53 protein-coding genes and 1 pseudogene (1 of these 54 running past the window's edge) are annotated in these 57671 nt (G+C 64.0%); 35 read left to right on the plus strand and 19 right to left on the minus strand.

What is annotated here, in order from left to right:
* The 21 genes from rpsE to glmM form a co-directional block, all read left to right on the plus strand.
* Positions 1 to 38, plus strand: the 3' end of a protein-coding gene (rpsE, locus tag ACT3TS_RS01610) for a 30S ribosomal protein S5 (RefSeq protein ID WP_444529740.1). 643 nt of this gene lie to the left of the window's left edge; 38 of the gene's 681 nt are visible here — the last part of the coding sequence; its start codon lies off the left edge, out of view; its stop codon occupies positions 36 to 38.
* Positions 38 to 250: a 50S ribosomal protein L30 gene (gene rpmD / locus ACT3TS_RS01615; RefSeq protein ID WP_444529741.1), complete on the plus strand. Its 213-nt coding sequence runs from the start codon at positions 38 to 40 to the stop codon at positions 248 to 250. Before rpsE ends, rpmD begins: the two co-directional genes overlap by 1 nt.
* A 1-nt stretch (position 251) precedes the next feature.
* Positions 252 to 731, plus strand: coding sequence for a 50S ribosomal protein L15 (gene rplO / locus ACT3TS_RS01620; protein ID WP_444529742.1), 480 nt, complete (start codon positions 252 to 254; stop codon positions 729 to 731).
* A 220-nt stretch (positions 732 to 951) separates the two neighbouring features.
* Positions 952 to 2277: a preprotein translocase subunit SecY gene (gene secY, locus ACT3TS_RS01625; protein ID WP_444529743.1), complete on the plus strand. Its 1326-nt coding sequence runs from the start codon at positions 952 to 954 to the stop codon at positions 2275 to 2277.
* Between the two features lie 5 nt (positions 2278 to 2282).
* Positions 2283 to 2843: an adenylate kinase gene (locus ACT3TS_RS01630; protein ID WP_444529820.1), complete on the plus strand. Its 561-nt coding sequence runs from the start codon at positions 2283 to 2285 to the stop codon at positions 2841 to 2843.
* 121 nt (positions 2844 to 2964) lie between these two features.
* A complete protein-coding gene (gene map, locus ACT3TS_RS01635) occupies positions 2965 to 3801 on the plus strand; it encodes a type I methionyl aminopeptidase (RefSeq protein WP_444529744.1) in 837 nt (278 codons plus the stop codon).
* Between the two features lie 255 nt (positions 3802 to 4056).
* Positions 4057 to 4860 carry a glycerophosphodiester phosphodiesterase gene (locus ACT3TS_RS01640; protein WP_444529745.1) on the plus strand — a complete coding sequence of 268 codons (804 nt, stop codon included), beginning with the start codon at positions 4057 to 4059 and terminating at the stop codon, positions 4858 to 4860.
* Positions 4861 to 4864: 4 nt separating this feature from the next.
* Positions 4865 to 5848, plus strand: coding sequence for a carbohydrate ABC transporter permease (locus ACT3TS_RS01645; RefSeq protein WP_444529746.1), 984 nt, complete (start codon positions 4865 to 4867; stop codon positions 5846 to 5848).
* Positions 5848 to 6819: a carbohydrate ABC transporter permease gene (locus tag ACT3TS_RS01650; RefSeq protein WP_444529747.1), complete on the plus strand. Its 972-nt coding sequence runs from the start codon at positions 5848 to 5850 to the stop codon at positions 6817 to 6819. The genes ACT3TS_RS01645 and ACT3TS_RS01650 overlap by 1 nt, the downstream gene beginning before the upstream one ends.
* A 111-nt stretch (positions 6820 to 6930) precedes the next feature.
* Positions 6931 to 8283 carry an ABC transporter substrate-binding protein gene (locus tag ACT3TS_RS01655; RefSeq protein ID WP_444529748.1) on the plus strand — a complete coding sequence of 451 codons (1353 nt, stop codon included), beginning with the start codon at positions 6931 to 6933 and terminating at the stop codon, positions 8281 to 8283.
* A 358-nt stretch (positions 8284 to 8641) separates the two neighbouring features.
* On the plus strand, positions 8642 to 9604 hold the full coding sequence (locus ACT3TS_RS01660; protein ID WP_444529821.1) for a P1 family peptidase: 963 nt from the start codon (positions 8642 to 8644) through the stop codon (positions 9602 to 9604).
* Positions 9605 to 9803: 199 nt separating this feature from the next.
* Positions 9804 to 10025: a translation initiation factor IF-1 gene (infA, locus tag ACT3TS_RS01665; protein ID WP_009358723.1), complete on the plus strand. Its 222-nt coding sequence runs from the start codon at positions 9804 to 9806 to the stop codon at positions 10023 to 10025.
* Between the two features lie 29 nt (positions 10026 to 10054).
* The gene (rpmJ, locus tag ACT3TS_RS01670; protein ID WP_011775570.1) at positions 10055 to 10168 is read left to right on the plus strand and encodes a 50S ribosomal protein L36; all 114 of its coding nucleotides are present in this window, start codon (positions 10055 to 10057) and stop codon (positions 10166 to 10168) included.
* A 190-nt stretch (positions 10169 to 10358) separates the two neighbouring features.
* Positions 10359 to 10736, plus strand: a complete 378-nt coding sequence (rpsM, locus tag ACT3TS_RS01675) for a 30S ribosomal protein S13 (RefSeq protein WP_044576485.1) — start codon at positions 10359 to 10361, stop codon at positions 10734 to 10736.
* Between the two features lie 107 nt (positions 10737 to 10843).
* The gene (gene rpsK / locus ACT3TS_RS01680) at positions 10844 to 11245 is read left to right on the plus strand and encodes a 30S ribosomal protein S11 (RefSeq protein WP_038464649.1); all 402 of its coding nucleotides are present in this window, start codon (positions 10844 to 10846) and stop codon (positions 11243 to 11245) included.
* A gap of 132 nt (positions 11246 to 11377) precedes the next feature.
* A complete protein-coding gene (locus tag ACT3TS_RS01685) occupies positions 11378 to 12388 on the plus strand; it encodes a DNA-directed RNA polymerase subunit alpha (protein WP_283532171.1) in 1011 nt (336 codons plus the stop codon).
* Positions 12389 to 12470: 82 nt separating this feature from the next.
* Positions 12471 to 12965 carry a 50S ribosomal protein L17 gene (gene rplQ / locus ACT3TS_RS01690; protein ID WP_444529749.1) on the plus strand — a complete coding sequence of 165 codons (495 nt, stop codon included), beginning with the start codon at positions 12471 to 12473 and terminating at the stop codon, positions 12963 to 12965.
* 105 nt (positions 12966 to 13070) lie between these two features.
* The gene (gene truA / locus ACT3TS_RS01695) at positions 13071 to 13970 is read left to right on the plus strand and encodes a tRNA pseudouridine(38-40) synthase TruA (RefSeq protein WP_444529750.1); all 900 of its coding nucleotides are present in this window, start codon (positions 13071 to 13073) and stop codon (positions 13968 to 13970) included.
* Positions 13971 to 14227: 257 nt separating this feature from the next.
* Positions 14228 to 14671 carry a 50S ribosomal protein L13 gene (gene rplM / locus ACT3TS_RS01700; RefSeq protein WP_444529751.1) on the plus strand — a complete coding sequence of 148 codons (444 nt, stop codon included), beginning with the start codon at positions 14228 to 14230 and terminating at the stop codon, positions 14669 to 14671.
* Between the two features lie 37 nt (positions 14672 to 14708).
* Positions 14709 to 15224: a 30S ribosomal protein S9 gene (gene rpsI, locus ACT3TS_RS01705; RefSeq protein ID WP_444529752.1), complete on the plus strand. Its 516-nt coding sequence runs from the start codon at positions 14709 to 14711 to the stop codon at positions 15222 to 15224.
* Between the two features lie 442 nt (positions 15225 to 15666).
* Positions 15667 to 17013, plus strand: coding sequence for a phosphoglucosamine mutase (gene glmM / locus ACT3TS_RS01710; RefSeq protein WP_444529753.1), 1347 nt, complete (start codon positions 15667 to 15669; stop codon positions 17011 to 17013).
* Positions 17014 to 17112: 99 nt separating this feature from the next.
* On the opposite strand, the gene mscL is transcribed toward glmM, so the two are convergent.
* The 3 genes from mscL to coaA all read right to left on the minus strand — a co-directional run bounded on the left by mscL (position 17113) and on the right by coaA (position 19619).
* Positions 17113 to 17520, minus strand: coding sequence for a large conductance mechanosensitive channel protein MscL (gene mscL / locus ACT3TS_RS01715; protein WP_444529754.1), 408 nt, complete (start codon positions 17518 to 17520; stop codon positions 17113 to 17115).
* Between the two features lie 63 nt (positions 17521 to 17583).
* The gene (locus ACT3TS_RS01720; RefSeq protein WP_444529755.1) at positions 17584 to 18651 is read right to left on the minus strand and encodes a M15 family metallopeptidase; all 1068 of its coding nucleotides are present in this window, start codon (positions 18649 to 18651) and stop codon (positions 17584 to 17586) included.
* Positions 18651 to 19619, minus strand: a complete 969-nt coding sequence (gene coaA, locus ACT3TS_RS01725) for a type I pantothenate kinase (protein ID WP_444529756.1) — start codon at positions 19617 to 19619, stop codon at positions 18651 to 18653. Before coaA ends, ACT3TS_RS01720 begins: the two co-directional genes overlap by 1 nt.
* A gap of 142 nt (positions 19620 to 19761) precedes the next feature.
* On the opposite strand from coaA, the gene glmS reads away from it, so the two are divergent.
* From glmS to ACT3TS_RS01755, 6 genes are all read left to right on the plus strand, one after another.
* The gene (gene glmS / locus ACT3TS_RS01730) at positions 19762 to 21696 is read left to right on the plus strand and encodes a glutamine--fructose-6-phosphate transaminase (isomerizing) (RefSeq protein WP_444529757.1); all 1935 of its coding nucleotides are present in this window, start codon (positions 19762 to 19764) and stop codon (positions 21694 to 21696) included.
* A gap of 39 nt (positions 21697 to 21735) precedes the next feature.
* A complete protein-coding gene (locus tag ACT3TS_RS01735) occupies positions 21736 to 22083 on the plus strand; it encodes a holo-ACP synthase (protein ID WP_444529758.1) in 348 nt (115 codons plus the stop codon).
* Between the two features lies 1 nt (position 22084).
* Positions 22085 to 23662 (plus strand): NAD(P)H-hydrate dehydratase, encoded by a 1578-nt coding sequence (locus ACT3TS_RS01740; protein WP_444529759.1) that lies wholly within the window; start codon positions 22085 to 22087, stop codon positions 23660 to 23662.
* 48 nt (positions 23663 to 23710) lie between these two features.
* Positions 23711 to 25831 carry a glycogen debranching protein GlgX gene (glgX, locus tag ACT3TS_RS01745; RefSeq protein WP_444529760.1) on the plus strand — a complete coding sequence of 707 codons (2121 nt, stop codon included), beginning with the start codon at positions 23711 to 23713 and terminating at the stop codon, positions 25829 to 25831.
* 99 nt (positions 25832 to 25930) lie between these two features.
* Positions 25931 to 26968 carry an L-glyceraldehyde 3-phosphate reductase gene (gene mgrA, locus ACT3TS_RS01750; protein ID WP_444529761.1) on the plus strand — a complete coding sequence of 346 codons (1038 nt, stop codon included), beginning with the start codon at positions 25931 to 25933 and terminating at the stop codon, positions 26966 to 26968.
* Between the two features lie 220 nt (positions 26969 to 27188).
* The gene (locus ACT3TS_RS01755) at positions 27189 to 28268 is read left to right on the plus strand and encodes an inositol-3-phosphate synthase (protein WP_444529762.1); all 1080 of its coding nucleotides are present in this window, start codon (positions 27189 to 27191) and stop codon (positions 28266 to 28268) included.
* 87 nt (positions 28269 to 28355) lie between these two features.
* Here the strand turns inward: ACT3TS_RS01755 and ACT3TS_RS01760 are convergent, their stop codons facing one another.
* From ACT3TS_RS01760 to ACT3TS_RS01770, 3 genes and pseudogenes are all read right to left on the minus strand, one after another.
* Positions 28356 to 29021: an endonuclease domain-containing protein gene (locus ACT3TS_RS01760; RefSeq protein ID WP_444529763.1), complete on the minus strand. Its 666-nt coding sequence runs from the start codon at positions 29019 to 29021 to the stop codon at positions 28356 to 28358.
* Between the two features lie 473 nt (positions 29022 to 29494).
* Positions 29495 to 31255, minus strand: coding sequence for a glycoside hydrolase family 13 protein (locus ACT3TS_RS01765; RefSeq protein WP_444529764.1), 1761 nt, complete (start codon positions 31253 to 31255; stop codon positions 29495 to 29497).
* Positions 31255 to 31530 (minus strand): annotated as a pseudogene (locus tag ACT3TS_RS01770) (carbohydrate ABC transporter permease); the annotation flags it as partial. The gene ACT3TS_RS01765 and the pseudogene ACT3TS_RS01770, both read right to left, overlap by 1 nt.
* Positions 31531 to 31658: 128 nt before the next feature.
* Here ACT3TS_RS01770 and ACT3TS_RS01775 point away from each other — a divergent pair.
* Positions 31659 to 32216, plus strand: a complete 558-nt coding sequence (locus ACT3TS_RS01775; protein WP_444529765.1) for a hypothetical protein — start codon at positions 31659 to 31661, stop codon at positions 32214 to 32216.
* 135 nt (positions 32217 to 32351) lie between these two features.
* Here the strand turns inward: ACT3TS_RS01775 and ACT3TS_RS01780 are convergent, their stop codons facing one another.
* Positions 32352 to 35471: a S8 family serine peptidase gene (locus ACT3TS_RS01780; RefSeq protein WP_444529766.1), complete on the minus strand. Its 3120-nt coding sequence runs from the start codon at positions 35469 to 35471 to the stop codon at positions 32352 to 32354.
* A 321-nt stretch (positions 35472 to 35792) separates the two neighbouring features.
* Positions 35793 to 37043, minus strand: a complete 1251-nt coding sequence (gene mshA, locus ACT3TS_RS01785) for a D-inositol-3-phosphate glycosyltransferase (RefSeq protein ID WP_444529767.1) — start codon at positions 37041 to 37043, stop codon at positions 35793 to 35795.
* Between the two features lie 272 nt (positions 37044 to 37315).
* Here mshA and alr point away from each other — a divergent pair, with 272 nt between their 5' ends.
* From alr to tsaD, 5 genes are read left to right on the plus strand one after another with little or no spacing between them, the layout of a single operon-like run.
* Entirely contained in the window at positions 37316 to 38575 is a 1260-nt protein-coding gene (alr, locus tag ACT3TS_RS01790; protein WP_444529768.1) for an alanine racemase, read from the plus strand.
* Positions 38572 to 39192 (plus strand): tRNA (adenosine(37)-N6)-threonylcarbamoyltransferase complex ATPase subunit type 1 TsaE, encoded by a 621-nt coding sequence (gene tsaE, locus ACT3TS_RS01795; protein WP_444529769.1) that lies wholly within the window; start codon positions 38572 to 38574, stop codon positions 39190 to 39192. Before alr ends, tsaE begins: the two co-directional genes overlap by 4 nt.
* Positions 39193 to 39202: 10 nt before the next feature.
* Positions 39203 to 39937, plus strand: a complete 735-nt coding sequence (tsaB, locus tag ACT3TS_RS01800; protein WP_444529770.1) for a tRNA (adenosine(37)-N6)-threonylcarbamoyltransferase complex dimerization subunit type 1 TsaB — start codon at positions 39203 to 39205, stop codon at positions 39935 to 39937.
* On the plus strand, positions 39937 to 40551 hold the full coding sequence (locus tag ACT3TS_RS01805) for a GNAT family N-acetyltransferase (RefSeq protein WP_444529771.1): 615 nt from the start codon (positions 39937 to 39939) through the stop codon (positions 40549 to 40551). Before tsaB ends, ACT3TS_RS01805 begins: the two co-directional genes overlap by 1 nt.
* Complete coding sequence (gene tsaD, locus ACT3TS_RS01810; protein WP_444529772.1) at positions 40548 to 41639, plus strand: tRNA (adenosine(37)-N6)-threonylcarbamoyltransferase complex transferase subunit TsaD; 1092 nt, start codon at positions 40548 to 40550, stop codon at positions 41637 to 41639. The genes ACT3TS_RS01805 and tsaD overlap by 4 nt, the downstream gene beginning before the upstream one ends.
* 66 nt (positions 41640 to 41705) lie before the next feature.
* On the opposite strand, the gene ACT3TS_RS01815 is transcribed toward tsaD, so the two are convergent.
* From ACT3TS_RS01815 to ACT3TS_RS01855, 9 genes are all read right to left on the minus strand, one after another.
* Entirely contained in the window at positions 41706 to 42971 is a 1266-nt protein-coding gene (locus ACT3TS_RS01815) for an APC family permease (RefSeq protein ID WP_444529773.1), read from the minus strand.
* A gap of 177 nt (positions 42972 to 43148) precedes the next feature.
* Positions 43149 to 44153 (minus strand): sensor histidine kinase, encoded by a 1005-nt coding sequence (locus ACT3TS_RS01820; protein ID WP_444529774.1) that lies wholly within the window; start codon positions 44151 to 44153, stop codon positions 43149 to 43151.
* On the minus strand, positions 44150 to 44821 hold the full coding sequence (locus ACT3TS_RS01825) for a response regulator transcription factor (protein ID WP_444529775.1): 672 nt from the start codon (positions 44819 to 44821) through the stop codon (positions 44150 to 44152). The genes ACT3TS_RS01820 and ACT3TS_RS01825 overlap by 4 nt, the downstream gene beginning before the upstream one ends.
* A complete protein-coding gene (locus tag ACT3TS_RS01830; RefSeq protein WP_444529776.1) occupies positions 44808 to 45656 on the minus strand; it encodes a DedA family protein in 849 nt (282 codons plus the stop codon). Before ACT3TS_RS01830 ends, ACT3TS_RS01825 begins: the two co-directional genes overlap by 14 nt.
* 13 nt (positions 45657 to 45669) lie before the next feature.
* The gene (locus ACT3TS_RS01835) at positions 45670 to 46548 is read right to left on the minus strand and encodes a phosphatase PAP2 family protein (RefSeq protein WP_444529777.1); all 879 of its coding nucleotides are present in this window, start codon (positions 46546 to 46548) and stop codon (positions 45670 to 45672) included.
* Positions 46549 to 46768: 220 nt separating this feature from the next.
* Positions 46769 to 49864: a glycoside hydrolase family 2 TIM barrel-domain containing protein gene (locus ACT3TS_RS01840; protein ID WP_444529822.1), complete on the minus strand. Its 3096-nt coding sequence runs from the start codon at positions 49862 to 49864 to the stop codon at positions 46769 to 46771.
* Entirely contained in the window at positions 49861 to 50769 is a 909-nt protein-coding gene (locus tag ACT3TS_RS01845; protein ID WP_363843461.1) for a carbohydrate ABC transporter permease, read from the minus strand. The genes ACT3TS_RS01840 and ACT3TS_RS01845 overlap by 4 nt, the downstream gene beginning before the upstream one ends.
* Positions 50766 to 51758 (minus strand): carbohydrate ABC transporter permease, encoded by a 993-nt coding sequence (locus ACT3TS_RS01850; RefSeq protein WP_444529778.1) that lies wholly within the window; start codon positions 51756 to 51758, stop codon positions 50766 to 50768. The genes ACT3TS_RS01845 and ACT3TS_RS01850 overlap by 4 nt, the downstream gene beginning before the upstream one ends.
* On the minus strand, positions 51755 to 53092 hold the full coding sequence (locus tag ACT3TS_RS01855) for an ABC transporter substrate-binding protein (RefSeq protein ID WP_363843464.1): 1338 nt from the start codon (positions 53090 to 53092) through the stop codon (positions 51755 to 51757). The genes ACT3TS_RS01850 and ACT3TS_RS01855 overlap by 4 nt, the downstream gene beginning before the upstream one ends.
* A gap of 202 nt (positions 53093 to 53294) precedes the next feature.
* On the opposite strand from ACT3TS_RS01855, the gene ACT3TS_RS01860 reads away from it, so the two are divergent.
* Positions 53295 to 53903, plus strand: a complete 609-nt coding sequence (locus ACT3TS_RS01860; RefSeq protein WP_363880904.1) for a TetR/AcrR family transcriptional regulator — start codon at positions 53295 to 53297, stop codon at positions 53901 to 53903.
* A gap of 36 nt (positions 53904 to 53939) precedes the next feature.
* On the opposite strand, the gene ACT3TS_RS01865 is transcribed toward ACT3TS_RS01860, so the two are convergent.
* The gene (locus ACT3TS_RS01865) at positions 53940 to 55082 is read right to left on the minus strand and encodes a glutamate--cysteine ligase (protein WP_444529779.1); all 1143 of its coding nucleotides are present in this window, start codon (positions 55080 to 55082) and stop codon (positions 53940 to 53942) included.
* A gap of 98 nt (positions 55083 to 55180) precedes the next feature.
* On the opposite strand from ACT3TS_RS01865, the gene ACT3TS_RS01870 reads away from it, so the two are divergent.
* Positions 55181 to 56041, plus strand: a complete 861-nt coding sequence (locus tag ACT3TS_RS01870) for a shikimate 5-dehydrogenase (protein WP_444529780.1) — start codon at positions 55181 to 55183, stop codon at positions 56039 to 56041.
* A 146-nt stretch (positions 56042 to 56187) separates the two neighbouring features.
* On the opposite strand, the gene ACT3TS_RS01875 is transcribed toward ACT3TS_RS01870, so the two are convergent.
* Entirely contained in the window at positions 56188 to 57423 is a 1236-nt protein-coding gene (locus tag ACT3TS_RS01875) for a THUMP-like domain-containing protein (RefSeq protein WP_444529781.1), read from the minus strand.
* Positions 57424 to 57671: the final 248 nt, after the last annotated feature.

A 57671-nucleotide genomic window follows, 5' to 3' on the forward strand; every position in this document is an offset into this window, starting at 1 on the left:
CCGTGCTGTTGCGCAATATGCAAAAGGCAGGTCTGTAATGACTACACCGAAGAATGTTCAGGTTTCTGAGAAGAAGCTGGAAATCACTCAGGTTAGGGGCGTCGTCGGCGCCAAGCAGTTCCAGAAGGACACCCTTCGCTCACTGGGTCTCAAGCGCATCGGTCACTCTGTTGTCCGCTCAGCTGACGCAGTGACCGTTGGGATGGTCAACACGGTTCCGCACCTGATCAAGGTTGAGGAGACGAAGTAAAGTGGCTGAAAAGAACACTGCTGAAACTGCTGAAAAGCAGAACGCGCTGAAGGTTCACCACCTGCGACCGGCACCCGGCGCCAAGACGGCTAAAACCCGTGTTGGCCGTGGTGAAGCATCCAAGGGTAAGACCGCAGGCCGCGGTACCAAGGGTACCAAGGCCCGCTACCAGGTAAAGGCTGGCTTTGCCGGCGGCCAGCTGCCGCTGCACATGCGCCTGCCGAAGCTGCGTGGCTTCAAGAACCCGTTCCGCGTTGAGTTCCAGGTTGTAAACCTGGACAAGCTGAACGAGCTCTTCCCCGAAGGTGGCGTTGTCACCGTCGAGGCACTGGTTGAAAAGGGTGCGGTTCGCAAGAACCAGCTCGTGAAGGTGCTCGGCACCGGCGAAATCACCGTCAAGGTTGACATCGCCGCCGACGCTTTCTCCTCCAGCGCAGTACAGAAGATCACTGCTGCAGGTGGCACCACCACCGAACTGTAAAAGTTCACAATTGCGCACATCTAGCGACTTGACTCTTGGTGGGCGGAGCTCATGTTCCGCCCGCCAGGGGTCTTTCGTTTTGTTGGGCGTGTGTCATTTTGTTCAAGTCCTTGGACTTGCTTGACGGTCACAGTTACAAAGAGAGTCAGATCACCCATTAGACTCTTTCCTTGGGCTTCATTTCTGAAGCCAACGCCATTACTAGACATCAGGAGGACGCTTGCTTACCGCATTTGGCCGCGCCTTTCGCACGCCTGATCTGCGACGCAAGTTGTTGTTCACGCTGGGAATTCTTGCCATCTTCCGCATGGGTGCTTTTATCCCATCGCCTGGAATTGATTACCGAAATGTCCAACAGTGCGTGAATGCTGCTGACACAAGCGAGGGCATCTACCAGCTTGTCAACTTGTTCAGCGGCGGCGCCTTGCTGCAGGTTTCCATTTTTGCCTTGGGCATCATGCCCTACATTACGGCGAGCATCATTGTGCAGCTGCTGCGTGTGGTGATCCCCCGGTTCCAGGAACTGCACCTTGAAGGTGCACAGGGCCAGGGCCAGTTGACCCAGTACACGCGTTACCTCACCATCGCCTTGGGCTTGCTCAACGCGACAACCTTGGTGACGCTGGCACGGTCCGGGCAGCTCTTTGCCGGTTGTGGCGCCGCCGGCACTCCTGGTGCGTTGATCCCCAACGACAACTTGATCACGATCCTGTTGCTCATCATCACCTTGACCGCCGGTTCCGGCTTGATCATGTGGATGGGCGAGCTTGTCACCGAAAAGGGTGTCGGCAACGGCATGTCCCTGTTGATCTTCGTTGCCATTGCGGCAATGTTCCCCACCTCCTTGGGTGCCATCCTGAAGACCCAGGGCTGGGGCACGTTCTTGATGGTCATGGTCATCGGTCTGTTGGTAGTGGCACTGGTTGTCTTTGTTGAGCAGTCCCAGCGACGGGTCCCTGTTCAGTACGCCAAGCGCATGGTCGGCCGCCGCACCATGGGCGGCACCAGCACCTACATCCCGATCAAGGTGAACATGGCCGGTGTTATCCCGGTTATCTTTGCTTCCTCGATGCTGTACCTGCCGGCTCTCCTGGCCCAGTTCGCCACACCGGCCGACGGCGGGGACGCACCGGCCTGGATTGAGTGGGTCAACAACTACCTCACCCGTGGTGACCACCCCATCTACATGCTGATGTACTTCCTGCTCACCATCGGGTTCACCTACTTCTACGTCGCGATCACCTTCAACCCTGAAGAGGTCTCCGACAACATGAAGAAGTACGGCGGGTTCATCCCCGGCATCCGTGCAGGGCGTCCCACCCAGGACTACCTGCAGTACGTTATTTCGCGCATCACGCTGCCTGGTTCGCTGTACCTGGGCATTGTGGCCTTGATTCCGCTCATCGCCCTGGTCATGGTTGGGGCCAACCAGAACTTCCCGTTCGGCGGCACGTCGATCTTGATTGTGGTCGGTGTTGGTTTGGAGACAGTCAAGCAGATTGATGCGCAACTCCAACAACGCCACTATGAAGGGTTACTGCGATGACAAGAATGCTGATCATTGGACCTCCCGGGTCAGGCAAGGGCACACAGGCCGAACGAATCTGTCGGGAGCTTGGCATCGTCGCCATCTCGACCGGTGACATTTTCCGCGCCAACGTCAAGGGTGAAACCCCGCTTGGCGTTGAAGCGAAGAAATACATCGACAACGGTGACTTCGTCCCTGACAGTGTCACCAACCGGATGGTCCGTGACCGGCTCGCCCAGGCTGACGTTGCTGAGGGGTTCCTTCTCGACGGCTACCCGCGCACCTCTCCCCAGGTGGATGAACTCGACGACATCCTGGCCGCCGCTGAGGCAAGCCTCGACGTCGTCGTGCAGTTGACGGCCGACGACGAAGAACTCGTCAAGCGCCTGTTGGGCCGCGCCCTGGAAACCGGACGCAGTGATGACACCGAAGAGGTCATCCGGCACCGTCTCGATCTCTACCGTGAACAAACCGAGGTTGTAGTGTCCCGCTATGCGGAGCGCGGCATTCTGGCCAAGGTTGATGGCTTGGGCGAGATGGACGACGTGACGGCGCGCATTATGGACGCCATCAAAAACGTCTAGCCTGCCGCTCTCGGCAGGAAGCATTATCAACGGTGCCGCACAGGTGCCGGGTTGTGAAGGAGGGCTCCTTCCCGCGTTATCGGGGAGGAGCCCTCCAGCATTTTGACGAAAGGATTCATTCATGGCGTTTGGCCAGCAAAAAATTGAATACAAGACCATCGACCAGATGCGCATCATGCGCCGCAGCGGGCTCATTCTTGACGCCGCCCTGAACACCACGATTGCTGCCGTCGCCCCGGGCGTCACGACAGGTGAGTTGGACGCTGTTTTCGCCGCCGAGTTGAAGAAGGCCGGGGCCACCTCCAACTTCCTGGGCTACTACGACTTCCCGGCATCCATCTGCACCTCCGTGAACGAGGAAGTGGTCCACGGGATCCCCGGCCCGCGCGTCCTGGCCGCCGGTGACCTGATCTCCATCGACGGCGGTGCCATCGTTGAAGGCTGGCATTCCGACTCCGCCCGCAGCACCATCGTCGGCGGTCCCGCAGCCGAGGATCCGGCGGACCGCCGCCTCAGCGACATCACGGAGGAAAGCATGTGGCGCGGCATTGCCGCCATGGCCACCGCCAAGTATGTTGGCGACATTGGCGATGCCATTGACGAGTACGTCACCTCGCAGCCGGGGCCGGAACTTGGCATCCTGGAAGACTACGTCGGCCACGGCATCGGCTCGGCCATGCACATGCCGCCGGACGTGCTGAACTACTCGTCCAAGCACCGCGGCCCCAAGCTCAAGCCCGGCATGTGTCTGGCCCTTGAACCGATGTTGGTGCGCGGGGGCCTGGACACCATCACGCTGCAGGACGACTGGACGGTCGTCACCACAGACAAGGCCCGCGCGGCCCATTGGGAACACTCGGTGGCTGTCCACGCCAAAGGCATCTGGGTCCTGACCGCGGCCGACGGCGGTGCGGAGCGGCTTGCGCCGTTGGGTGTCACGCCCGTGCCGCTGGACTAGGCACCGCACCCGCCTCTCCTTTTCAGCTGACCCGCAGTTGTGGTCGCAAATCACCCGAATTCCGGGTGTTTTGCAACCACAACTGCGGGTCAGCTTCGTTTTGGGCCAACAATTTCAGGCGTGTTTGCCTGCCGTCCATCTTGCCGCCACCAAAAGGGGCATTGCACTCCGTAACTTGGTCACTGAAGCCGAAGGGGCGCACGCCGACAGGGCGTGGCAGACCCCTCTGACCACCATTGCGAGGAGTGCAACCATATGCGCATTTATGCCCACCGAGGAGTTTCAGCGCACCTCCCGGAGAACACGCTGTCCGCCTTCTCCCGTGCCGTCGAGCTGGGTGTTGACGGCATCGAACTTGACGTCCACCTCTCGGCTGACGGGATTCCCGTCGTCATCCATGACGACACGGCCGACCGCACCACCAACGGCACCGGCAGCATCAACGAATTCACGGCCCGCCAACTGGGCCTGCTGGACGCAGGCGGTGGCCAGTTTGTGCCCACGCTGGCCCAGGTGCTCAAGCTGGCCGCCGGCAGGGTTCGGGTCAACATTGAACTCAAGGACGCAACCTCAACAGGGCCGGTCGCCGAAGTTGTGGCAGGCATTGCCGGCCTTGACTGGTTTGCCTCGTCAGCGGACTGGAATGCCTTGTCCGAACTGGGCCGGAAGGTCCCCGGAGCGACCGTGTACCCGCTCTGCATCGGCAGGCTTGAAAAGATTCGTGCGCTGCTGCCCGGCGAGGCGGGGGAGGAAGAATTTGCCGGTCGTGGGCTCTCTGAAGCCATTGCCTTTGCCTTGAACAACAACGGCGAGGGCGTCTCGATCTGGGAGGGCGGGCTGGACCGGGAAGACATTGAAACCATCCACGCTGCCGGTCTCCAGGCCTGGGTCTGGACAGTCAACGACAGCGGGCGTGCGCGGGAGCTGTTTGACATGGGCGCGGACGGAATCTGCACCGATGATCCAGCGCTGATCCAGGCCGCCAGGGCAGCGGCAGCCGTGCCTGCGGCAGCTGTGCCGGCGCAGGCCTCGGAACGCCCCGTCACGGTGGGCAGCTAGCCCCATGGCACAACTGGCCACCACGGCCCTGACGCCGAACCCCGGCAGCAGTGTCCGACAGAAGCAGCGCGGCAGCCAAAAAAACACTGGCGAAACGGGCCCGCAGCGCAAGCGCCGCAGACCATGGAAATCGTGGCTGTTGTTCCTGCTCTTTGCCGGGCCCAATGTGGCCCTGTTGATCATCTTCACGTACAAGCCCCTGGTGCAGTCGCTGCAATACTCACTGCTGCAATGGAACATTGGTGCTGCAACAGCGCGCTTCGTGGGGCTCGACAATTACGTCAACTGGTTTACGGATCCAAGCACGCTCAACGTCGTCAGGGTTACGGCGGTTTTTACCCTGGTGACCGTCGGCGGGGGCATGGTGATCGGCCTTGCCGTGGCCGTGTTGCTCAATCAAAAGTTGCGCGGCACCGGGCTCGCCCGCACGGTAGTTGTGGCACCCTACGTCCTGTCCGGGATCGCCGTCGGCCTGCTTTGGCTGTTCGTGTTTGACCCGAACTTCGGGGTGATCGGGGCACTGCTGGGCGCTTTCGGGCTTGCCTCGCCTGACTGGTACAACGACCCGCAGTGGGCACTGCCCATGATCATCATCGTGTACCTGTGGAAGAACCTTGGCTACGTGGCCTTGATCTATCTGGCCGCGTTGCAGGCTGTGCCAAGGGACCTGCTCGAAGCCGCCAAACTGGACGGGGCCGGAGCCTTCGCCACTTTCCGCAATGTGGTGCTGCCGCTGCTGGGACCGACGACCTTCTTCCTCTCGATCACCACCCTGCTCAGTTCCCTGCAGTCCTTTGACATCATCCAAGCCATGACGAAGGGCGGCCCGCTGGAAGGCACCACCACCATGATGTACCAGATTTACCAAGAGGGATTCGGGGCCGGCCAAGCAGGATATTCCTCGGCCATCGCCACCATCTTGTTCCTTGTCCTGCTGGCCGTCACAGCTGTACAAATGCTGTACATCCAGAAGAAGGTGCACTACTGATGAACCTCAAAGTGAGAGCGAAACCCATGGTGAACCCCGATGACATGCGGCCGGCCACGGACGGCAGCGACTCGGACGGCAGCGGTCCGGACGGCAGCAACACCAACGGCAGGGCTGCCCGACTGCCCCGTGCCGCAGGGCCGGCACGGCGACGGGCCAGACCCCGCGTCGGTGGTTACCTGCTGATGCTGCTCGCCGTCGCAACCATGATTCTGCCGCTCGTGTGGATGATGCTGGCAAGCTTCAAGGGACAAACCGAAATTTACACGGTTCCCATCCAGTGGTTGCCCGACAGCTTCAAGCTGTCCAACTACATTGCCGCCCTGGATGCTGTTCCCTTTGGCAACTTCTTCATCAACTCCCTGATCACCACGATCGTCGGTGCCGGCTTGAAGATCATGCTGGGTCTGACCACCGCCTATGCCGTGGTGTTTCTGGACTTCCCGTTTAAGAAATTTGTGTTCGGGCTGGTGGTCTTTGCACTATTGGTGCCCCAGCAGATCGTGATCATCCCGAACTACACGCTGATCTCCGATCTTGGCTGGATCAACACCTACCAGGGCCTGATTGTGCCGGGACTGGCCAGCGCCTTCGGCACCTTTTTGTTCCGCCAACATTTCCTGACCCTGGAGGTCTCCATCCTGGAGGCTGCCGCGTTGGACGGTGCCAGCCACTGGACCCGGCTGTGGCGGTTTGTGGTCCCGATCTCGGCGCCCACGATTGCCGCCGTGGCGCTGGTTTCCATCGTTGCCGAGTGGAACGAATACCTGTGGCCCCTGCTGGTCGTGGACAAGGCCGAAATGATGACACTTCCTGTGGGCCTGACCCTGCTGCAAAACAACGACGGCGTCACCAACTGGGGCGTGCTCATGGCGGGCACCGTTCTGATCACCGTTCCCGTGCTGATCGTGTTCTTCCTGCTGCAGCGTCGCATCGTCACCGGCCTCACCGCCGGATCCGTGACGGGCTGAGGCTCCACAACTTTCAATCGCCCCGACGTGGCCTGCAAGCGCAGGCGCGTGTCAGCTACGCCTCGAGTCCGCAAAATTATGCGGACAGGCAATCCCCTCAAGGAGAAAATCATGACCGCTTCACCATTTGCCAACCTGAACCGGCGCCAACTGCTGCAGCTTGCGGCCCTCATGGGCGGCACCGCGGCACTCGCCGCCTGCGGCGGGCCCGCAGTGGGTGAGGCGGGGGGCGCCGCCACTGACAACGCGACGGACTGGGCGTCGGTGACACCTGCCACTGAAATTACCTGGTGGTCCAACCACCCGGGCACGTCCAAGGAACTTGAAACGGAGATCATCAAGCGCTTCACGGCCGAAACCGACATCAAGGTCAACCTGGTCACAGCGGGCGCCAACTACGACGAGGTGGCCCAGAAATTCCAGGCCGCGTCGGGGTCCAGCAACGTCCCCGACCTGGTGATCGCCAGTGATGTGTGGTGGTTCCGCTACATGATCAACGGCCAGATCCTGCCCCTGGACCAGTTGGCCAAGCACCTGGAGTTCGAGGCAGAGGACTTCAACACCACCCTGTACAACGACTATGAGTTCAAGGATGCGCACTGGGCGGTGCCCTATGCCCGCTCCACACCGCTGTTCTACTACAACAAGTCGGTGTGGGAAAAGGCCGGGCTGCCGGACCGGGCTCCGAAGAATTGGGCTGAATTCGACGAGTGGGCTCCCAAGATCCAGTCCGCAACCGGAGTTGTCCCGCTGGGTCTGGGCAAGGGCACCTCATGGACTGCCTGGTGGTTCTGCAACATGTTGTGGGGTGCAGGCGGGGCCTACTCCGATGACTGGACGATGACCCTGGACACGCCGGAAGCCCTTGAAGCCGCCACGTACCTGCAGGCCCTCGTCCACGACAACAAGTTCGCGGCAGTCACGGCCAAGGACCAGGTGGCAGACTTCGGGGCCGGCCTGACCGGATGCACCATCGCCTCCACCGGCTCCCTCACCGGGATCCTTGACTCTTCCACCTTTGATCTCGGCACCGGCTTCCTGCCCGAGGGCGCCTCCGGCCCGGCATGCCCGACCGGAGGCACCGGCCTGGCCATCCCCGCCGGCAAGTCGCCGGAGCAGCAGTTGGCTGCCGGCATGTTCCTGAAGTTCCTGACCAATGCAGAGAACACGGCGTACTTCTCTTCCAACACCGGCTACATGCCGGTGCGCACCTCGGCAGTGGAGGGGGAAACCATGAAGGCCGTTTACGCCAAGACGCCGCAGTTCCGCACGGCTGTGGATCAACTTGCCACAACCCGCGTCCAGGACTGGGGCCGCGTGTTTGTCCCCAACGGCGACAAGGACCTGACCACTGCGTTGGAAAAGATCCTGCTGGCCAACGCCGACCCTGCAACCGCGTTCGCCACGGCATCGGCCTCAATCACCAAGTCATACGAGGACAACGTCAAGCCCTACCTCCAGTAGAGCTCAGCCTCCAGCCACGCCAGCCTGGTCAATCCGGCGCTCGGCCGCTGACCATTTGCCGGCGATTGGCCACCTCCGATGGTTGATCCGGCCGGTGCCTGCGCCCACGCCGCAACCAAACAGCGCCTGCCCCGCGATCCAGCTGTTGCCCAACAGCTGGCTCGCGGGGCAGGCGCTGTTTCGTGGAGAGAGAGCTCGTTTGTGGGGTGGTGCCCGGGCCCGGAGACGGACATAATCGAGGAACAAGGCGTCCGGCAGCAATGAAGGAGTACGGCAAATGGCCCACGGCAGTGCAGCACAGGAAAGCCCTGCAGGGGAGCAGCGGGACCGTTCCAGCGGCGCTGCCGGAACAGGATCCATGGGCTCCGGCGTCGGATCAATCACGGATGTGCCGGGCATCCGCGTCGGACAGGCCCAGCGCAGCACCGGCGGGTGGCTCACGGGCGTCAGCGTTGTCCTGCCGCCGCCGGGCACCATCGGTTCCGTAGACGTTCGCGGTGGGGGACCCGGAACACATGAGACGGATGCCCTGGATCCGACCACCATGGTTCCCACGGTCGACGCCGTGGCGCTGACGGGCGGCAGCGCCTACGGGTTGGCGGCCGCCGGCGGGGTGCAGCGCTGGTGCGAGGAAAACGGGCGCGGCTTCGCTGTCCCGGGCGGGGTTGTGCCCATCGTTCCCGCCGCAGCAATTTTTGACCTGGGCCGCGGCGGCGACTTCTCAGCCCGCCCAACCCCGGACATGGGTTACGAGGCGGCACTTGACGCTGCAGGCTCAACTGAAGGGGCCGACGTCGTGCGCGGGAACGCGGGTGCCGGGACCGGCGCGGCCATGGGGGCCGGCAGCTTCAAGGGCGGGCTGGGAACGGCGTCCGTCCACCTGACGGGGGATAACGGGCACATCGTCGTGGGCGCCCTTGCCGTGGTGAATGCTGCCGGTGTCCCGTGGCGGCCTGGTGCCACCGCCCCGGTGGCGGGGGAGGGGCTGAACACGACGCTGGTGGTGGTGGCGAGCAATGCCGTGCTCACGGTGGCGGAGGCCAAGCGCACGGCCACTGCGGCACACGCCGGCATGGCCCGGGCGCTGAACCCCGTCCACACCCTGGCAGACGGGGACACGATCTTTGTGCTGGCCACCTGCGCCAACGAACTGGTGCCGCATCCGGAGGTGCCCGTTGCCGCGCTCATCGAACTCCAAAGCGCGGCGGCTGAGGCGGTGCGCCTGGCCATCCTCGACGGTGTCGCGCAGGCGGAACCGGTGACGACTCCGGCGGGCACACTGCTGCCGTTCCCCGGCCAGGTGCCTGAGGGGTCAATTTAACATATTTGCCAAATTGGACTAGAGTAGGTTGTTGGTTGTCTGTGCCTGCTATTCTGTGGGGTGCGCGGCGGGACTTGGCGTTAAGTCATTCGTGCCGGGCGCATGCGGATAAACAATAATCAGTAGCAAATCGAACGCCGATCTGAAACCGGTCCCCACAGGGGCTGCCTATGTCGGCGCAACAAAGTTAGCGGAGGATATGGCCAAGAAAGACGGGGTCATTGAGATCGAGGGCGTTGTGACTGAAGCGCTGCCCAACGCGATGTTTCGTGTTGAGCTGACGAACAAGCACATCGTTCTTGCCCATATCTCAGGAAAAATGCGCCAGCACTACATTCGTATCCTTCCTGAGGACCGAGTTGTGGTGGAGCTGAGCCCGTACGACCTTACCCGTGGTCGTATCGTCTACCGCTACAAATAACCACAACTGCAATCACGCAAAGGAATGCCATGAAGGTCAAGCCGAGCGTCAAGCAGATCTGCGATAAGTGCAAGGTGATTCGCCGTAACGGTCGAGTCATGGTGATCTGCGAGAACCCGCGCCACAAGCAGCGCCAGGGCTAATCCTTCCTCTTTGAGGCAGGAACCCGGGCTGTTGCTCACGCAAGTAAATTAATAAGGCAGCACAAGTTGGACGAAGGCGGAGCAATCCGCAACCGTGCCAATGGACCCCTGGTCGGAGGCCAGGGCCGCATCGATAAAATATGCGGGTGTACTGTCTAGGACCTCCGGTTTACACAAGGAGCAGCCACATATGGCACGTCTCGCTGGCGTAGACCTTCCCCGCGAAAAGCGGCTGGAAGTAGCGCTTACATACATCTACGGCGTGGGCAAGACCCGTGCAAAGAATGTCCTGGCCGAAACGGGGATCTCCCCGGACGTCCGTGTCAAGGACCTTTCTGACGCTGAACTCGTTCAGTTGCGTGACAACATCGAGGGTAACTACAAGGTTGAGGGTGACCTTCGCCGCGAAGTAGCAGCTGACATCCGCCGCAAGGTGGAAATTGGCAGCTACCAGGGTATCCGCCACCGTCGCGGCATGCCCGTGCATGGCCAGCGCACGAAGACCAACGCACGCACCCGCAAGGGTCCGAAGCGTACCGTCGCAGGCAAGAAGAAGGCCGGCAAGTAAAACCCGCCAGCCGGATCGAAAAATGCCTCAGAGCATTCTTCACCCATCTGGCAAGCGTGGGTTTCAGCTTATGCCGACCCCTCATTAAACTTTCGTAGGAGAATAAAATGCCCCCAAAGACTCGTGGAGCGGTTCGTAAGCCGCGTCGCAAGGATAAAAAGAATATTGCGCTGGGCCAGGCGCACATCAAGAGCACCTTTAACAACACCATCGTTTCCATCACGGATCCCAACGGTGCTGTCATCTCATGGGCTTCCGCCGGTGAAGTTGGCTTCAAGGGCTCGCGCAAGTCAACTCCGTACGCTGCACAGATGGCTGCTGAAGCAGCTGCCAAGCGCGCACAGGAGCACGGACTGCGCAAGGTTGACGTTTTCGTAAAGGGTCCGGGCTCGGGCCGCGAAACGGCTATCCGTTCGCTGCAGGCTGCTGGACTTGAGGTTGGCTCCATCTCGGATGTCACCCCCAGCGCCCACAACGGCTGCCGTCCGCCCAAGCGCCGTCGCGTATAACGAGAATTGATGCATCAGAGTTGGCCTTCACCCTCGGTGGGGGCCAACTCCGACGCCGTTAAGTCTCGTCAGCCGCCATTTCCACTACCTGTGTTGCGTCATATAGCGGATGCTCGCTGAAAGGAAAACCCAGTGCTCATTGCACAGCGCCCCACCCTATCTGAAGAAGTAGTTTCCGAGAATCGCTCACGGTTTGTTATCGAACCGCTGGAGCCAGGCTTCGGTTACACCCTGGGAAATTCCCTGCGTCGGACCTTGCTGTCCTCCATTCCTGGCGCTGCTGTCACCAGCATCCGCCTCGATGGTGTTCTGCATGAGTTCACCACGGTTCCCGGTGTCAAGGAAGATGTCACTGAGATCATCCTTAACATCAAGGGACTCTCCGTGTCTTCGGAGCATGACGAGCCCGTCGTCGCCTACCTGCGCAAGCAGGGCCCCGGCGTTGTCACGGCAGCCGACATTGCTCCTCCGGCCGGTGTGGAATTCCACAACCCCGACATGCACATTGCCACGCTGAACTCGAAGGGCAAGTTCGAACTCGAACTGACCATTGAGCGCGGCCGCGGCTACGTTTCGGCAGCCCAGAACAAGAACGTCGATGCAGAGATCGGCCGCATCCCGGTTGACTCCATCTACTCTCCCGTTTTGAAGGTGACCTTCCGCGTGGAAGCCACCCGTGTTGAACAGCGCACCGACTTTGACAAGCTGATTGTTGATGTAGAGACCAAGCAGGCCATCTCCCCGCGGGATGCCATTGCCTCTGCCGGCACGACGCTGGTTGAACTGTTCGGCCTGGCCCGCGAGCTGAACACCGCCGCTGAAGGCATCGAGATTGGCCCGTCCCCGACGGACGCCGCTCTTGCCGCTGACATGGCGCTGCCGATCGAGGACCTGGACCTGACGGTTCGTTCCTACAACTGCCTCAAGCGTGAGGGCATCCACTCCGTGGGTGAACTCGTTGCTCGCTCAGAGGCTGACCTGATGGACATTCGCAACTTTGGTGCGAAGTCCATCGACGAGGTAAAGGCAAAGCTGGTTGAGCTCGGTCTGTCCCTGAAGGATTCCCCTCCAGGGTTCGATCTGGCCGCCCGTGCCGCAGCACTTGATGAGAACGACGACGCATTTGGCGACGACGAGCTCTAAGCCGAACAACTAATTTTAAGCCGACCGGGCGGACACAGCTGATGTGTCCGCCATGGTTCGGCGACACTTGAGGAGAAACACCATGCCTACACCCGCCAAGGGTCCCCGCCTCGGAGGCGGAGCGGCTCATGAGCGCTTGATGCTCGCGAACCTGTCCGCCTCGCTTTTCGAGCACAAGCGGATCACCACCACCTTGACCAAGGCCAAGCGCCTGAGCCCCTACGCAGAGCGACTGGTAACTTTCGCAAAGCGTGGGGACCTGGCCTCACGCCGCCGCGTCCTCGGCCTGATCAGCGACAAGGGCATTGTCCATGAGCTGTTCACCGACATCGCCAAGGCTGTGGAGAACCGCGACGGCGGCTACACCCGCATCACCAAGATCGGCAACCGCAAGGGCGACAACGCTCCCATGGCTGTCATCGAGCTCGTTCTGGAACCGGTCAGCGCCAAGCAGGCCGTCGTGAAGGAAGCAACCGCTGCTGCCGCCAAGGCTGCCCCGGTTGAAGAAGCTCCGGTCGAAGACGTTGTCGAGACCGAAGTTGTGGCCGACGAAGCTGCTGCTGAAGAGACCAAGTAGCACTTTCGCGAAAGCCGAAGTACTGCCGTGAAGGACCCGTCACCCCAGGGGTGGCGGGTCCTTCTGCATGCCTGCGGCGTTCCGGAGACCGGTAGAATCGATTCCATGCACAACCCCAAACTGACCCCCGAATATCAAGGCCTGATTCGGGCGCGCCTGGACATAGCGTACGACGGCGGGCCGTACAGCGGGTGGGGCATCCAACCAGTCGAGCGCACCGTCCAGGGCGTGATTGAGCAGGCACTGGCCGTGATCGTGCGCCGGCCCGTCAGGCTGACCGTCGCCGGACGCACCGACGCGGGTGTGCACGCCCGCGGCCAGGTGGCGCATTTTGACGTGACGCCGGAGGAGTGGGACGGGCTGCGGCGGGGACACGACGTGGTGCCGGAGCATTCGCTCAGACGCCGCCTCAACGGGGCCCTGGGCATGGTCCTGCGGGAGCTGCGCGGAACCGTTGAGATCGTCGACGCCTCCCGGGCGCCCGTGGGCTTCGATGCGAGGTTCTCGGCCCTGTGGCGCCGATACAGCTACCGGATTGCAGACGGCTCCACCCGCAAGGATCCGCTGCAGCGGGCCCTGACGCTGTGGCACGAGCGTGATCTGGACGTGGCGCTGATGAACCAGGCAGCGGCGCCCTTGTTGGGGCTGCAGGATTTCCAGGCGTTCGCGAAACCGCGGGAAGGCTCCACCACTGTGCGAACCCTGCAACGTTTTGATTTCGAGCAGGCCGCCGACGGTGTGATTAATGTCAACGTCCAGGCCGACGCGTTCTGTCACAACATGGTGCGGGCGCTGCTGGGTGCTTCCTTGCGCATCGGGGAGGGGCAGGAATCCCCCGAGTGGATGCATGCGCGTTTAGTCGCGGGAATACGGGACGCAAAGTCTGTTTTGGCCGCGCCCCACCCGCTCATTTTGGAGGAAGTCCACTATCCCCACGAAACGGCAATGCATGATCGTGCCGTTCTGACGAGGACCCGGCGGGCGGTTCCGGAAGCCGTTCGGTGATGAAAGCGGACCCACCATGCATCCCGCTTTGACCCGGCGGCAGTATTAAAGGTATCGTTGATAGTCGTTGTGCGTGTCCTATCTCGATACCACGCGCCCGTTTCAGGTCCGGTTGCAGGACTACCTCTGAGCGGGCGTCATCGGGAAGTGTAAGGATGACTGGTGTTGGAGCCCTCACCTCTGTTCCGGTAAACGCATAGATAGCAGGTGTCAACCATCTGTGACACCACCTAGAACAAGAAACGAAGGCAAAAACCGTGCGTACGTATACCCCGAAGCCCGGCGATATCAACCGTCAGTGGCACATCATCGATGCCAATGACGTTGTCTTGGGCCGTCTTGCCAGCCAGACCGCAACACTGCTGCGTGGAAAGCACAAGCCGACCTTCGCTCCCCATATGGATATGGGCGATTTCGTCATCATCATCAACGCCGAGAAGGTTGCCCTGACCGGCGCCAAGCTCGAACAAAAGCGCGCATACCGCCACTCCGGTTACCCGGGCGGTCTGTCCAGCGTGAACTATGCCGAACTGTTGGAGAAAAACCCGGTTCGCGCAGTGGAGAAGGCCGTCGCCGGCATGCTCCCCAAGACCAAGCTGGGCAACGCCCAGATCACCAAGCTGAAGGTCTACCGCGGCGCCGAGCACCCCCACGGTGCGCAGCAGCCCCAGACGTTTGAAATCACCCAGGTCGCCCAGTAGTCCTGGCCACCACCTAAATCATTAATCAAGGAGAATTGTGGCTCAGAACACTGAAGAGCTGAACACCGAGGCCGTTGTGGCCGAGGAAGAAGTTTTGACCAGCTACACCAGCGAAAGCTCGGCTGCAACAGAAGCAGCCCCCAAGAAGGAACGCCCGGCACTTACCGTCTCCGGCGCTGCTGTTGGCCGTCGCAAGCAGGCAATTGCCCGCGTTCGCGTCGTTCCCGGCACCGGCAAGTGGGTTGTCAACGGCCGCGAGCTGTCCAACTACTTCCCGAACAAGCTGCACCAGCAGGAAGTGAACGACCCGTTCCGCATCCTGGACCTGGACGGCGCCTACGACGTGTGGGCCCGCATCCACGGTGGCGGCCCCTCCGGCCAGGCCGGTGCGTTGCGTTTGGGCGTTGCTCGTTCCTTGAACGAGATCGATGCCGAGAACAACCGCGCCATCCTGAAGAAGGCAGGCTTCCTGACTCGTGACGCCCGCGTCATCGAGCGCAAGAAGGCTGGTCTCAAGAAGGCTCGCAAGGCTTCGCAGTACTCCAAGCGCTAAATTTATTGCGCTTCGCAAAAGATCCCCGGTCGCCAAGCGGCCGGGGATCTTTTGTGTCCTGCCCAACTCCCGTCACCGCTCTCCCGTCACCGTTGGCGGAGTCTTGTCCAATGCGCAACCGCCTCCGGCAGGTCTTTTGGCTCGACCCGGCACCACCCCCGCTGTGGTGTGCCGGCGTGAGCCTGACCGCAGGGCCAGGGGAGCCTCCCGACGTCGAACGTGGACGGCGGCCAGCCCTTCCGCCCAAACGGCGCCCTGCCCGGGCCCAAGGCACTTCCCGGGCTGGCAGGGCGGCTGTTGCGCACGGCAGGCAGGGAGGAACGCCGCAAGTGCTGGCGCGGCCACCGAAAAGCGGCGCTGAATGCTGCGGTGTTAAGCGCGTGGTGCAGGTCAGTGAGCCGCGTTGTTAGTTTTGGCAGGCCGATGATTTAGACTGATCCTGATGTCAAGATTATTTGGAACAGACGGTGTCCGCGGTTTGGCCAATGGCCTGCTGACGGCTGAATTGGCCTTGTCACTCGCCCAAGCCGCTGCGGTGGTCCTTGGACACGAGCAAATGAGCGAGGGAAGGCGGCCCCGGGCCGTGATTGCCCGCGACCCCAGAGCCAGCGGTGAGTTCATTGGGGCGGCCGTTGAAGCGGGCCTTGCCAGTGCCGGCGTCGACGTTTACGACGCTGGTGTGCTGCCCACCCCGGCCGCCGCATTTCTCATCGCTGATCTCGGCGCGGACTTTGGCGTGATGATTTCCGCTTCCCACAACCCGGCACCCGACAATGGGATCAAGTTCTTTGCCCGGGGCGGCACCAAGCTGCCCGACGACGTCGAGGACGCCATCGAAGCCCAGCTGCAACAAGACGCCTTCCGGCCGGTGGGTGTCGACGTCGGACGCATCCAGCGCTTCTCCGACGCGGAAGACCGCTATGTGCTGCATCTGCTGGGGACCCTGCCGCACCGTCTCGACGGCTTGAAGATCGTTCTCGACTGCGCCCACGGGGCTGCCAGCGGGTGCTCACCGCAGGTGTTTACTGACGCCGGCGCCGAGGTGACCGTCATTGGTGCCGCCCCTGACGGGCTGAACATCAACGACGGTGTGGGGTCCACCCACTTGGAACTGCTGCAGGAGACCGTGCTCGCCATCGGCGCTGACCTCGGCATTGCCCACGACGGCGACGCTGACCGCTGCCTGGCCGTGGACCATGAAGGCAACATCATCGACGGAGACCAGATCATGGCCGTCCTTGCCTTGGCCCAGAAGGCGGCCGGTGAACTCAAGGACGACGTCCTGGTCGCCACGGTCATGAGCAACCTCGGTTTGAAGATTGCCTTGCGCGAGGCGGGCATCACGATCCGTGAGACCGGTGTTGGGGACCGCTACGTGCTGGAAGAGATGCGGCGCGGGGACTACACGCTCGGCGGAGAACAGTCGGGGCATGTCATCTTCTCCAAGTACGCCACCACGGGTGACGGGCTGCTCACGGGCCTGCAGCTGGCCGCCCAGGTGGCCAAAACCGGCAGGACGCTGAAGGAACTCGCCGGGGCCATGACAAAGCTGCCCCAAATCATGGTCAACGTCAAAAACGTGGACAAGAGCCGTGCATCGCTGGTGCCGGCCATCAACGCAGCCGTGGCCAAGGCCGAGGCCGAGCTCGGCGACACCGGCCGGGTGCTGCTGCGCCCCTCAGGAACAGAAGCCCTGGTGCGCGTCATGGTTGAGGCCGGAGACATTGCGACCGCGGAAAGAATTTGCAGCGACCTGGTCAGTGTCGTAACAGCGGAATTGTCACTCTAAAGCTTTTCAAGCACCCCGCAGGCTTCCAACACAAAGAAGGCGGCGTCCCCACGGGGGCGCCGCCTTCTTTGTGTTGGTTTGTTGGATAACGGTCAACGATTAGTGCAGGCCACCGGTGGGACGGGTGCGGAGTGCATCACGGATTTCGGTCAGCAATTCAATTTCCGGTTCAACCGCAGGCTCTTCATCCTTGATGCCGAGTTTGGCATTGCGGCGGGCGATCATGTGGTTCATGGGGACCACGACAATGAAGTAAATGGCTGCGGCAACAATCAGGAAGTTGACCAGGACGGTGAGGAACACACCGAACTTGATATCAACGCCATTGATCGTCAGCAGAGCAAAGCTGTCGAAGTTGGTGGAGCCGAACAAGGCTGCAATAAGCGGCATCAGTACATTCTCCACCAGGGAGTTTACAACTGCCCCAAAGGCTGCACCAATGACGACGGCGACGGCAAGGTCAACGACATTGCCCTTCATTATGAACTCTTTAAATCCCTTTAACATGTCACCAAGGTACCGCACTCCAAGTGATTCATGGGGAAACTCCAGCCGAATTGTTTCTAAAAACTATTTGTACCCGGGTGCGCCGGGCAGCCCCAAATATTCTTCGTAGCTGTGGATGCCGCGTGCTTTCATGTCCTGGGCAACTTCCGTCCCCAAATAGCGCAGATGCCAGGGTTCGGCAAGATAGCCTGTGACATTTTCCGCACCGGGGACGTAACGGACTGCGAAGCCATGCTCGGTCCCGTGCGCGGCGACCCATTGACCGGCGGCTGTTTCTGCAAAACATGAGTTGAAGTCGCATGCCGAGTCCGCGTTGGCATCGCCAATGTCGATGGCCAACCCGGTTTGATGTTCCGAGTAGCCGGGGCGGGCCGAGGTTGAGTCCGCTGCTGCTTCGCCTTTGTTGGCCACATAGCCGTTGTAGACGGACACCTGGGTGTCGAAGGAGCGGTAGCTGCTCTTGACGGTGATGCTGACCCCGTCGGCGGCCGCGGCTGCAAACATGCGTTCGGCGGCTGCAGCTGCCTCGGCACGGACCAGAACCGGCTCGGCCGAACCGGACAAGACTGCAGGCGTCACCAAATCAGCAGGCGCGTAGTCCTTCGGTGCCAGGAGTCGGTGCTTGTTCACCAGGACCAGCGGGCTGCCTGGGTTGTCAATGTCCAAAAGCAGGGGGTCCGTCTTGGAAAGGCTGCCCGTGGCGAAGAGTTCTTGAATCGGCGCATCCGGGGCGGCTCCGGTCACCGGGGGAGCCGTAGCGGTGGTCGCCGGAGCGGTGGTTACGGGAGCGGTGGTTGCCGGCTGGATGGGCGCCGCGGTATTGCCCGACACGGACAGTGTCGGCGGTGCGCTGGAAGGGTCCGCAGGGCCGCTCTCGCCAGCCACAGGGGAAGGCTGGCTTGGCGCCGGGGCGGGGTCCGTCGTCGTGCTGGGCAGGGAAGGGGCCGCCGCGACGGCTGGCGGCTGGGGAGTGGCAGCCGGGCTGAAGGCCAGGGCGCAGGAGAAGACGAGGGCTGCTCCGGCCACGGAGACGGCGATGCCGCCCGGGCGGGGCCAGGACAGCCCGCGCCGCAGCCGGGTTCCAAGTGTCAGCCTGGGCCGGCGGGCCTGGTGGAAGCCCACAACCGGCACTAGACCTTCCTCAAGAGCATGCGGCGGATGGAGTGGTCGGCGTCCTTGGTCAGCACCAGCTGGGCGCGGCCGCGGGTGGGCAGCACATTCTGCAGCAGGTTCGGCTCGTTGATGTTCTTCCAAATCTGGGATGCCGTGGCGGTTGCCTCGGCATCGGACAGGTCGGCATAGCGGCGGAAGTAGGAGTCCGGATCGGCGAATGCGCCCGTGCGCAGTGACCGGAACCGTTCCACGTACCACTTCTCAATGTTGCTGGTCTTGGCATCGACATAGATGGAAAAGTCGAAGAAGTCGCTGACTGCCAGGCCGGAGCGGCCGTCGCTGCGGGGGCGGGCGGCGGCCAGGACGTTCAGCCCCTCGACGATGAGGACGTCGGGGCGGCGCACCACAACCTCTTTGTCGGTGAGGATGTCGTACGTCAGGTGTGAGTACATGGGGGCGCGGACTTCCTCGGCACCGCTTTTCACGGCGCTGACGAAACGGAGCAGGCCACGGCGGTCGTAGGATTCGGGGAAGCCTTTGCGGCCCATGAGGCCCCGGCGCTCCAGCTCGGCATTGGGGTAAAGGAAGCCGTCCGTTGTGACAAGTTCCACATTGGGTGTGTCGGGCCAGCGTCGGAGCATCTCACGCAACACTCGGGCTGTGGTGGACTTCCCCACTGCGACGGAGCCTGCCACGCCGATCACAAACGGTGTGCGGGAGCCATGCTCGCCAAGAAAGGTGGTGGTGGCGTTGTGGAGGTGCCCGGCAGCGCCAACGTACAAGTTGAGCAGTCGCGACAGCGGTAAATAGACGTCATGTATTTCACGCATGTTCAGCTGATCGCCCAGTCCCCGCAGGCGCTGGACGTCATCCTCGTCGAGGGGCTGCTCGATTTTATTGGCCAGGCGCGACCATGTCTGTCGGTCCAGTTCCACGAAAGGGGAGGCACTGACGGTGCTGCCGGACTCGGTTCTTTGCGCTGTCACAATCTCAATTCTGCCTTGTTTGAGGCGGGGTGGGAAACGCCGGGGTCCTGACGGGTGCGAAACCGTGGTTCGTTTTCAGGGCCGCCGCCGCGGCAGGACGTAGAACGTCCTGCAAAGCCCGCTGGGTTTATGATTGTTTTTCATGTGTGGAATTGTGGGATACGCCGGTACCGCCCCGGCTCAAGGAACTAGTTTGTCAGCCAATCACCGTGCCCTCGAGGTGCTGGTGGAAGGGCTGCGCCGTCTGGAATATCGCGGCTATGACTCCGCGGGTGTTGCGGTGGCCGGTGCCGGTGGCATTGAGATGCGCAAAAAGAGCGGCAAGCTCGTGAATCTCCTGGATGAACTTGAGCGGAACCCGCTGCCTGCGGCTGCCACGGGCATTGGCCACACCCGCTGGGCCACGCACGGGGCGCCCTCGGACGCAAACGCGCACCCACACGTTGTTGACGGCGGTGCGCTGGCCGTGGTCCACAACGGGATCATTGAAAACTATTCGATCCTCAAGGCTGAACTGCTTGCGCGCGGACACAGCTTTGCCTCCGAGACCGACTCCGAAGTTGCCGCCACCTTGTTGGGTGAGGCCTACAGGAGCCTTGCGGGTGTTGAAACCGGCGCCGCCGACGGCACCACGGACGGGCAGGGTGCCGGGAGCCGCCTCGCCAAGGCGATGCAGATTGCTGCCCAACGGCTGGAAGGGGCGTTCACGCTGGTGGCAACACACGCGGGGGAACCCGGCGTGGTGGTGGCGGCCCGCAGGAACTCACCGCTGGTCGTTGGCCTGGGTGAAGGTGAGAACTTCCTGGGGTCCGACGTTTCGGGATTCATTGACTACACCCGCAGGGCTGTGGAATTGGGCCAGGACCAGGTCGTCACCATTACCGCCAACGATGTTGAGATCACCGACTTTTACGGCGTCCCGGCCGAGGGCCACGAGTACCTCGTGGATTGGGATGCCGCGGCCGCAGAAAAGGATGGCTACCCTTCCTTCATGGAGAAGGAAATCAACGACCAGCCGGATGCCGTGGCGCAAACGCTGCTGGGCCGTTCCGACCTGGATGGCAACCTGACCCTTGACGAACTTCGTATTGATCCGTCTGTGCTAAAAACCATCAACCGCATCATCGTGTTGGCGTGCGGCACCTCCGCCTATGCCGGGCAGGTGGCGCGGTACGCCATTGAGCACTGGTGCCGGATCCCCACGGAAGTGGAGCTGTCCCACGAATTCAGGTACCGGGACCCCATTGTGGATGAGCACACGTTGATAGTCTCGCTCTCCCAGTCGGGTGAGACCATGGACACCCTGATGGCCGTCCGTTATGCGCGCGAGCAGGGCGCCAAGACCATTGCCATCTGCAACACCAACGGGTCAACCATTCCGCGCGAGTCGGACGCTGTGCTGTACACGCACGCCGGGCCCGAAATTGCGGTGGCCTCCACCAAGGCGTTCCTGGCGCAGCTTGCTGCAGCGTACCTGCTGGGACTTTATTTGGCACAACTGCGCGGAAACCTGTTCCAGGGCCAGATCAAGGACATCCTGGCGGAGCTGGGCAAGACGCCGGCCAAGATCGCCACCGTTCTGGCCAATGCCGACCAGATCAAGGAACTTGCCATCAGCATGGCCGACACGCGCACCGTGCTGTTCCTTGGCCGTCATGTGGGCTACCCCGTCGCCATGGAAGGTGCCTTGAAGCTCAAGGAACTGGCATACATCCATGCCGAGGGGTTTGCTGCGGGGGAACTCAAGCACGGCCCCATCGCCCTGATCGAAGAGGGCCAGGCCGTCATCGTTGTCGTGCCCTCACCCCGGGGCCGGGATTCCCTCCATGCGAAGGTGGTCTCCAACATCCAGGAAGTTCGCGCCCGCGGAGCCAAGACCATCGTGATTGCGGAGGAAGGCGATGAGTCGGTGCGGGAACACGCCGAACACGTGTTTTACATTCCAGAAACGAGCACCCTGCTCGCGCCGCTGCTGACCACGGTTCCGCTGCAGATCTTCGCCCTCGCACTGGCCACGGCCAAGGGCTACGACGTTGACCAGCCCCGCAACCTGGCCAAGTCGGTCACGGTCGAATAAAGCCCGCAGGGCAAACGGGCCACGGGATAGGCTGGGGACATGATTATTGGCATTGGTGTGGACATTGTTGACATTGAGCGGTTTGGCCGCCAGCTGGAGCGTACTCCGGGGCTGCGCGACAGGCTCTTTGTCCCGGCTGAACGCGGTCTGAACACGCAGTCGCTGGCGGCCAGGTTTGCCGCCAAGGAGTCCGTGGCGAAAGCCTTGGGCGCTCCCGCGGGCATGAACTGGCAGGACTGCTGGATCGGCCTCGACGAGCATGGGCCCACCATCAACGTCAAGGGCACCGTGGCAGCCGTGGCCGAGGCAAAGGGCATCAAGCGCTGGCACTTGTCCATGAGCCACGACGGCGGCATTTCCACGGCCATGGTCATCGCCGAAAGCTGACATGCTCAGCGCCCACTCAGCCGCCGCCGTGCGCGCAGCCGAACAACCGCTGCTGGCTGCCGGGCGCGGCCCGGAACTGATGCGCGCGGCAGCCCACGGGCTGGCCATGGGCGTCGTCTCGATCCTGCGCACCCGCGGCCGCGGCGTGTACGGGGCCAACGTGGTGCTGTTGATTGGTTCGGGCAACAATGGCGGTGACGCACTCTTCGCCGGCGCCTATTTGGCGGCCCGCGGAGCGCGCACGACGGCGCTGCTCACCGGTGCCCGCACCCACGCCGAGGCCCTGGCTGCTTATAAAAAAGCCGGCGGGCGGTGTGTTGCGCTGCCTGTGAAGGCACCGGCTGGAAACGCAGCCGGCGTTCGGGCCGCGGCCGCCTTCTTCGTGGAAGCCAGGGCGGCCGACGTCGTGGTTGACGGACTGTTGGGCACAGGCGGCCGGGGCGGACTGCGTGGGCCGGCTGCCGGGATTGTTGCGCAGCTGGATGGCCTGGCCGGCGCGGAAAGGCCTGCTGTGGTGGCCTGCGACCTGCCCAGCGGGGTCGACGCCACCACGGGTGCAGTGCACGGGCCGGTCCTGCGGGCGGATCTCACCATCACGTTTGGCGCCTGCAAAACCGGGCTGTTGAGCGCACCGGGCGAACAAGCTTGCGGCACCGTGCGGCTCGTCGACATCGGCATCGCCGGGTTCCTTGGCAGGGCCGAGTTGTTCAGGCTTGAGCCCGCGGACCTTGCAGCGTTGCTGCCCAACCCCGCGTCGGCTGACCACAAGTACACGCGCGGGGTGGCCGGAATTATTGCCGGCTCCGAACAGTTTCCCGGTGCAGGACTGCTGGCTGTGGCGGCGGCATCGGCGTGCGGGCCCGGCATGGTCCGCTATCTTGGGCCCGAACAGGTCGCTGCTGCGCTGCACGGGCGGAACCCCGAAGTTGTGTGCTCGGAAGCTGCGCCCGGGGAGGTGCGGGTGCAGGCGTGGCTTGCAGGACCCGGCATTGACGGGGATGCCGCCCAGCTCGAACGCGCCCGCGAAGCCGTCACGGCAGGGGCCGAGGCCGGGATCCCCGTGGTGCTGGATGCCGCTGCGCTGGACTTTGCCGTCCCCGCCCGAGGCAGCGAAAACGCCCATTTGATACTCACCCCGCATGCGGGCGAGCTTGCAGCACTATTTGCCCGCCACGGCGTGGAGCTGGACAGGGCCGGCGTTGAAGCGGAGCCCCTGGCGGCTGCCCGGAGGGCGGCCGCCATGTTTGGCGCTGTCGTGCTGCTCAAGGGGCCGACAACAGTGGTGGCGGCGCCGGGCGGAGCAGTCTTCACCCAGTCCAACGGAACGCCCCGGCTGGCCACGGCGGGAAGCGGGGACACCTTGGCAGGGATCCTGGTTGCCCTGCTGGCCATGAGCCCAGACGCTCCCGACCTTGCCCGAACAGCCGCGCTCGCGGCCGCAGTGCACGGTGAACTGGCGCAGCTGCACCCGGAACAGCCGCTGAACGCGGGGATGCTTGCGGCACGAATTCCAGCCGTGTGGCAGAGGCTCGCCGCCGGAGCCGCACAGTCACCGGCCGGACGCCAACATCAGCCATGACAGCAAGCCACAACTGCAAGCCACATGACAAATAACCAAGGGGGAAACGTGGAATTATGGCCGGGCCGGGACCATCCGCTGGGTGCCCACGTCGACACAGACGGCACCAACTTTGCCTTGTTCAGTGACGGCGCCGAGTCGGTGCAGCTGTGCTTGTTCGACCATGAGGGGCGCGAAACCCGCCTCCAGCTGACAGAGGTGGATGGTTATGTATGGCACGGCTACGTTCCCGGCGTGGGCGCCGGCCAGAGATACGGCTACCGGGTTGACGGGCCCTGGGACCCTGCCAACGGCTTGCGCTTCAACGCCGCAAAGCTGCTCCTTGACCCCTACGCCAAGGGGATCGACGGCGCCGTCAAGTGGGGCCAGCCGGTGTTCGGTTACCAGTTGGGCGAACCGTTGGCACGCAACGAGGAGGATTCGGCAGCCCACACCTACCGGAGCGTCGCCGTCGATGACCATTTCGATTGGAATGACGGCAACGGCAGACCCGACAAAAAACCCGCCATTCCCTACCACGAGAGCGTCATTTACGAAGCCCATGTCAAGGGGCTGACGGCCCTGCACCCCGACGTTCCCGAGGAACAGCGCGGAAGCTATGCAGCCGTTGCCCACCCGTCAGTGGTCGCCCACCTGAAGAACCTCGGCGTCACCGCCGTGGAGCTGATGCCCGTGCACCAGTTTGTCCAGGACGAGCGCCTTGTGGAACAGGGGCTGCGGAACTACTGGGGGTACAACACCATCGGCTTCTTTGCCCCGCACAATGAATACGCGGCCAGCACCGACCCCTGCGAGCAGGTGCTTGAATTCAAGCAGATGGTCAAGGAACTGCACAGCAACGGCCTGGAAGTGATCTTGGACGTTGTGTACAACCACACGGCAGAGGGCAACCACCTGGGTCCCACACTGTCCTTCAGGGGCATCGACAACGACGCCTACTACCGGCTCCAGGCTGACAACAAGGAACTGTATCTGGACTACACGGGCACGGGAAACTCCTTCAACGTCCGGCAGCCGCACTCACTGCAGCTGATCATGGATTCGCTTCGATACTGGGTGACGGAGATGCATGTTGACGGCTTCCGCTTTGACCTGGCAGCCACGCTGGCCCGCGAATTTTACGACGTCGACAAGCTCTCCTCCTTCTTTGAAATGGTGCAGCAGGACCCGGTTGTTTCACGGGTGAAACTCATCGCCGAGCCGTGGGACCTGGGCCCGGGCGGCTACCAAGTGGGAAACTTTCCGCCGCAATGGACCGAATGGAACGGGAAGTTCCGTGACACGGTCCGGGACTTTTGGCGCGGGGAGCCGTCCACGCTGGGGGAGTTTGCCTCCCGACTGACGGGATCCTCGGACCTGTACGGCCACTCCGGACGCCGCCCCGTGGCCTCCATCAACTTTGTGACGGCCCACGACGGCTTCACACTGGCCGACCTGGTCAGCTACAACGACAAGCACAACGAGGCCAACGGGGAAGACAACCGCGACGGCGAATCCCACAACCGCTCCTACAACCATGGCGCGGAAGGACCCACCGGCGACCCCGCAGTGCAGGCGCTGCGGGCGCGGGCGCAACGCAACTACCTCACCACGCTCATGCTCTCCCAGGGAGTGCCCATGCTGCTGCACGGGGACGAACTGGGCCGGACGCAGGACGGCAACAACAACGCCTACGCCCAGGATTCGTCCCTGACCTGGATCGACTGGGAACACGCCGACGCCGGGCTCATCGACTTTGTTTCCCGGCTGGGACGCCTGCGGGAAGCGCACCCGGTGTTCCGCCGTCGCCGGTTCTTTGACGGGCACCCCGTGGAACGGGGGAACGACGACGCACTGCCGGACATTGTGTGGCTGCGCCCCGACGCGGCTGCCATGTCGGCGGCAGACTGGGACAGCGGTTTTGGCCGCAGCATCGGCGTCTTCCTCAACGGCGGCGGGCTTCCGGAATGCGATGCGAGGGGCAGGGAAATCGTTGACGACTGTTTCCTGCTGTTGTTCAACGGCGGGGACGACGCAGTGGACTTCACCTTGCCGGACGACGAGTACGCATCACGGTGGGTCGTTGAGATCCACACTGACGGGGTGGCCGCCAACGAGTTCGCCGCCGGGGACGTCGTGGCCGTGACATCGCGCTCGGTGCTGGTGCTGCGCGCCCCTGACCGGGACTGAGCTTGGCTGGCGCTGTGTGGGACGTGGGACTGAGGGTGTGTCTGGCAGGGCCACCCAAATGTCGGCCTGCATCGCGGCGATGGTGGCAAGATGACAGGTATGACTTTTCACGCCGCGGAAAACCGCTATGAAACCATGCCCTACCGCAGAGTCGGCCGAAGCGGGCTCAAACTGCCCGCCATCTCGCTGGGTCTGTGGCACAACTTTGGCGACGACAAGCCGTTCGAGGTGCAGCGGGCCATCCTGCGCCGCGCCTTCGATCTGGGCGTCACCCACTTTGACCTGGCCAACAACTACGGCCCGCCGGACGGCACAGCGGAAAGCAATTTTGGCCGCCACTACAAGGACGATTTCGCCGCCCACCGCAATGAACTGGTCATCTCCACCAAGGCCGGCTACTACATGTGGCCGGGCCCGTACGGGGAATGGGGCTCACGCAAGAACCTGCTCAACAGCCTCGATGACTCGCTCACCCGCATGGGCCTTGACTATGTGGACATTTTTTACAGCCACCGGCCCGACCCGGACACTCCCATGGAAGAGACCATGGGTGCGCTGGACCATGCCGTCCGCTCCGGCAAAGCGCTGTATGCGGGCATTTCCTCCTACACCCCGGCCCAGACACTTGAGGCCGCCCGGATTCTGAAGGAAATGGGCACCCCGCTGCTCATTCACCAGCCTTCGTACTCCATGCTCAACCGCTGGACCGAAGAAGGCGAACCGAACCTCTATGAAACGCTCGACGCCGTAGGCGCGGGTTCGATCGCCTTCTCACCCCTGGCGCAGGGCATGTTGACAGACCGCTACCTCAACGGTGTGCCGGCGGATTCCCGCGCGGCCAAGGAGCGCTTCCTGCACGAAAATGACCTCACGGAAGAAAAGATGGCCCGGGTGCGGGCCTTGAACGAGTTGGCCGCAAGCCGCGGGCAGTCGCTGGCACAGATGGCCATCGCCTGGATCCTGCGCGAGCAGACCAAGGGCAGCCCGGTCGCCTCCGCCCTCGTTGGTGCCTCCAGCGTGGCCCAGTTGGAAAACAACGTGGCGGCGATCAACAACCTTGAGTTCAGTGACGCTGAACTGCGCAACATCGATGAGTACGCCGTCGAATCCGCCATCAACAAGTGGGCGCAAAAGTAGCAGGAAAGCTGCTTGTGTGACAAAAAGACGAGACATTCCTGCGCCGAGGGAACAAAATCGGCGCAGGAAGAGTTGGCTAGAATGGTTAAGGGCGCCGTTGGGGCGTCAAGTCCGGTCGAACAGCCGTGCGTCGTGTCTTTATGAAAACCGTGAAGGCGTGCGTCGACCCATCACCGCAAAGTGAGAGCCGGACCAGTGTGAGTTTTTATGAAGGAGTTCCGTGTCCAATCATCCTATTCGGGTTGCCGTCGTAGGCGTGGGAAACTGTGCCTCATCCTTGGTGCAGGGTGTCGAATACTATCGAAATGCTGATCCCACCGTCAAGGTTCCGGGCCTGATGCACGTTAATTTCGGTCAGTACCATGTCAACGACGTGCAGTTTGTGGCAGCTTTTGATGTCGACAGCAAGAAGGTCGGCCTGGATCTCTCGGAGGCCATTGGCGCCAGCGAGAACAACACCATCAAGCTGGCCGACGTGCCCCAGCTGGACGTTCCGGTGCTTCGCGGCACCACCCTTGACGGTCTTGGCAAGTACTACCGCGAGACCATTGTTGAATCCGACGCCGAGCCTGTCGATGTTGTGGCGACCTTGAAGGCAGCCAAGGCTGACGTCTTGGTTTGCTACCTTCCCGTCGGCTCGGACGCAGCGGCAAAGTTCTACGCCCAGTGCGCGATCGACGCCGGCGTCGCCTTTGTCAACGCCCTGCCGGTCTTCATCGCCGGCACCAAGGAGTGGGCCGACAAGTTCACTGCCGCCGGTGTCCCGATCGTGGGCGATGACATCAAGAGCCAGATCGGTGCCACCATCACGCACCGTGTCATGGCCAAGTTGTTTGAAGACCGCGGCGTGGTCCTTGACCGCACCTACCAGCTCAACGTTGGCGGCAACATGGACTTCAAGAACATGCTCGAGCGCGAGCGCCTTGAGTCCAAGAAGATCTCCAAGACCCAGGCCGTCACCTCCAACACCTCAGCTGTGTTGGGCGAGGACGACGTCCACATCGGCCCGTCCGATTACGTCGCCTGGCTCGATGACAGGAAGTGGGCCTTTGTCCGCCTCGAAGGCCGCAACTTTGGTGACGCCCCCGTGTCGCTGGAATACAAGCTCGAGGTGTGGGATTCACCCAACTCGGCCGGTGTGATCATCGACGCCATCCGCGCGGCAAAGATCGCCCTCGACCGCGGCATTGGCGGCCCCATCCTCTCGGCCTCCAGCTACTTCATGAAGTCCCCGCCGGAGCAGTACGCGGACGACATCGCCCACGAAAAGGTTGAAGCCTTCATCCGCGGCGACATCTAACCCCGCCCCGACGCTCGCTCACATACGGGCCGGTTTCCACCGACGCTCGCTCTCTTGTGGGTGAAAAACGCCGAACGCTCCTTCACATCATGTGGGGAGCGTTCGGCGTTTTGGTTGAACAGCACAGGGGCGTTGGCTGCTCGAAGCAAAACCGGAGACGATGGCCGGATCCACCCGGGAAGCCCGCAACGCCTTCTTGATGAGCGGGACTGCGTCTTGAAAGTGATCGGCCAAATCTTCGTTGGTGAAGACCAACACGGTCCACCCGGCAGCCCTGAATGCTTTGTCGCGCCGTCTGTCGCTGTGGCGCTGGGCCTCGTCCAAGTGATGGGCGCCGTCGTACTGCAAAGCGATGCGCCATGCACGGTATCCGGCGTCCGCCGACGGCCCCTTTATCCCATCCCAGAGTTTCAGCTGCAACTCGGGCTCGGGCAGCCCGGCGTCGAGCATGGCAAGGCGCATGAGCGTTTCCGGCCCGGAATCGGCACCCACTCTCATGAGTTCAAGTGCTTCGCGTGCCCTGACGATCCCCTGGAGATTCTTGTGCCGATTCACCATGGCCCGGAGCTGTTCGAGCGTCGCATACGGTCTGCTGCGGCCCTCAAATTCCGGCCGCGGGATGCGAATGAGCTGATCGCCCATGCATACGAGCTCCTTCAGGGGCAGTGTCCTGGCCAAGTCAAGCCACGTACGCGCACGGGTGCTGATACGCAACTCGTCGATGGACTCAACCTCATCAGGGAGAGTGACCACCGTGTGTCCTACGATGCCGCTTCGGCGCGTTCCAGGCAGCCTTCTGGGTTTGCTCAAATGCAGGGCATTGGACTCCGACAGCCACGGCGGCAGGATCAACTTATGCAGTCTTGCGGCGGTGGTGTGAGAAATCCAGGCCCCGGGTGTCACCACGCACAAGGCACGCGCCGCCTGCCACAGTTCAAACTGCCACGACGCCGGGCGATACAAATTGCGGCTGACTCCGATAAATTCACGGCTTCGGAGGTTGTCCCTTGAGACACCCAGCGATTGCGCCTCGCCCAGCGTGAAGGGTCCATCAGGAAGCCTCGGTGCTTGAGGAATGACCATAGGGATATTGTGGTCCCAATTCGCAGACCCTGCAGAAGTTATCCACAGGCACTTGGAACATGTCCGGCCGCCGTCAAATCGACGGCGGCCGGACGTGAGCGAGCGTTAGGTGGGAGTGCCCCGTATGAGAGCGAGCGTTGGGGTTAGGGGGCGAGCCAGAGGGTGGTTTCTGCCCCGATCGTTCCTCCCGCTGCAGCTGTTCCCGGTTTGCCGGAGCTGAGGACCACCTTGGCAGGGTCGACGCCGGACGGCAGCTCTGCGGGGGCGGCACCAAAGTTGGTGAGCACCTCCCAGCCGTTGGGGCGGCGGTAGTGCACCACCTCCGCTGAGGGGGAGGCAAGCCACTCCAGTGACTCCTCCGACTGCAGCTCGCGCCGCAGCGCCAGTGCGGCCCGGTACATTTCAAGCGTGGAGCCGGCAACGCCGTCCTGCGCCCCGGCCGAGAGGCCGCCAAACCATTCCGGCTGCGGCAGCCATGGTGTGCCGCCAAAACCAAAGTTGTCCGCGGCGGAAGCGGACCAGGGCAGCGGCACACGGCAGCCGTCCCGGCCCTTGACCGTGTTCAGGGTCCGGAACCAGGTGGGATCCTGCAACGAGTCAAGGGGCAGGTCCGCCACCTCGAACAAGCCCAGCTCCTCACCCTGGTACAGGTACGCGGATCCCGGCAGGCCCAGCATGAACAGCGTCGCTGCCCGGGCCCGGCGCAGGCCGCGTGCCAAATCCAGCTCGGGCGATGCTCCGCCGGCCATCAGCCAGGCATCCAGGTCCTTTTGCGTGCTGCCGTCGGGAAACGCATAGCGGGAGGGGTGCCGGACGACGTCGTGGTTGGAAAACACCCACGTGGAGGATGCCCCGGAAGCGGCGGCTTCCGTGAGGCACTTTTCGGCGATGGAGCGGAACTCGGCCGCCGCAAACGGGGCCTGCAGCAGGTCAAAGTTGAACGCCTGGCCCAGCTCGGTGGGGCGGGCGTACTTCAGGCGGCGTTCGGTGAACGGCACCCAGGCCTCGGCCACTGCGGCCTTGGGCGGGTTGTATTCGTTGAGCACGGTGCGCCAGCCGGCGAAGATCTCGTGGACGTCGTCGCGGTCAAAGAGCGGGTCGCTTCCGTCGTCCACCAGGATCTCCAGGGCCGGCTTGGAGCGCAGCGGCAGCGACATGTCCTTGGCCAGGCCGTGCGCCACATCGACGCGGAAACCGTCCACGCCACGGTCGGCCCAGAAGCGCAGTGTGGTGTGGAAGTCCTCGCGCACCTCGGGATGGTCCCAGTTGAAGTCGGGCTGCTCCCGGGCGAACAGGTGCAAATACCACTGGCCAAGGGAGCCGGCGTTCGGCCCGGCCGCCTCGACCACCCGCGTCCAGGCGCCCCCGCCAAAGTGGGAGGGCCAGTCCGACGGCGGCAGACCGCCGTCGTCCCCCAAACCGTCAGGAAGCCCCTCAAGGAAGTGGTACCTGGCGCGCTCGGGAGACCCCGGTGCGGAGGCAAGGGCAGCCTTGAACCACTCGTGCCGGTCGGAGGAGTGGTTCGGGACCACATCAACGATGATGCGAATGCCCGCAGCGTGCGCCGCGGCAGCCATGGCGTCGAAATCGTCCAGGGAGCCGAGACGGGGATCGACGTTGCGGTAGTCGTCCACGTCGTAGCCGCCGTCGGCCAGTGCCGAGGGGTAGAACGGGCTGAGCCAGATCGCGTCAATGCCCAGCTCCGAGAGGTAATCCATGCGGGCCGTGACCCCGGGCAGGTCTCCCATGCCGTCGCCGTTGGCATCGGCGAAGCTGCGCGGGTAGATCTGGTAGACGGCGGCCTGACGCCACCAATTGGCGTCGGGGTGCACGGGGGCGGGCGCGCCCGAAGCGGCAGGGGCGGGCGTGGCGGTGCCGGAAACGGGGGAAACAGTGGCAGTCATTATTTGATGGATCCTCTCATGACGCCGGAGATGACCCAGCGCTGGGCGAACAGGTAGGCAAGGAGCAGCGGTGCCGGAGCCATCAGGTACGAGGCGAAGGCGGTGGTGTAATCGGTGTTGATCTGGCCCTGGAAAACGTATTGGACCAGGGGCAGCGTGCGGGTGTTGGGATCGGAAAGGATCACCAACGGCAAGAGAAGATCGTTCCAAGCCCACATGCAGGTAAGAATACCCACTGTGGCGTTCATCGGGGTCAGGATCGGGAAGATGACCTTCAGTGCGTGAGCGTTTGGGAAAACTCGACCATAGCTGCAGGAGCGTTTGGCGGGGTAGACGGGGTAGACGGGGCATCGCGGCAGCTGGGGGCTGTTGCTCAGCGACCCGAGCTGCGAAACTGGTGTACATGAAGGCACATTTTCGTTTCGTCGTGGCCGCGCTGCTTGTCCCGCTGCTGACTCTGGCCGCCTGCGCGCAGCAGCCCGGCCCCGCAAATCCGCCCGACACCGTGCCCGGATCCCAACCAGCCACCACCGCGCCGACCAGTGCCGCGCCCACGAGTGCCGTCCCGTCGGCGCCGGGAACGCCGGCCGCGGCGGGCGCCATCGAGCTGTCCATCACGCTCACGGAGTCGCCCGGGGCTGAACCGCACAAGTTCCGGCTGGTCGCGGACGTCCCGGAGCCTTCCGCCGCGCCAACACTGACCGAATCCACGCTGCCCGACCCGGCGGCCGCGCTCGCCGCCGTGGAACTCCACGGCGAAAAAATGTTCTTCCCCGTCCCCGATCCAACGCGCATCTGCACCCAGCAGTACGGCGGCCCCGAGATCGCGGTGGTGACCGGCTGGTTCAAGGGCAAGGAAGTCAACGCCACGTTCAACCGGACCGACGGTTGCGAAATTGCGCGCTGGCGGGCCCTGGCCCCGCTGTTTGGTGCGCTGGCCGGCGGCACCGGCGCAACCTAGCCCCGGCGCAAGTCCGCAACCTGGCAGCCCACACTCTCTGGAGCAAGCCCGGCCCCACCCGGGCCACGCACGACGACGGCCATCCAGCAAGTCTGGATGGCCGTCGTCGTGCGTGGCTGAGAGCAGGGACGCGCCCTACATCTTCAGGTCAGTGAGCGGCGCGGCGTCAGGGAACAACGTCAGCGCCTTCTTGTCCTTGATCGGCTTGCCCTTGTGGGGGCTGTCCTCATCTGGAACGACGACTGTGCCGCTGGGCGAGATGATGACGGAGACGAACGTTTCGGTGCCGGCGTCGCCGAAGGATATGCGGCCCAGGTAGGAACCCGGTTCCAAGCCCATCCAGCTCAGGGTCACGTTGCCCGATTTGCCGTTGGCCAGTTTCAACGGATTCGGTGACACCGTGGCGTTTCCAACGTTGGCGCCCAGCACAGCGGCATCAACCGTGGCCTTCACAGCCGTGTCGCCGGTGCTGGAATACAGATTGGCCAGCACCGTGTAAGTTCCCGGTGCGGGGTCGGACAGTGACAGGGTTTCGCTGGATGAACCCGTCCGCACGTCAGTGTACTGGCCCTGCGGATTGAACACGATCATGTCAAAATCGGCGTTCGGATCAGAGGAAATCACCTGGAACTTCGCCAGCGTTGTCCCCTCCGGCACCGTCACTTCCTTGACGAAGTTCGACTGGTCCGAGCCCACAACAAGCGGGCCGGGAACCAGCTCAACGGCGCTTGAATCAGCCTTCGACAAGCCGTCCAGGGTCATGTTGACCGGAAGGCTGGTGCCCGAAACCACCGGGATTTTGCCGCTGTCGGTGGCCTTGGCAGAGGTCAAGGCAACCTCGGGGTCAACCAGAACGGGCAGCGGGCGAACAACGACAGGAGAGGTCACGGTGGCCCCGGCTCCCTGCCAGGACAGGCTGCCCATGGCGAACTCGCCCAGGGCGGCCGTGGCATTTTCAAAGGTGACCTTGAAAGTGCGCTTGTCGCCGGCCGCGGAGAAGTTCAACACCGCGGGTGTGACCTTGACGTTGACGCCGGGGACGTTGGCGGTGGCCCGGTACAGTCCCGGCGTCAGCGCCGTGACGGTGCGGGTGACAGTGACTTTTCCGGCCAGTGAGCCCACGGCAAGCGACGCGACGTTCATGTCCCGCGGCGCGGTGCTGCCAAGGCCGGGCATGCCCAGGTCGACGCCGGTGCCTTGAATGAACTTCAGGTATTCGGTGTCGCCGGCGTCGTACGCCAGCCCCGGTGAAAGCGCCTTGGCAACGGCGGTCTGGCCGGCGCCCGTGGCGAACAGGTCGGTGTTCTTGCTGCCGTCAGCGTTCACCACATCGGTGGCGGTGGTCATCATGGCTGATTTCACCGTGGCGGGGGACCATGCGGGGTTCTTGGCAAGAAGAAGCGCGGCAAATCCGGCAACATGCGGGGACGCCATGGACGTTCCGGACATCATGCCAAACTGGTCGCCGCCGCTGGCAATGGGTGAAACTCCTGCGAGCACGGCAACACCGGGTGCGGCAACGTCGGGCTTGAGGAGGTCAGATCCCGTGGCGCCCAGCGGTCCGCGGGAGGAGAAGCCGGCGATTTGCGGCTGCGGGTCAACGGGCAGGCCCGTGGTGTCGTGGTCCACCAAGGCGACGAGGATGTCCGGGTTGGCCGTCACCTTGTCCTTGATTTCCTGTGAGGCCGGCGGGTTCACGTGGACTGTGGGCACTGCGTGCAGGTCCACGTCCTCGGAAGAGGCGGTGACGTTGACCAGGATCATGCCCACGCCGCCGGCACGCTTGACCTCGGCGCTCTTGGCGGTGCGGTCGATCACGCCGCGGTCACACACGACCACCTTTCCGGCAACCAGTGCCGGATCCAAGGAGTCGGGGCCGCACAGTTCGGGGTTGGCTTTGCCTGCGGCGGCGGCCGTTGCGGCCAGCACCACCGGGCTTTCCGGCAGGCTTGCGCCCATCATGCTCGCGCCGCGGAACTTGCTGCCGTCGGCGAATTCGGCCGTGCCCTGCAGCTCCGAAGAGAAGGAGGTGGCGGCCACCGTGGTCACCCAGGGGGCGCCGTGGTTGACGGTGCCTGCGGTGGGGCCGGAGTTGCCGGCCGACGCGGCAACGAAGATCCCGGCCGAGGTTGCCGAGAGGAACGCCAGCGAGACCGGGTCAGTGGTGGTGGCGGTGCTTCCCGAGATGGAATAGTTCAGCACGTCCACGCCGTCGAGAATGGCCTGGTTGATGGCCGCAACGGCGGATGAAGAATAGCAGCCGCCGGTGTCCGGGTCGTTGTCTTCCCAGCAGATCTTGTAGACGGACAGCTTGGCGGCCGGCGCCACGCCCGAGGTGACGCCCATGTCGCGGCCGCCGATGGCGGCCTGGACGTTGGCGTTGCCGGCGGACGTGCTGGCGGTGTGCGTGCCGTGGCTGGCCACGTCCACGGGGGAGAGCAGCTCTTGCGGTGCACGATTTTCCGGTGCCACGTATTTGAGGAAGTCGTCGGCAAAGTAGTGGGCGCTGAGCACCTTGGAATTGCAGGCGCTGCCGTCAAAGTCGGCTCCCGACTCCACACCGGCCTGGCATTCGCCGGAGAAGGTGTCGCCGTTGGCCTTGAGCATCGCGATGTTGCCGTCGTCGGTGCGGTAGGGGACGCCGACTTGGGGTTCCCCGGTGAGCGGGGCGACCTCTTCGCCGGCAAAGAACGGGCTCGACGGCGTGTAGCCGGTGTCGATGACGCCCACCACCACGCCTTCGCCGGCTTTGTCCTGGCCGCCAAAGGCGGTGTTCCAGCTGCCGTTTTCGCCGCTGAGGCCCAGGAAATCGGTGCTGGAGTAGTCCGGCGCGTTCTCCGTGTCGGGTGCCACTGCCAGAACGGCGGGGTCCTTGGCCAGGGCCAGGGCCTGCTCCGCCGACAGGTCGGCGGAGAAGCCGTTCAGTGCCGCCGTGAACGTGCGCTTGACCTTGACGTTTTCGGTCTTGGCCACCGTGGCCTGCTTGGTCTCGAGGTGGGCCTGGTACTTCTGGACTTCAGGCCGGGTGGCGTCGAGTTTCTGGCCGGCTTGCGGTTTCGTGGGCGCAAGCCCGGCCGTGCCGCCGTCGTACATGGCAATGGGCTGCTCGGCCAGGACCACAATGTAGCGGCCCGCCTCATACAGCAGTGGATCGATGTCCGTTTGGGCGACCGTGGTTGGGGTGTGCCCGCCCGGGTTGGCCGAGGCCGGCAATGCCCCCACTGAGACCAGGAGCAGCGGCAAGCCGGCGCACACTGCGGCAGCCTTCCGCAGTCCCGGGCTTCGAAAGAGAGTTCTTCCCGTTCGTTTCATGGTGCTTTGAACCTTTCAACAGGATCCCGCCAGGCTTCGTTGCCCGGAGGGTGCAACATGGCGCGCCAGCCGGCAAACACGTGTTGAAGGAATGCATTTACCGTCGTGCAGCCACCCGAAACACAGTAGCTGCACACGACGGGCGTGTGGCCCAGAACACAGTGAATAGGCTGAGAACTAGTCAAAAGGTCAGGGGGATTGGGCCGGCCCTGTCCGAAAGGACGACGGCGGGAGCCCGCCTGCTGCTGGAAGGGGAGCCGGTGCTCAGCAGCCTGGCGGGGGGAGGTACTGGTAGGTGAGTGACAGGTCGTAGCTGTGGATTGTCTGGGTGGCTGTGTTTTCCCAGCCAAATGCCTCGGCAAAAACTGAGGCTGCCCGGCCCATGTCGGCCCTGGTGTCGCCGAAGTCGTGCAGGGAGGCGATGGCGGCGGCCCACAGCTTTGGCGACCGGGAATCCACCAGCAGGCCGGTGCGCCCGTCGCTGACCGCCCGGGGCAGCCCGCCAACATTGGTGGCGATGACCGGGGTGCCGCAGGCCTGCGCCTCCAGGGCGACCAGGCCAAAGGACTCGCTGGAGGAGGGGACGGCGACGACATCGGCGCTGCGGTACCAGTCGGCAAGTTTTTCGGGCCCGACGGGTGGGTGCACGGTGGCGGCCGCTGCGAGTCCGGCACCGTCAATGAGCTGCACCAGGTCATATTTTTCGTTGCCGCTGCGGGCGCCAAGGAAGGACAACTGCAAATCGATGTCGGGCCGCTCCGCGCGCAGGATCGCAGCCGCCTTGACCAGCACGTGGGGACCCTTCAGCCGCTGCAGGCGCCCGGCAAACATGACGTGGAAGCGCCCTGCGGGGATGCCAAGTTCCTTGCGGGACCTGTCGCGGAAGGCAGGCTTGAAGACCTTCAGGTCGACGCCGGGGGAGACCACGTCGATGCGCTGCTCGCAGCCGTCGTAGTGGCCTTCCAGCTCTGCCGCCTCGGCCGTGGTGTTGGCGATCAAGCGTGTTGCCGCGGCCACGATGTGCTGCTCTCCGTCTTCGCGGATGCCGGGCTCCGCTGTCTGGCCCGGCGGCAGGTGGTTATTTTTGACGCGGGCCATGGTGTGCATGGTGTGCACCAGCGGCAGGTCCAGGCGCTTGGCCACCAAAATCCCGGCCATGCCCGAGACCCAATAGTGCGAGTGGATGACCCGGACGGGGTCCCCGGGCAGGGCCGCAACATGGTCGGCGACGGCGTCGGCCATCTCGGTGATGAGCTCCGGAAGCTCTTCCTTGGTGACCTTGGCAAAGGGCCCGGCCGTGATGTGGTGCACGTTGACGTGCGCTGCCAGCTCAACGCTGTCGGGCTGTGCGGCGGCCGTTCGGCGGGTGTAGATGTCCACGGCCACGCCCGTGGCGGCCAGTTCCAGGGCAAGGTGGCGGACATAGACGTTCATGCCTCCGGCATCGCCGCCCCCGGGCTGTTCCAGGGGTGAGGTGTGCAGGGAGAGCATGGCGACTCGCCGGACCTGATGCACAGTTTCCCTCCTGACAGGCTTTGACACACAACACAAATGGACCAACAAACTCTTGCTGCAGCGCCCTGCAGGTGCCGCAACTGCCGGAACCGGACGCCGCTCTGGCGCAGCGAAAGCACCAATAACTGAACTTATCTTCCCACTGCTTGGGCACTGAACCTAGCCCGGCCGGGCACTCACCAAACAACAAAAACAAGCCGGACGGGCCGTGACCGGCCCCACTGTCCGGCAGCAGCCAGAAAAATTCCAGAAAAGAGGCCTAAAATGGGCGGGTGAGTCCCTTCGTTGCAACCGTTCCAGAGCAGCTTCCCAGCCTTGAACGGCAAGCCATCATTGACCTGTCCGCGATCGCCAACAATATCCGCCATCTTCGCACCATCGCCGCCCCCGCCAAATTCATGGCCGTGGTCAAGGCCGACGCCTACGGGCACGGCATGATCCCCGTGGCCCGGGCTGCCGTCGACGCCGGTGCCCACTGGCTCGGAACAGCCCACGTCAGTGAAGCCCTGGCCCTGCGGGCCGCCGGGATTGAGGCGCCCGTGCTGTCGTGGCTGCACACCCAGGCAACCGACTTCGAGGCCGCCGTGGCGCATGACATCGATCTGGGCTGCTCCGGTTGGGAGCTTGCCCACATTGTTGCCGCAGCCAAGGCGCTGCAGCGTCCGGCCCGGATCCACTTGAAAATCGACACCGGGCTTGGCCGCAACGGCTGCTCCCGCGAAGAGTGGCCCGCCCTGGTGGCCGCGGCCATGGCATGCCAGCACGAGGGCCTGTTGAAGGTGGTGGGCGTGTTCAGCCACCTGGCAGTTGCCGACGAACCGGACCGCCCCGAAACGGATGAACAGCTGGCACGCTTCCGCGAGGCGGTGGCAGTGGCCGAAGCCGCCGGGGCGGAGCTGGCCCTGCGTCACATCGCCAACACCCCCGCCACCCTGTCCCGCCCGGACACACACTTCGACATGGTGCGGGTGGGCCTGGGCCTGTACGGTCTCTCACCGTTCGCAGACCGCACCTCGGCACAGCTCGGACTTGTCCCGGCCATGACGCTGCAAACCCAAATTGCCCTGTGCAAGGACGTGCCCGCCGGCCAGGGAATCTCCTACGGACTCAAATACGTCACCGGCGAAGCAACCACCCTGGGCCTGGTTCCGCTGGGCTACGCCGACGGCATTCCGCGCATCGCCACCGGTGGTCCCGTGCACGTCAACGGGGCCACCTACCCGGTGGTGGGCCGGATCGCCATGGACCAGATGGTGATCGACCTCGGCCCCGAGGGGCGCAGCCGCTTCTCCAGCGACTCCAGCGACGGAACACCGGGCACAGCCCTGGGTGCCTCCGCCGTGTTGTTTGGCAACGGGGCCGACGGCGGGCCGCTCGTTGAGCAGTGGGCCGCAGCTGCCGGGACCGTCAACTATGAAATCGTGACCCGCATCAGCCAGCGCGTGCCGCGCAGCTACGTCGGCCAGGCCCAGCCTGAATCCACACCGCCTGATTCCGCCTCAACTGAAACCACGGACGGCGGTGGCCTGTGACCGTCTGGGAATTTGCCACCGGCACTGCCTCCCAAACCCAGCAACTCGCTGAACAGCTGGCCCGACTGCTGCGGGCAGGGGACCTGGTCATCCTCAGCGGAGAGCTCGGCGCCGGAAAAACCACGTTCACCCAGGGACTGGGCCGCAGCCTCGGCGTGCGCGAAGGCATCATCTCGCCCACCTTCGTGCTGGTGCGCATCCACCCCAACCTGCCGGACGGGCACAACCCCGGCGGCCCGGACCTCGTCCACGTTGACGCCTACAGGCTGGCGACGCCCGGCGAAATCGACGACATCGACTTGGAAAACACCCTGGACTCCTCCGTGACCGTGGTGGAATGGGGAGCGGACAGGGTCGAGCATCTCGCGGCCAACAGGCTGGAAATTGAACTTGTGCGCGCCGTGGGCGGCCATGCGCCGGCCGCCGGGCCGGCTGCCGGCAGCACCCCCGACCCCGCCGTCGGCCCCGTCCCTTCGGGAATCTTGGACTTTGCCGACAGTTTTGACACCGACGAGGACGACGACGAACCCCGCACCTTGCGCCTGCAGGCCATCGGGCCCCGCTGGGACGGCATCGACTTCTCGGTTCTTGGCCGGCCAGTGAACACGACAGAATAGACTAAAACACGTGCGAATCCTCACCATTGACACCTCCGCCGTGGCCAGCGCCGCGCTGTTGGATTTTGACCCGCTTAACCATGTTCGGACAACGGAAGTGGTCGCCAACTTTGCCACCGCCGACACGCGCAGCCATGCCGAGGTGCTGGCACCGGGGGTGAAGTCCTTGTTCACCGACCCGGTCGTGGAGGGCCCGGCCCTTGACGCCATTGTCGTCGGCACCGGTCCGGGCCCGTTTACCGGCCTGCGCTCGGGCATCGCCATGGCTCGCACGCTGGCGTTCACCTGGGACGTGCCCCTGTTTGGCTTGATGAGCCTGGACGCTCTGGCGCACCAGGTCTTCGATGCGCCGGCCTACCGTGACGGCCGCGCCGTCGGCCCCCTGGCCATGGGGGAGTTTGTGGTTGCCACCGACGCGCGGCGCAAGGAAGTTTATTGGGCACGGTACAGCGCCGGAGCGAGCCTGCTGGAAGGCCCGCATGTTGGCCCTGCCGCGGAAATTTCCGGCGGCCAGGTCTTTGGCGCCGGTGCGGGGCTGTACCAGGACGTGCTCGAGGCCAACGGTGCCAGGGTGTACTCCTTGTTTGCCGACGCCCAGCCGACAGCGCTTGAGCTGGGACGCGCCGCTGCGCGCAGGATCACCGCTGCGGGGTCCCTCGAAGGTGCCGGTTTCCTGGACTCAACGCCGCTGTACCTGCGGGAATCAGACGCCAAGGTGCCGGGGCCACGGAAGCGGGCCCTGTGATGGCCAACCCCGAAACCGGCGGCCCCGACATCGCCAGCGCTGATTTCGGCGGTGCTGCCGGGCTCCCATCCGCGGCCCCGGCCGCCGTGCTGCGCGACATGGTTGCCTCCGACATTGACTTCATCACGGCCCTGGACAAGACGCTCTTTGGTGTTGATTCGTGGCCGCGGCAGATGTTCGTCGATGAACTTGCCCAGCCCGAAACCAGGCGGTACATCATCGCGGAACTGCCGGCCGCCGTCGAACATGGCGAGGCAGCGGCCGCGGAAGGTGTGCACAACAGCGGCGGCCTTGCCGTGGGATATGCGGGATTGATGTGCCTGCCGCCCATCGGCGACATCCAGACGATCGGGGTGCTGCCCGAATTTGAAGGCCGCGGCATCGCCCGGGCCATGATGGACGAACTCATCGCGGAGGCCGTCCGACGCGGGGCCGGCGAAATCATGCTGGAGGTCAGCTCCACGAATCCGCGGGCGCAACGGCTCTACGAACGCTACGGCTTCACCCACATTCACGCCCGGCGCAGGTACTACCGGGACGGCTCGGACGGGCTGATCATGCGCCTGACCCTGCCGGCGCCGGGCACCCCCACCATGTCAAAGGACCACTCATGAACCACGCCAAACCGCTGATCCTGGGGATTGAATCCTCCTGCGATGAAACCGGCGTGGGCCTGGTGCGCGGCACCGAACTGCTGACCAACACCGTCTCCACCTCCATGGAAGAGCACGTCCGCTTTGGCGGGGTCATCCCCGAGATCGCCTCCCGCGCACACCTGGACGCTTTTGTTCCGACCCTGGCGCAGGCACTGAAGGAGGCCGGGGTGACCCTGTCCGACGTCGACGCCATCGCCGTCACGAGCGGGCCCGGCCTGGCCGGCGCGCTCATGGTGGGTGTCAGCGCGGCGAAGGCGCTGGCGCTCGCCACGGGCAAGCCGCTCTACGCCATCAACCACCTGGTGGCCCACGTTGGCGTGGGGCTGTTGGATGAATCCATCGCCGCGGCAACTCAAGGCGGCGCCCTGCCGGAGAACCTCGGAGCCCTGTTGGTGTCCGGCGGGCACACCGAGATCCTGCGGGTGCGCAGCATCGCCTCCGACGTGGAACTGCTCGGCGCCACCATCGACGACGCCGCGGGGGAGGCCTTTGACAAGGTTGCCCGGCTGCTGGGGCTGGGCTACCCGGGCGGACCGGCCATCGACAAGCTGGCCAGGGACGGGAATGCCAAGGCCGTCAGGTTCCCGCGCGGACTGACCATGCCCAAGTACATGGGAACGGCCGAAGCACCCGGCCCGCACCGCCATGACTTTTCCTTCTCCGGGCTGAAGACCGCTGTCGCCCGATGCGTCGAAGGCTATGAGGCCAGGGGCGAAGAGGTGCCCGTGGCCGACATTGCCGCCTCATTCCAGGAAGCCGTGCTTGACGTGATCACGGCCAAGGCGGTCCTTGCCTGCAGGGAAAACGGCATCACGACACTGCTGCTGGGCGGCGGGGTGGCCGCAAATTCACGCCTGCGCGAGCTGGCGCAGCAGCGCTGCGCGGCGGCCGGGATCGCCCTGCTGGTGCCCAAAATGTCGCTGTGCACCGACAACGGTGCCATGGTTGCGGCCCTCGGGGCGCAACTGGTGATGAACGGCGTCGCACCCAGTGACCTGGCGTTCGCCCCCGACTCCTCGATGCCCGTGACAAGCATCAGCCTCTAGCCCCACACCGACGCTCGCGCACATCCGGGGTGTTTTGAGGAAACGCTCGCTCTCTTCCGGGGCAAATTAGCTGTGGGAAGTCCGACGGCGGAGCCTGGCCGCACGGTAAACGATCCCCACCGCGAACATCACCAGCCCGGCCAGCACCGCCTCCAGCGGCAGGGTGGCCACCAGCGCCACGCACGCCGCCGCGCCCACCAGCTGCAGATACTTAGGGTGGCGGCGATCGATTGCCGGCTGGGTGAACGCGGCAACGTTCGCCACAAGGTAGTAAACCAGGACGCCAAAAGATGAGAAACCAATGGCGCCGCGCAGGTCCGCGAAGGCAATGATCACACAGATCACCCCACCCAGGACGAGTTCGGCCCGGTGGGGCACCTGGAACTTGGGATGGATGGCGGCAAACCAGCGGGGGAAGTCGTCCTCCCGCGCCATGGCCAGCGACGTCCTGCCCAGCCCGGCAATCAAGGCCAGCAGCGCACCCAGGGACGCCAGGGCTGCGGCAACCCGGACCACCGGGGCAGCCCAACTCCACGTCCCGGCAGCCACCGCATCGGCGAGCGGCGCCGCGGTGGAGGCAACGCCGTCGGGCCCCAAAACCGCAAGCAGCGTCAAGGCCACACCGGCATACACGGCGGCCGCGATGGCCAGGGCAATGAGGATGGCGCGCGGGATGGTGCGGCGGGGATCCTTGACCTCCTCACCAAGCGTGGCGATCCGGGCGTACCCGGCGAAGGCAAAGAACAGCAGCCCGGCCGACTGCAGGATCCCGTACCAGCCGTGCGAGAGCAGCCCGCCGCCCGGAAACATGTCCGTTCCGGCCCCGGGAGTGCCCGCCCACGCGGCAGCCACGGCCAGGGCCAGCGCCGCCAGGACGGCCGCCACGATGATCCGGGCCAGGGCTGCGGTCCGGCTGATGCCCCGGTAATTCACGGCCACGAGAAGCACGACGGCGGCAATCGCCACCGGCCGCTCCCACCCGGGAGGTGCGGCGTAGGCGGCAAAGGTCATGGCCATGGCGGCGCTGCTGGCCGTCTTGCCGATCACGAATCCCCAGCCGGCCAGGAAGCCGGGCCACGGTCCCAGCCGCTCGCGCCCGTAAACGTACGCGCCGCCGGAGGTGGGGTAGGCCGCGGCGAGCTGGGCGGTGGAGCTGGCATTGCAGTAGGCCACGAACGCGGCGACGGCCAGCCCAACGAGCAGGCCCGAGCCGGCTGCCTGCGCCGCCGGGGTGAATGCGGCGAAAACTCCTGCGCCGATCATGGAGCCCAGACCGATGGCGACGGCGTCGAAGGTGCCCAGCCTGCGGGACAGGCCCGCAAGAGTGCTCATGGGTTTGTGGCCTTTCGCCCGCCGTAAATGATCAGCTGCGAGGCTAGCGGACGCGAGTGAACGCCCGGTGAACAGACGCGCTCGCAGCATCGGCTGGATTCCCACAACCGCCCGATCGCCCTGCTGCCCGGATGGGGCGCTCTTCGGGCCCCTTCGCCAGCTGCGGGAGCGCTTATTTTAGGGGGAGGCGGGCAGCGTGAGCACCATCGTGGTGCCGGCGGGGCCCGTGGCCGCTATCTCTATGCTGCCCCCGGCAGACACCGCAATCTCACGGACGCGCGCCAAGCCCAGGCCGTGGCTGCGGCGGCCGCCGGCGGACGGCATGGTGGTGTGGGCGAAACGGTCAAACACCCTGGCCGGGTCGATGCCCACGATGCCGCTTCCGGTGTCGCTGACAGTGATCAGCACCCTTCGCCCGTTGCGCATGGTGGCGACTGTGACACGCCCGCCCTCGGGTGTGTGGTTGAGCGCATTGTCCAGCAATCCGAGAACGGCCCGGCGCAAACTGTTGGCCTGGATGCGGACCTGTGGGGTGCCTTCACGCGTGGATTGAAGCTGGATTCCCCGCGAAGCAGCAAGGGTCTGCAACCCTGCGGTCACCTGATCCACCACGGCGCCGACGCCCAGCGGTTCGGCGGCTGGATCCGCTTCCCCGGTGGCTGCCAGGAGGAGTTCCTGCACCGTGGCCGACAGTGCGGTCGTGTCCTGGCGGATCTGGCCGAGCAGCCGGGCCGCATCGCTGCCCGGTTCCACCTTTTGTTCGGCAAGCTGCACCCTGGAGTCCAGGATCGTCAGCGGCGTGCGCAGCTCGTGGCTGGCGTCCTGAACGAAGCGGCGCTGCAATTCCAGGGCCCTGCCCAACGGGCGGATGGCGCTGCGGGCACTGAGCCAGCCGATGGCCCCGGCCGCAAGAATTCCGGCGAGGCCGGCCACAACCATGGCCTTGATCATGTCATTGGATTCAACGTAGACGCGGGCGGAGGTGTCCGCGGCTGCCACATCCGGGTGGTGGGACAGGTAGAGCAAGTAGAGGGAGGCTGCGATGATGACAGCCACCACCATCAGGGCGATGGCCACGGCAATCCGCAGCCCCACCGTGAGGGCGGCGCGGCGCAGCTGGGGAGTGTCGGCGCCTGAGGGCCGCGTTGCCGTGAACGTGGCCATGGAATGTGGAAGTTTCATGCGCCGTCGCCAATCTGGTAGCCGATGCCGTGCACTGTGCGGATCACGCTTTTGGACGGCTTTTTACGCAGGTAGTGGATGTAGGTGTCGATGACGCTGGGTGAATCGTCGGGGTGGAACAGGCCCTGCAGCAGTTCCTGGCGGGTGAACACGCGGTCAGGTTCGGTGGCGAGCAGGGCCAGGAGTTCGCTTTCCTTGGCAGTGAGCCCAACATGGTGGCCATAGCTTGACTGCACGGAACGGTTGCCGGGGTCAAAAAGCCAGTCGCCCACACTCAGCTGTGCCGGGGCAGGTGCAACGACGCGGGTCATGGCGCGCAGCCTTGCCCTGAGCTCCCCCGCGTCAAAGGGCTTGGTCATGTAGTCGTTCGCTCCGGCGTCGAGCCCGGCAATCTTTTCAGCCGTGCTGCCCAACGCGGTGAGAATAATGGCCGGGGTGGTGACTCCCTTGCGGCGCAGCGCCATCACCAATTCCAGTCCGTCCATGACCGGCAGCCCGCGGTCAATGACCATTGCCTCCCACCTGGCGGTGAGCCCAAGGTGCAGCCCGGATTGGCCGTCGGCCGCAAGCTGGACGTTATAGTCCGCGGCCAAAAGCTCCGCGATCAGCGGCCCCAGGACGGGATCGTCTTCAACCAGCAGGAGCCGCGGCCGTTCAAGGTTGTGCATGCTCCCTATTGTCCCCCGCCGGATTCTCCCCCGCGGGGTTGTCCCCTGTGCGGCCCTGTTTGTCGGCAGCGGACTTGGTCGTGGACGGTGACACGGACGGTGACGCGGACGGGACAGCGGCCCCGTCGTGCACCGATGCCTTGGCCGCGCGGCGCTTGTGCAAGAGGCTGAACAAGCCGGGAATCACTGATGCCAGGACCAGGAGGATCGCGATGATGTCGATGTTTTTGGCGATGATTTCGTAGTGCCCAAGCCATGTTCCCAGCATGACGATGGATCCAGCCCAACCAACGGCACCGGCAATGTTCCACAGCGTGAACTTCTTGTAGTTGTAGTTCGCCACCCCGGCCACCAGCGGCGCGTAGGTGCGGACCACGGGGACGAAACGGGCCAGCACAATGGCCCAGCCGCCGCGCTTGGCGAAGAACTCCTCCGTCTCGTGCAGGTATTTGGTCTTGAGAATGCGGGCGTCGTCCTTGAACCAGCGGCGGCCGAATTTGCGCCCCAGCAGGTAGCCCACCTGGTCGCCGGCAATGGCGGCCAGCACCACGACGCCGATCAGCACCGGAAGGGGGAGATTGAGCTGCTGGTGCAAAAGCCCCGCAGTGAAGAGGAGCGAATCCCCGGGGAGGAAGGGAAACAAGAGCCCGGATTCAATGAACACGATCAAGGCCACGACGGCGAGGGTTGCAGGCCCCAGACCGCTCAGGAGGGCGGCCGGGTCAATAACAGAGAACAGGCCCGCGGCCTGGGTGCGTGCGGGAACCACGGTTCCAACGGCAACGCCGTGGACGGTGACGAGACCTTGCAGTGAAGGAACGAGCAAGTGCAGCAAAACGGTGCCTCGATCAGGAATTCGGGTTGGCGGCAGCAGTGGACGGGCCTGAGTTAACACTAGACCCGTCAGTGCCACGGTCAACGGCAGGGTGTGCAATGCCACGGTGCCCAGTGGCACGTGGCTCAGTGACAGGGTGCTCAGTGGCTGGGGACGTGGTGACTGGCCCCCACCGGCCAAGCAGCGGTATGCGCGGCAGGACATGCCCTTGAAACCTGTTCCACAAAGCTGCGAACAAGAAGACGGCAGCGCTCGCAGCCAGGAACGACGCGACGACGTCGCTGGGGTAGTGCACACCAACATAAAGCCTTGACCAGGCCACCACAACGGGCACAGCCACGGCAAGCAGTGCGGCAAGCCGCGCCCACCGCCCGTTTCTCAGCAGGAACCAAAAGGCCCAGGCCAGACCAACCGCAAGCGCAACATGGCCGCTGGGGAAGCTGTTTGAGCCCGTCTCCGGGGCAAGCGGGTCAACGAGCAGCACAGGGTTGGGGCGCTGGCGCTCAACGACGGCCTTGAAGAACTGGCTTGAAAGCCAACCGGCAGCCGCCACTCCGCCAAAGGCGAAGGCGTTGATGGGCGAGCGGCTCACAAAGAGCAGGAACAGGCAGACCACGGCAATCAGGACAAGACCGCCCAGCGGTGAAAATACTGTGTTCAGGACCATGGCCAGAACCGTCAAAATGCCTGCATGGTTGCGGCTCAATTCCTGATCAACGGTGAACTCGCCAGCACTGAAGTCGGGTGTGCCAACCGCGTAGAATCCGAGGGCCAGCACCGCGACAGACAAGACTGCCACCCACAACCCCCAAAATGCAGGCTGCGGCAGCACCGCCAAGCGCGTGCGGCGGGCCGGCCCGGCGTCGTGCGGTGTGGTGCGGGCAGGATTCATGGCTGAACTCTCAGAGGCGGAGCGGAAAGGCATGCTTCCACTGTCCCGCACACGATCTAAGAATTTTCCAAGAACCGCCCCACCCAACGAGACGCCCTCGCCCCTGTGGGGCAGTTTTCGGCAACGTTCCCACATTGTGCTGCGGGAGCGTTGCCGAAAAATCAGCCACAGCTGAGAGAGCGTATCGGCTTAAAGCCCCAAAGCTGAGCGAGCGTTTGGGTTAGAGGGCGGCGATTCTCAGCACCAGGGTCCTCGCTTCCGGACGCAGGGCAAAGTCCGGCCACACATCCGGCCCGCAGGCACGCGACCCCAGGCCATGCTGTGCGGCGTCAAGATACAGGTAGCTGCGGCTTGCGGCCGGCAGCTCGTGCGGGTGGCCGGCGACAGCAACTTCCTGCGCCGTGTGCCGCGCCAGTGAGAAGCCCGGGCGCCGTCCCAACGCATCCGGATCGGCCTCGATGCGAAGCCACGGAGCCCCTCCGCGGGAGAGCTCCAGCTCGCGCAGTTCGCTGCGGTGCCCGGTTTCCTGCGGCCGGGCGTAAGGAACATTGAGTTCATCAAGGGAGCCGCTGTGCCGTCCCACAACGGACGCCTGCATGCTGTCCGGGTAGGATTCCCGCGGGCCGGCACCAAACCACGAGGCACCGTCAACGTCCGTGGGCAGGTCCAGGCGCACGCCGATCCGGGGGAACACCAGATCCCAGCCGGCGCTGGGCGTGATGTCGAGGCGCAGCCACAGCACCTCGCCGGCCAACTGCCAGGTTTCCTCCACCGCAACGTTGTCCCCGTTGTCGGCGGCGGCATAGCGGGTGCGCACCCGCAGACCGTTCGGCAGTGCGGCAACGTCCTCAACCCGGCAGGTCAGCCGGTCCAGCCCGGCCTGTTTCCACACGGACTCGGACGACGGCGCCGGCACGCCCCGGCCGCTGTTGAGCCACGGATCTTCCGGACCGTAACTGCCGAACCCCGCGCCCTTGTCATTGTCTGTGGGTGCCCGCCACAGCTCGAGCCGGGGACCGGACACGGCCAGGCCTGCCAGCGAAACGAGTACTCCGGCGTCGAACCTGGCAGGGCCAAGCTCAACGGGGGCGGCGCCACTGACGGGTGCAGCCGGGCGGGGTGCGCGCGGTGCCGATTGCGGTGCCGAGAGATCGAGCTGCGTTTCGGCCAGCGCGTGCCCGGCAAGAGCCCACCCGGTGGCGTCGCGCAGCACGGCCACCACCGACAGCCACGTTTCGCCGTCCGCCGCCGCAGCGATGGGCGGCAGCGTGAAGGTGGCGGATTCGCCGGCCTGCAGCGGCCCGCTTTCGCCGTCGAGAGCCAGCTCGCCCGAGGCGGCATGGCTGCCATTGTGCTCCACCCGCCAGCGAAGCACGACGTCGGACGCGTCAGCCGTGTGCCGCAGGTTGGCTGCCGCAAGGGTCGGCTTGCCGTCGGCATCCAGGGTCAGTGACAGCCGGATGGGGGAGACGATCTGCTTGTATTCGTATAAGCCGGGCGTGGGGGTGGAATCGGAGAGGACCATGCCGTCCATGACGAAGTTGGAATCGTGGACCACCTCATCAAAGTCGCCGCCGTAGGCAAAGAACTCCGTGCCGTCCGCGGTGCTCGTGCGGATGCCGTGGTCGCGCCACTCCCACACAAAACCACCATGCAGGCGCGGATATTTATCCACCAAATCCTCGTACTGGTCCATGGCGCCGGGACCGTTTCCCATGGCGTGGACATACTCGCACAGGATGAACGGCCGCGTGCGCTGGCGGGCCGATTCGGCCGCATCGCAGCCCAGAAGCAGCGCATGGGAATCGTTGCGCCCGATCGAATCCGTCTCCGGGATGGAGGAATACATGCGGGAGTACACGTCCGTGTAGGCGCCGGTGTAGTCACCCTCGTAATGGACGGGGCGGGAGGCGTCCCGGGCGTGGGTCCAAGCTGCCATGGCGGCCAGGTTGGCGCCCGTGCCGGACTCGTTGCCCAGGGACCACATGACGATGGAGGGGTGATTCTTGTCCCGCTCGACCGTCCGTTCCATCCGGTCAACGAAGGCGTCGCGCCAGGCGGGGACGTCGCTGGGGTTGTCCACCCAGCCCTGCCGGTGGAATCCATGGGTTTCCAGATCGCATTCCAGGATGACCCAGAAGCCCATCTCGTCGGCCAGGTCCAGCAGGCGCGGGTGCGGCGGGTAGTGGCTGGTGCGGATGGCATTGACGTTGAAGCGCTTCATGAGGGCCAGGTCCTCGCGGGCGTCGGCTTCGTCAAAGACCCGGCCGCGATCGGGGTGGGTCTCATGGCGGTTCACGCCGTGGAACACCACGCGGCGGCCGTTGACCAGGAACTGGTCGCCCACGATCTCCACCGTGCGGAAACCCAGGCGCAGGGAGATGCTCTCCGATGCGCTGGACACCGTTGCTTCGTAGAGTCGGGGGAGCTCGGCTGACCAGGGCTCCACGTTGTCCACGGTCACCGGGGCCACCTCGGCGGCGGAGTTCCAGATGACATTGATGCCCAACTCCGGCACGGCCAGGGTCACCGGGAACGCCGCTGCGTCGGCGGTGATTTCCGGATCGATGCTGCCGGATCCTGTGCCTTTTTCCGCTCCGGTCCCGGTGCCGGCGGCGGCCCAGCCGGTGCGCAGCCAGACGTCGTTGATGCCGCCGGCGGGGCGGGCCTGCAGCGTCACATCGCGGAAGATGCCCGGCAGCCACCACTGGTCCTGGTCCTCCAGATAGCTGGCGGCTGACCACTGGTGCACCCGGACCACAAGGACGTTGGCGCCGGGGCGCAGCACCCCGGCGACATCGAATTCCTGCGCGAGCCGGCTGCCCGAGCCCACTCCGATTTCCTGCCCGTTCACCCACACCTTGTAACGCGATTCGACGCCGTCAAAGCGCAGGGTGAGTGCCGCCGTCGTACCTTCAAACCAGGCGTCGGGAACGTCAAAGCTGCGGCGGTAGTCACCGGTGGGGTTGGCGTCGGGGACGAAGGGCGGATCGACGGGGAAGGGGTATTGCACGTTGGTGTAGATCGGGCGGCCATATTTACCCTCTCCATGCAGCACCCAGTGGGACGGGACGGGCAGGGTGTCCCAGGCGGAGTCGTCGAAGGATTCGGCAGCCACACCTTCCACGGATTCCCCGTCGGGCAGCACGGATCCGGCGCCCGGGGTTCCGGGGGCGGCCGGAAGGAGCCGAAAGCGCCAGTCCCCGTTCAGTGAGAGCGAGGGGGCGTCGGAATTCAGCCAGGAACGGGCCGGCACACGCAGGCCGGAGCCGGGGCCCTGGTCGGTGATGTACGAAACGTCTGCGGGGGTCACTATTTTACGGATCCTTCTGTAAGGCCGCCGCGCCAGAAGCGCTGCAGCACGACCATTGCGATGGCGAGGGGAATGATGGACAGGAGCACGCCGCCGGTGGTGAGCTGGTAGAACTCGGGCAGGCGGTTGACCTGGGTCAGCCAGTTGTTCAATCCCAGCGTAATGGGGTACAGCTTGGTGTCGGAGAGCATGACCAGCGGCAGGAAATAGTTGTTCCAGACGCCCACCAGCTGGAACAGGAACACGGTGACCAGCGCCGGGGTGAGCATGCGCAGCCCCACAGTGTGGAAGATCCGGATCTCGCCGGCACCATCGAGGCGGGCCGCTTCGAGCAGGGCGGGATCAACAGTGGCCTGAGCGTAGATGCGGCACAGGAACAGCCCAAATGGGGAGACCATCGACGGCAGCAGGACGCTCCAATAGGTGTTGGCCAACCCCATCTGGCTGAAGAGCAGGAACAGAGGCAAGGCCGTGGCCGTGCCGGGCACTAGCACGCCGCCCAAGATGATGCCGAAGACCAGGTTGTTGCCTTTGAACTGGTATTTGGCCAGGGCGTAACCGCCGGCCGCGGCAATGTAGGTGGCCAGCACGGCGCCGATGCCGGCATAGAGCACCGAGTTGCCGAACCAGCGGACGAAGATGCCGCCGTCGTAGCTGAGCACCTGGGACAGGTTGTTCCACAGGTTGAATTCGGCGGCGAAGGCAAAGCCGTTGGTGGCGAACAAATCCGCGGTGGATTTGGTTGATGCGACCACTACCCAGTAAACGGGTGCCAGAAAGTACAGGGCAGCCACCACGAGAATGCCGGTGACAAGGATGGTGGTGCCCTTGTTGCGGCCCGGTGCCTTCGTCCGTGCTTTTGTCCGTGCCACGGGCTTCAGGGGCGTGTTGGTCAGCTGTGCTGTCATGATGACTTCCTATTCGTGAACGCCAGGAAAGCGAAGGAGAGCGCAAAAGCAACCAAGGCGATGAGCACGGCCTGGGCGGCGGCCACGTTGTAGTCGTTGTACGCAAAGGCTGTGGTGTAGGCGCTCAGGTTTGGCGTGTACTGGCTGTCAATCGCCGGGGACACTGTTTTGAGGACCTGCGGCTCGGCGAACAATTGCAGGGTGCCGATGATGGAGAAGATGGTGGTCAGCACCAGGGCCGGCTTGATCAGGGGCAGCTGGATGGACAGCGCCACCCGGACCGGGGATGCGCCGTCCATTTTGGCAGCCTCATACACCTCGGTGGGTATGGCCTTGAGCTGCGCGATGATGATGAGCATGTTGTAGCCGGTGTAGCTCCACGTGACAATGTTGGCGATCGACCACAACACGGTGTTCGGCCCCAGGAAATCGGGGGACAGGCCGAACCAGCCGGCAATATCGATCAAGGGACTCAAACCGGGCACATACATGAAGGACCAGAGGATCGTGGCGATCACCCCGGGCACACCGTAGGGCAGGAAAAAGGCTGCCCGGAAGAAGCCGGGCCACCGTGCCGAGGCAGATTCCAGCAGCAGCGCCAAAATGGTCGCCATGATGATCATGACCGGGACCTGGACCACCCCAAAAAGGAGCATCCGGCCCATGGAAGCGATGAAGTTTCCATCGGCCAGTGCCTGGGCGTAGTTGGACAATCCGGCAAAGGTGCTCGTAATGCCGGCCTCGCCAAACAGGCCGCCACGCGTGACCTTGGTGAAGCTGGAGAGCACGGCAGCAAGGATGGGCAGGATGAATGTCAGGACAAAGAGGGCAAGGAACGGCGCCAGCAGCAGCCAGGGGGCGCGTCCGACGGCGGATGCCCGCCCTCCGCTGTTCCGCCGGCTGGGGGAGGGGGCACGTCCGGGACGGCTCGGTGCCCGGCCGCCGGCTGTTGCGCCGGCCGGCTCGGTCCTTGGGGGAGTGGTGGTCATGCCGATTCCTTCCTGATGCTCAGGCCGCTGTTCTTGAAGACGGTCATGATTTTCTGTTCCGCGTCAGCCACTGAATCCACGAGGCTGGTTCCTGATGATTTGAGCCGGAATCCGTCGCTGAGGATGTTGAATGACTGCTGTTGTGAGGGCCACCAGGACCACTGGGTATTTTGCTCCAGCGCCGCCGGGGCGAAGACGTCCTGGTTGTAGTTTTGGCCGCTGAAGAAGTCCGAAGGCTGTTGGCGCGTGGTGCCAATAACGTCCGGGACGGGGGACCAGCCGATGCCGCAGTGCTCGATTTCGGCGTCGATGCCTTGCTGGGTGGAGGTCAGCCAAGCCGCGAATTCCAGGGATTCGCGCGGGTGCTTGCTGTTGGCCAGGACGGACACGGCGGAGCCGCCCAGGTAGCTGGAACCAAAGCCGGCCGAATCCCAACGGGGCATGGCAGCCACCTTCCACTGGCCGGCACCGCCGCTGATGCCCTGGACGAGGGCGTCACCCCAGCTGGCCGAGGTCAATGAGGCGATCTCTCCCTTGCCTGCGGCCGCAAACCAGCCCGGCGAATACGCGCCAAAGTCGGTCTGGACAAGGTCCTGGTCGATGGCCTTGTCGAAGAACCGGGCGACCTTCAGGGTTGCGTCGTCGGTCATGTTGATGACCCAGCCGTCCTCGTCGGCCCGGAACCACTGGGCACCCGCCTGTGTGGCCAGGGCTGTGAAGAAGCCGGCTTCTGCGAGCGGGAAGCAGTCCATGTAGGTCTTGGCTTTGCGGAGCTCCGCGGCCACCCCGGCCCACTCATCCCAAGTGGCTGGGGCCGTGGCACCTACCTTGTCCAGGACAGCGGGTTGGTAGAACGTCGCCATGGGCCCCGAATCCTGGGGGATGCCGTAGACGCCGCCTGCGTAGCTGGTCTGGTTCCACAAGGTCTTGTCATAGCGGTTGGCGAACTCATCTGAACCGTAGCGGTTGAGGTCCACCAGGCCGTTCACCATCATGAAGGAAGGGATGACTCCGTACTCCACATGGGCCAGGTCGGGCCCGCCCCCGGCTGCCAGCGCAGAGTACAGCTTCGGGTAGCCGCCCTGGTTGCCGCCGGGGATCCATACCGTCTTGACCTGCACATTGGGGTTGGCGGCATTCCAGATGTCCGCCACCGGCTGCAGGTTCTTGAGCCAGGACCAGTATTCAAGGGTGATCTTTTGGCCGGAGGCCGAGGCAATGGTGGGGGCTGCGTTCACGGACCGGGTTCCCGGCGTGGCGCAACCGGACAACAGCCCAAGCGCGGCTGTGCCAAGGCCGCCTTGCAGCAGCTGCCTTCGTGTTATGGGGGGCATAGCCTGCTCTCTCACTTCGTTGTGTGGGCCTGGTAAGCCCTCTGGGTGAATCTAATGCCGTCGGGTCCGGAGCGCCTTTTTTTGGGGACGGGAGAAAATTTACCACAAATCTCGAGTGTTGACTCGAATTTCAATAAATTTATCGAGTGACTACTCGAATTTCAATTATGTTACTGGGGAATGTGGACTAAGCTGACATTCCATGACCACCACGCCAACCGCCCCGTCCGCCAAACGCGGTCCTTATGCCAAATCCAAGCAGCGTCGGGAGAGCATTGTGACCGCCGCCCACGAGGTTTTTGCGGCACGAGGCTACCGGGGCGGATCGCTGCAGGACGTGGCCGACAAGGTGGGAATGAGTCAGACAAGCCTGCTGCACTATTTCCCGTCCAAGAGTGATCTGCTGTTGGCTGTGCTGAATTGGCGTGACAGCGTGACGGGAGGCGGGCAGCCCCGGGACCCGGAGGAATCATTGGTGGATGCCGTGGTCCGCCAGGCACGATTCAATGAAACGGTGCCCGGAGTCATTGAGCTCTACGCGGTTTTGTGCGCGGAATCGATCACTGACAATCACCCCGGGCTGGATTTCTTCACCGAACGTTTTGAAAGGTTGCGCAGCAGCTACCTGAGGGCGTTCTCAGCGCTCGCCAATGAAGGCCGGCTGCGCCCTGGCGTCGACCCCGAGCGTGCCGCGGCAAGCTTGATCGCACTGTGGGACGGCATTCAAACCCAGTGGATGATGGCCCCGGAGCGCATCGACATGGCCGGTTGTCTGCGTGACTACTTGGAATTGGTGATCCTGCCCGAATAGGGACCCGACCGGCTGTACTTTGGGAGGGTAAAGGGCCTAGTTGCTGGCCATCTCTGCCACGAGTTCACGCACGACGGCGCGCAGCTCACCCTGGTGGGCGGCAGCGACTCGGCGCTGGCGCTGGTAGCTAGCGCCCGTGGCAATGATGTTCTCCACACTTGCGAGTTCGTCGGCACAGCCTAGCTTGGCGGCTACGGGTTCCAGCTTGTTCAACAGTTCCACCAAGTGCTCGGTGACGAGTTGTTCCTTGCCTGCGGCATCGAGGATGATGATGGCGTCCATGCCGTATCTGGCCGCGCGCCACTTGTTTTCCTGGATGTGCCACGGGGGCATGGTGGGGATGGTGCCGCCGTCGTCAAGGGTGTCAGAAAAGTCTTGGACCAAACACTGAGTCAGGGCAGCAACGGCGCCGATTTCCGCCAGCGTGGACATGCCGTCGCAGATACGCATTTCAATGGTGCCCAGGCCAGCCACGGGCCGGATGTCCCACCGGATCTCATTGGGTGCGTCGATCACACCGGTGGTGAACATGTCCTGCACATAGGACTCGTAGGCAGCCCAATCGGGGAACTGGAACGGCAGGCCCGCCGTGGGCAGCTGCTGGAACATGAGTGCGCGCTGCGAAGCGTAGCCGGTGTCCTCGCCGTTCCAATACGGTGAGGAGGCGGAGAGCGCCTGGAAATGCGGGAAGTGGTTGACCAGCCCGTCAAGGACCGGCATGGCCTTGGAAACATGGTCCAGGCCGACATGGACATGGACGCCGTAAATGAGCATCTGGCTGCCCCACCACTGGGTCCTGTCGACAAGCTTGGAATAGCGTTCCTTGTCGGTGACCGCCTGCGTGCGCGGGTTGCTGAAGGGGTGCGAACCGGCGCTGAGCAGATCAAGGCCCAGCGGCGCCGAAGCATCCCGGAGCACGTTCAGGTTGCGGCGCAAATCCTCGGTCCCCTCGGACACGGTGCGGCAGACGCCTGTGACCAACTCCACGGTGTTTTGCAGCATCTCGCCCTTGATGTGGGGATGCTCGCCGTCGTTCATGACTTCCGGGTGCGCTGCGGTGATGTTCTCGAAGACAGCATCCGCCCGGGCATCCAATTCGCCCGAATCCCTGTCAACGAGCGCAATTTCCCACTCCAAACCCAGTGTGGATTGCTCGGATTTCGCGAAATCGATCTTCACTGGGGCGCCTCCTTGGCAGTGCTGGAATGATGGCAGTACTGCGGCAAGGTGCCGGCTGCATTCTGATTGTAGTTCAGGATCTCAGGCACAATGGATGCATGCCGATCCTGAACAAAGACATGACCTTGTGCATTTCCCTCGCAGCGCGGCCAAGCAACATCGGCACCCGCTTTCACAACTACCTCTACGACGCGTTGGGCCTGAACTTCATTTACAAGGCCTTCGCGCCCGTTGACCTGGCGCAGGCTGTTGCCGGCATCCGCGGCCTGGGCATTCGCGGCGCCGCGGTGTCCATGCCGTACAAGGAAGAGGTCATCGGCATGGTCGACGCCATGGATGCCTCCGCCACGGCCATCGATTCCGTCAACACCATCGTCAACAACGACGGCGTGCTCACCGCCTACAACACCGACTACCTGGCCATCGCCCGACTGTTGGCCGCAAACACCATTGACCCGGCCACCACTGTTTTCCTGCGGGGCTCCGGCGGCATGGCCAAGGCGGTTGCCGCAGCATTGCACGACGCCGAATTCGCCCAAGTCACGATTGTGGCCCGCAACGAAGAGCGGGGCCGGGCCCTTGCCGCGCTGTACGGCTTCGCCTGGCTGCCCGAGGTGGGCGGCGCTTCCGCCGACGGCAACCCTGCCAACAGCGACAACTCCGCCAACACCGGCGGCGCCGGGATGCTCATCAACGTCACGCCGTTGGGCATGGCGGGTGCCGACGCATCGGTGCAGTCCTTCACCGACGACCTGGTGGCGGAAGCCCACGTGGTGTTCGACGTCGTCGCGCTTCCCGCTGAAACCCCGCTGGTCAAGGCTGCCCGTGCAGCCGGGAAGCAGGTCATCTCGGGTGCCGAGGTCATTGCCATCCAGGCCGAGGAGCAGTTCGTGCTGTACACGGGAGTGCGGCCCAGCCCCGAACTGGTGCGCGAAGCCTCAGAGTTCTCCCGGCAATAGTCCCCACGCCCTCCCGCCGCTCGCAAGCTCGTGGCGGGTCCCTCGGGCGTGTGGGCCCAGCCACGCTCCCACCGCTCGCAAGCTCGTGGCGGGTCCCTCGGGCGTGTGGGCCCAGCCACGCCCCGGGCCGCTCCCTCAAATCCCAGTCAGAGGGCGCGCGGGGCGTCCACCGGGCCATGGGGTTCAACCACGACGGCGACCCGGTCGTCGCCAATTCTCGTCAGCACCAGCGTGGCCTTGTTGGGGCCCTTGCCCGAACCAGTGAGCAGTTGGCGGCGCAGTTCCTCGGGCGTGACGGAGACGCCGCGCTTCTTGATCTCCAGCACACCGATCCGGTTGGCCTTCACCCAGCTTTTCAGGGCCTTGACGTTGAATGGCTTGACCTCAAGGACCTTGTAGCGGCGGGCAAACGGGGTGTCGATGGGCGCCTCGGAGCACAGGTATGCGATGTGCTCGTCGAGGAGATGCGCACCCATGCTCCTGGCCAGGTCGGCCACAAGCCCGGCCCGGATGACGGCACCGTCCGGTTCATAGAGGTAGCCGCTGACGGGCCCAAGTTCCGCGTTTTGTTTCAGCGGCTGGTATTTTTCGGCGCTTGTCAGCTCCGCGCTGCCGTGCCTGCCAATCACCAGGGCGGACCTGCGCACACCCGGGCGGGCCAACTGGTTGAAATACAGACCCGCCTCAACCACATCGCCATTGACGGAGATCCATTGGGCCTCCGCCGTATCGGGGACGGCGTCGTGGGGGATGCCTGGACCCATTTTTACCCCCACGGCCAGTCCCTTGTCTGCCAGCTGCTCCACAAATGACAGCGGCGGGGAGAAGGCTTCGGGGTCAAAAAGCCTGGTAGTTCCGGAGGTGCTTGTGGTGCGCCTGGCCGGATCAAGCCACACGCCGCCAATGCCGTCGAGGTCCACGTCCTCCGCTTTCGCGCACACCACCGTGGCGTGCGGGAAGGGCATGAGGTTCACCGTGGTGCACGCGGCGGTGACTTCATCGAGCTCCACCGCGGTGACGTTGATGTCAAGGCTGGCCATCGCCAGGGAATCGGCGCCCAGCCCGCAGCCAAGGTCCGCCACGGACGTGATTCCCGCCGTCGTAAATCTTTGGGCATGCAGGGCGGCAATGCTCAGCCGGGTGGCTTGTTCCAGCCCTGCCTGGGTGAACAGCATTTGATGGGCGAACTCGCCAAACTTGGCCTCCGCCTTGGCACGCAGCCTGGCCTGGGTCAACGCTGCGGCAACCAATTCCGGGGAGTGGCCCGCCTTGCGCAGCGATTCGTTCAATTTCAGGGAATCTGCTTCGCGGTAGGGGCCAAGGGATGACAAAAGTTCCCAGCCTTCAACTGTGAGCAGGGGGGAAATCGCATCGTGGGCCATGTGTTAACCCTATCCTCCGGATCCCTGCCTTCCCGGCGTGGGCGGACAAGTCAATTACGTGACCATAAATTACGTTATTAGAAAGTTGCGTAATTGACTTAGTGTGTACTAACTTCGAAGGCGGTGCCTGCGCCAAATGGCGCTTGCGGCTCAGTGTGAGCGAGGCAACAGTGACTGGAGAGCGTTTGGAACTTAGGTTAGGCTAAGCTAAGTTTTAGAACCTGTTCAGTTGCACGGCCGGTCCACGG

Source organism: Specibacter sp. AOP5-B1-6 (assembly GCF_052376555.1).
Classification (GTDB): Bacteria; Actinomycetota; Actinomycetes; order Actinomycetales; family Micrococcaceae; genus Specibacter.

What these genes read in the sequence shown, in the direction of transcription:
- ACT3TS_RS01860 (WP_363880904.1), top strand. Translation starts at nt 53,295, where the DNA reads ATGACCACCACGCCAACCGCCCCGTCCGCCAAACGCGGTCCTTATGCC.
- glmS (WP_444529757.1), top strand. Translation starts at nt 19,762, where the DNA reads ATGTGTGGAATTGTGGGATACGCCGGTACCGCCCCGGCTCAAGGAACT.
- ACT3TS_RS01850 (WP_444529778.1), bottom strand. Translation starts at nt 51,758, where the DNA reads ATGACCACCACTCCCCCAAGGACCGAGCCGGCCGGCGCAACAGCCGGC.
- mscL (WP_444529754.1), bottom strand. Translation starts at nt 17,520, where the DNA reads ATGTTAAAGGGATTTAAAGAGTTCATAATGAAGGGCAATGTCGTTGAC.
- ACT3TS_RS01630 (WP_444529820.1), top strand. Translation starts at nt 2,283, where the DNA reads ATGCTGATCATTGGACCTCCCGGGTCAGGCAAGGGCACACAGGCCGAA.
- ACT3TS_RS01845 (WP_363843461.1), bottom strand. Translation starts at nt 50,769, where the DNA reads ATGACAGCACAGCTGACCAACACGCCCCTGAAGCCCGTGGCACGGACA.
- ACT3TS_RS01835 (WP_444529777.1), bottom strand. Translation starts at nt 46,548, where the DNA reads ATGAATCCTGCCCGCACCACACCGCACGACGCCGGGCCGGCCCGCCGC.
- ACT3TS_RS01650 (WP_444529747.1), top strand. Translation starts at nt 5,848, where the DNA reads ATGAACCTCAAAGTGAGAGCGAAACCCATGGTGAACCCCGATGACATG.
- truA (WP_444529750.1), top strand. Translation starts at nt 13,071, where the DNA reads ATGCACAACCCCAAACTGACCCCCGAATATCAAGGCCTGATTCGGGCG.
- rpsK (WP_038464649.1), top strand. Translation starts at nt 10,844, where the DNA reads ATGCCCCCAAAGACTCGTGGAGCGGTTCGTAAGCCGCGTCGCAAGGAT.
- ACT3TS_RS01740 (WP_444529759.1), top strand. Translation starts at nt 22,085, where the DNA reads ATGCTCAGCGCCCACTCAGCCGCCGCCGTGCGCGCAGCCGAACAACCG.
- ACT3TS_RS01825 (WP_444529775.1), bottom strand. Translation starts at nt 44,821, where the DNA reads ATGCACAACCTTGAACGGCCGCGGCTCCTGCTGGTTGAAGACGATCCC.
- ACT3TS_RS01805 (WP_444529771.1), top strand. Translation starts at nt 39,937, where the DNA reads ATGGCCAACCCCGAAACCGGCGGCCCCGACATCGCCAGCGCTGATTTC.
- ACT3TS_RS01820 (WP_444529774.1), bottom strand. Translation starts at nt 44,153, where the DNA reads ATGAAACTTCCACATTCCATGGCCACGTTCACGGCAACGCGGCCCTCA.
- ACT3TS_RS01870 (WP_444529780.1), top strand. Translation starts at nt 55,181, where the DNA reads ATGCCGATCCTGAACAAAGACATGACCTTGTGCATTTCCCTCGCAGCG.
- glmM (WP_444529753.1), top strand. Translation starts at nt 15,667, where the DNA reads ATGTCAAGATTATTTGGAACAGACGGTGTCCGCGGTTTGGCCAATGGC.
- ACT3TS_RS01660 (WP_444529821.1), top strand. Translation starts at nt 8,642, where the DNA reads ATGGGCTCCGGCGTCGGATCAATCACGGATGTGCCGGGCATCCGCGTC.
- tsaD (WP_444529772.1), top strand. Translation starts at nt 40,548, where the DNA reads ATGAACCACGCCAAACCGCTGATCCTGGGGATTGAATCCTCCTGCGAT.
- ACT3TS_RS01815 (WP_444529773.1), bottom strand. Translation starts at nt 42,971, where the DNA reads ATGAGCACTCTTGCGGGCCTGTCCCGCAGGCTGGGCACCTTCGACGCC.
- rpmJ (WP_011775570.1), top strand. Translation starts at nt 10,055, where the DNA reads ATGAAGGTCAAGCCGAGCGTCAAGCAGATCTGCGATAAGTGCAAGGTG.
- map (WP_444529744.1), top strand. Translation starts at nt 2,965, where the DNA reads ATGGCGTTTGGCCAGCAAAAAATTGAATACAAGACCATCGACCAGATG.
- rplQ (WP_444529749.1), top strand. Translation starts at nt 12,471, where the DNA reads ATGCCTACACCCGCCAAGGGTCCCCGCCTCGGAGGCGGAGCGGCTCAT.
- ACT3TS_RS01765 (WP_444529764.1), bottom strand. Translation starts at nt 31,255, where the DNA reads ATGACTGCCACTGTTTCCCCCGTTTCCGGCACCGCCACGCCCGCCCCT.
- ACT3TS_RS01655 (WP_444529748.1), top strand. Translation starts at nt 6,931, where the DNA reads ATGACCGCTTCACCATTTGCCAACCTGAACCGGCGCCAACTGCTGCAG.
- ACT3TS_RS01775 (WP_444529765.1), top strand. Translation starts at nt 31,659, where the DNA reads ATGAAGGCACATTTTCGTTTCGTCGTGGCCGCGCTGCTTGTCCCGCTG.
- infA (WP_009358723.1), top strand. Translation starts at nt 9,804, where the DNA reads ATGGCCAAGAAAGACGGGGTCATTGAGATCGAGGGCGTTGTGACTGAA.
- ACT3TS_RS01855 (WP_363843464.1), bottom strand. Translation starts at nt 53,092, where the DNA reads ATGCCCCCCATAACACGAAGGCAGCTGCTGCAAGGCGGCCTTGGCACA.
- mgrA (WP_444529761.1), top strand. Translation starts at nt 25,931, where the DNA reads ATGACTTTTCACGCCGCGGAAAACCGCTATGAAACCATGCCCTACCGC.
- ACT3TS_RS01735 (WP_444529758.1), top strand. Translation starts at nt 21,736, where the DNA reads ATGATTATTGGCATTGGTGTGGACATTGTTGACATTGAGCGGTTTGGC.
- ACT3TS_RS01875 (WP_444529781.1), bottom strand. Translation starts at nt 57,423, where the DNA reads ATGGCCCACGATGCGATTTCCCCCCTGCTCACAGTTGAAGGCTGGGAA.
- ACT3TS_RS01640 (WP_444529745.1), top strand. Translation starts at nt 4,057, where the DNA reads ATGCGCATTTATGCCCACCGAGGAGTTTCAGCGCACCTCCCGGAGAAC.
- rpmD (WP_444529741.1), top strand. Translation starts at nt 38, where the DNA reads ATGACTACACCGAAGAATGTTCAGGTTTCTGAGAAGAAGCTGGAAATC.
- rpsM (WP_044576485.1), top strand. Translation starts at nt 10,359, where the DNA reads ATGGCACGTCTCGCTGGCGTAGACCTTCCCCGCGAAAAGCGGCTGGAA.
- ACT3TS_RS01645 (WP_444529746.1), top strand. Translation starts at nt 4,865, where the DNA reads ATGGCACAACTGGCCACCACGGCCCTGACGCCGAACCCCGGCAGCAGT.